Source organism: Mycobacterium sp. 1423905.2, assembly GCF_001673155.1.
Classification (GTDB): Bacteria; Actinomycetota; Actinomycetes; order Mycobacteriales; family Mycobacteriaceae; genus Mycobacterium.
In genome coordinates this window covers 1-49,495 of sequence record NZ_LZLE01000088.1, presented here as the reverse complement: position 1 = coordinate 49,495, position 49,495 = coordinate 1, and the positions used below count along the sequence as shown (strand labels likewise).

44 protein-coding genes, 1 tRNA gene and 2 pseudogenes are annotated in these 49,495 nt (G+C 62.8%); 26 read left to right on the top strand and 21 right to left on the bottom strand.

Features of this window, described 5'->3' with window-relative positions; all coding sequences use genetic code 11:
• On the bottom strand, positions 1-291 hold a 291-nt coding region (locus tag A9W95_RS25960), incomplete at its 3' end, for an aldehyde dehydrogenase family protein (protein WP_371328022.1).
• On the opposite strand from A9W95_RS25960, the gene A9W95_RS27680 reads away from it, so the two are divergent.
• The 3 genes from A9W95_RS27680 (at position 175) to A9W95_RS04810 (ending at position 2,781) form a co-directional block, all read left to right on the top strand.
• Positions 175-510: an aldehyde dehydrogenase family protein gene (locus tag A9W95_RS27680; protein ID WP_371328021.1), complete on the top strand. Its 336-nt coding sequence runs from the start codon at positions 175-177 to the stop codon at positions 508-510. The two genes, A9W95_RS25960 and A9W95_RS27680, sit on opposite strands and share 117 nt — an antisense overlap.
• A 67-nt stretch (positions 511-577) precedes the next feature.
• Positions 578-1,750, top strand: a complete 1,173-nt coding sequence (locus A9W95_RS04815) for a CaiB/BaiF CoA-transferase family protein (RefSeq protein ID WP_067409467.1) — start codon at positions 578-580, stop codon at positions 1,748-1,750.
• Between the two features lie 257 nt (positions 1,751-2,007).
• A complete protein-coding gene (locus A9W95_RS04810; RefSeq protein ID WP_067409466.1) occupies positions 2,008-2,781 on the top strand; it encodes an esterase in 774 nt (257 codons plus the stop codon).
• Between the two features lie 96 nt (positions 2,782-2,877).
• On the opposite strand, the gene A9W95_RS04805 is transcribed toward A9W95_RS04810, so the two are convergent.
• Positions 2,878-4,839 (bottom strand): NAD(P)/FAD-dependent oxidoreductase, encoded by a 1,962-nt coding sequence (locus tag A9W95_RS04805; protein WP_253851559.1) that lies wholly within the window; start codon positions 4,837-4,839, stop codon positions 2,878-2,880.
• Positions 4,840-4,980: 141 nt separating this feature from the next.
• On the bottom strand, positions 4,981-5,667 hold the full coding sequence (locus A9W95_RS04800) for a TetR/AcrR family transcriptional regulator (RefSeq protein WP_082982904.1): 687 nt from the start codon (positions 5,665-5,667) through the stop codon (positions 4,981-4,983).
• Positions 5,668-5,727: 60 nt separating this feature from the next.
• Between A9W95_RS04800 and A9W95_RS04795 the strand changes: the two genes are divergently transcribed.
• Positions 5,728-6,966 carry an SRPBCC family protein gene (locus A9W95_RS04795; protein WP_082982903.1) on the top strand — a complete coding sequence of 413 codons (1,239 nt, stop codon included), beginning with the start codon at positions 5,728-5,730 and terminating at the stop codon, positions 6,964-6,966.
• Here the strand turns inward: A9W95_RS04795 and A9W95_RS04790 are convergent.
• The gene (locus A9W95_RS04790; RefSeq protein WP_067409463.1) at positions 6,939-8,732 is read right to left on the bottom strand and encodes an amidohydrolase family protein; all 1,794 of its coding nucleotides are present in this window, start codon (positions 8,730-8,732) and stop codon (positions 6,939-6,941) included. The two genes, A9W95_RS04795 and A9W95_RS04790, sit on opposite strands and share 28 nt — an antisense overlap.
• Positions 8,733-8,919: 187 nt before the next feature.
• Between A9W95_RS04790 and A9W95_RS04785 the strand changes: the two genes are divergently transcribed.
• Positions 8,920-9,846 carry a metal-dependent hydrolase gene (locus A9W95_RS04785; protein ID WP_067409462.1) on the top strand — a complete coding sequence of 309 codons (927 nt, stop codon included), beginning with the start codon at positions 8,920-8,922 and terminating at the stop codon, positions 9,844-9,846.
• On the opposite strand, the gene A9W95_RS04780 is transcribed toward A9W95_RS04785, so the two are convergent.
• Together A9W95_RS04780 and A9W95_RS04775 are read right to left on the bottom strand one after the other, a co-directional pair.
• Positions 9,763-10,887 carry a hypothetical protein gene (locus A9W95_RS04780; protein ID WP_067409461.1) on the bottom strand — a complete coding sequence of 375 codons (1,125 nt, stop codon included), beginning with the start codon at positions 10,885-10,887 and terminating at the stop codon, positions 9,763-9,765. The two genes, A9W95_RS04785 and A9W95_RS04780, sit on opposite strands and share 84 nt — an antisense overlap.
• Positions 10,888-11,205: 318 nt before the next feature.
• Entirely contained in the window at positions 11,206-12,129 is a 924-nt protein-coding gene (locus A9W95_RS04775) for an AraC family transcriptional regulator (protein ID WP_067409460.1), read from the bottom strand.
• 164 nt (positions 12,130-12,293) lie between these two features.
• On the opposite strand from A9W95_RS04775, the gene A9W95_RS04770 reads away from it, so the two are divergent.
• The 5 genes from A9W95_RS04770 (at position 12,294) to A9W95_RS04760 (ending at position 17,556) form a co-directional block, all read left to right on the top strand.
• Positions 12,294-12,818: a YkgB family protein gene (locus A9W95_RS04770; RefSeq protein WP_082982902.1), complete on the top strand. Its 525-nt coding sequence runs from the start codon at positions 12,294-12,296 to the stop codon at positions 12,816-12,818.
• 146 nt (positions 12,819-12,964) lie between these two features.
• On the top strand, positions 12,965-13,402 hold the full coding sequence (locus A9W95_RS26700) for a hypothetical protein (protein WP_156746011.1): 438 nt from the start codon (positions 12,965-12,967) through the stop codon (positions 13,400-13,402).
• A gap of 122 nt (positions 13,403-13,524) precedes the next feature.
• Positions 13,525-13,668 carry a hypothetical protein gene (locus A9W95_RS26695; RefSeq protein ID WP_156746010.1) on the top strand — a complete coding sequence of 48 codons (144 nt, stop codon included), beginning with the start codon at positions 13,525-13,527 and terminating at the stop codon, positions 13,666-13,668.
• Positions 13,669-13,811: 143 nt separating this feature from the next.
• Entirely contained in the window at positions 13,812-16,562 is a 2,751-nt protein-coding gene (locus A9W95_RS04765) for a glycoside hydrolase (RefSeq protein ID WP_082982901.1), read from the top strand.
• 37 nt (positions 16,563-16,599) lie between these two features.
• Positions 16,600-17,556 (top strand): nitronate monooxygenase family protein, encoded by a 957-nt coding sequence (locus A9W95_RS04760; RefSeq protein ID WP_156746009.1) that lies wholly within the window; start codon positions 16,600-16,602, stop codon positions 17,554-17,556.
• 3 nt (positions 17,557-17,559) lie between these two features.
• Here the strand turns inward: A9W95_RS04760 and A9W95_RS04755 are convergent, their stop codons facing one another.
• Positions 17,560-18,048, bottom strand: coding sequence for a glutathione peroxidase (locus A9W95_RS04755; RefSeq protein WP_067409459.1), 489 nt, complete (start codon positions 18,046-18,048; stop codon positions 17,560-17,562).
• 61 nt (positions 18,049-18,109) lie between these two features.
• Between A9W95_RS04755 and A9W95_RS04750 the strand changes: the two genes are divergently transcribed.
• The gene (locus A9W95_RS04750; RefSeq protein WP_067409458.1) at positions 18,110-18,973 is read left to right on the top strand and encodes a YgcG family protein; all 864 of its coding nucleotides are present in this window, start codon (positions 18,110-18,112) and stop codon (positions 18,971-18,973) included.
• A gap of 38 nt (positions 18,974-19,011) precedes the next feature.
• On the opposite strand, the gene A9W95_RS04745 is transcribed toward A9W95_RS04750, so the two are convergent.
• From A9W95_RS04745 to A9W95_RS04735, 3 genes are all read right to left on the bottom strand, one after another.
• The gene (locus A9W95_RS04745; RefSeq protein WP_253851557.1) at positions 19,012-19,476 is read right to left on the bottom strand and encodes a hypothetical protein; all 465 of its coding nucleotides are present in this window, start codon (positions 19,474-19,476) and stop codon (positions 19,012-19,014) included.
• Positions 19,477-20,173: 697 nt separating this feature from the next.
• A complete protein-coding gene (locus A9W95_RS04740) occupies positions 20,174-21,103 on the bottom strand; it encodes a DUF389 domain-containing protein (RefSeq protein ID WP_067409456.1) in 930 nt (309 codons plus the stop codon).
• 49 nt (positions 21,104-21,152) lie between these two features.
• Positions 21,153-22,340: a hypothetical protein gene (locus tag A9W95_RS04735; RefSeq protein WP_172826558.1), complete on the bottom strand. Its 1,188-nt coding sequence runs from the start codon at positions 22,338-22,340 to the stop codon at positions 21,153-21,155.
• Positions 22,341-22,632: 292 nt separating this feature from the next.
• On the opposite strand from A9W95_RS04735, the gene A9W95_RS04730 reads away from it, so the two are divergent.
• Positions 22,633-23,277, top strand: a complete 645-nt coding sequence (locus A9W95_RS04730; protein ID WP_216638132.1) for a nucleoside/nucleotide kinase family protein — start codon at positions 22,633-22,635, stop codon at positions 23,275-23,277.
• Between the two features lie 8 nt (positions 23,278-23,285).
• Here A9W95_RS04730 and A9W95_RS04725 read toward each other — a convergent pair whose 3' ends face one another.
• Together A9W95_RS04725 and A9W95_RS04720 are read right to left on the bottom strand one after the other, a co-directional pair.
• The gene (locus tag A9W95_RS04725; RefSeq protein ID WP_156746007.1) at positions 23,286-24,533 is read right to left on the bottom strand and encodes a hypothetical protein; all 1,248 of its coding nucleotides are present in this window, start codon (positions 24,531-24,533) and stop codon (positions 23,286-23,288) included.
• Between the two features lie 115 nt (positions 24,534-24,648).
• Positions 24,649-24,960, bottom strand: coding sequence for a hypothetical protein (locus tag A9W95_RS04720; protein ID WP_067409453.1), 312 nt, complete (start codon positions 24,958-24,960; stop codon positions 24,649-24,651).
• A 167-nt stretch (positions 24,961-25,127) separates the two neighbouring features.
• On the opposite strand from A9W95_RS04720, the gene A9W95_RS04715 reads away from it, so the two are divergent.
• The 4 genes from A9W95_RS04715 (at position 25,128) to A9W95_RS04700 (ending at position 29,137) form a co-directional block, all read left to right on the top strand.
• Positions 25,128-25,730, top strand: a complete 603-nt coding sequence (locus A9W95_RS04715; RefSeq protein ID WP_067409452.1) for a TetR/AcrR family transcriptional regulator — start codon at positions 25,128-25,130, stop codon at positions 25,728-25,730.
• Positions 25,731-25,762: 32 nt separating this feature from the next.
• A complete protein-coding gene (locus A9W95_RS04710; RefSeq protein WP_156746006.1) occupies positions 25,763-27,547 on the top strand; it encodes a hypothetical protein in 1,785 nt (594 codons plus the stop codon).
• Between the two features lie 110 nt (positions 27,548-27,657).
• Complete coding sequence (locus A9W95_RS04705) at positions 27,658-28,488, top strand: LLM class F420-dependent oxidoreductase (RefSeq protein ID WP_067409450.1); 831 nt, start codon at positions 27,658-27,660, stop codon at positions 28,486-28,488.
• Between the two features lie 112 nt (positions 28,489-28,600).
• A complete protein-coding gene (locus A9W95_RS04700) occupies positions 28,601-29,137 on the top strand; it encodes a hypothetical protein (RefSeq protein WP_067409449.1) in 537 nt (178 codons plus the stop codon).
• Positions 29,138-29,217: 80 nt separating this feature from the next.
• On the opposite strand, the gene A9W95_RS04695 is transcribed toward A9W95_RS04700, so the two are convergent.
• Positions 29,218-29,288 (bottom strand) — tRNA-Cys (locus A9W95_RS04695).
• 209 nt (positions 29,289-29,497) lie between these two features.
• On the opposite strand from A9W95_RS04695, the gene A9W95_RS04690 reads away from it, so the two are divergent.
• On the top strand, positions 29,498-30,742 hold the full coding sequence (locus A9W95_RS04690) for a glycosyltransferase (protein WP_067409448.1): 1,245 nt from the start codon (positions 29,498-29,500) through the stop codon (positions 30,740-30,742).
• A 20-nt stretch (positions 30,743-30,762) separates the two neighbouring features.
• Here A9W95_RS04690 and A9W95_RS04685 read toward each other — a convergent pair whose 3' ends face one another.
• Entirely contained in the window at positions 30,763-31,644 is an 882-nt protein-coding gene (locus A9W95_RS04685; RefSeq protein WP_067409447.1) for a TIGR03854 family LLM class F420-dependent oxidoreductase, read from the bottom strand.
• 120 nt (positions 31,645-31,764) lie between these two features.
• Between A9W95_RS04685 and A9W95_RS04680 the strand changes: the two genes are divergently transcribed.
• Both A9W95_RS04680 and A9W95_RS04675 read left to right on the top strand, forming a co-directional pair.
• Positions 31,765-32,085 carry a helix-turn-helix transcriptional regulator gene (locus tag A9W95_RS04680; protein ID WP_067409446.1) on the top strand — a complete coding sequence of 107 codons (321 nt, stop codon included), beginning with the start codon at positions 31,765-31,767 and terminating at the stop codon, positions 32,083-32,085.
• Positions 32,082-32,471 (top strand): VOC family protein, encoded by a 390-nt coding sequence (locus A9W95_RS04675; protein ID WP_067409445.1) that lies wholly within the window; start codon positions 32,082-32,084, stop codon positions 32,469-32,471. The genes A9W95_RS04680 and A9W95_RS04675 overlap by 4 nt, the downstream gene beginning before the upstream one ends.
• 5 nt (positions 32,472-32,476) lie before the next feature.
• On the opposite strand, the gene A9W95_RS04670 is transcribed toward A9W95_RS04675, so the two are convergent.
• Positions 32,477-33,121, bottom strand: a complete 645-nt coding sequence (locus A9W95_RS04670) for a TetR/AcrR family transcriptional regulator (RefSeq protein WP_067409444.1) — start codon at positions 33,119-33,121, stop codon at positions 32,477-32,479.
• Positions 33,122-33,198: 77 nt separating this feature from the next.
• On the opposite strand from A9W95_RS04670, the gene A9W95_RS04665 reads away from it, so the two are divergent.
• Complete coding sequence (locus A9W95_RS04665) at positions 33,199-34,668, top strand: NAD(P)/FAD-dependent oxidoreductase (protein ID WP_067409443.1); 1,470 nt, start codon at positions 33,199-33,201, stop codon at positions 34,666-34,668.
• A 12-nt stretch (positions 34,669-34,680) separates the two neighbouring features.
• Here A9W95_RS04665 and A9W95_RS04660 read toward each other — a convergent pair whose 3' ends face one another.
• A complete protein-coding gene (locus A9W95_RS04660; protein ID WP_067409442.1) occupies positions 34,681-35,751 on the bottom strand; it encodes an FAD-dependent monooxygenase in 1,071 nt (356 codons plus the stop codon).
• 212 nt (positions 35,752-35,963) lie between these two features.
• Here A9W95_RS04660 and A9W95_RS04655 point away from each other — a divergent pair, with 212 nt between their 5' ends.
• On the top strand, positions 35,964-38,537 hold the full coding sequence (locus tag A9W95_RS04655) for a SpoIIE family protein phosphatase (protein ID WP_067409441.1): 2,574 nt from the start codon (positions 35,964-35,966) through the stop codon (positions 38,535-38,537).
• The gene (locus tag A9W95_RS04650; RefSeq protein WP_067409440.1) at positions 38,537-38,863 is read left to right on the top strand and encodes an STAS domain-containing protein; all 327 of its coding nucleotides are present in this window, start codon (positions 38,537-38,539) and stop codon (positions 38,861-38,863) included. The genes A9W95_RS04655 and A9W95_RS04650 overlap by 1 nt, the downstream gene beginning before the upstream one ends.
• Before the next feature lie 56 nt (positions 38,864-38,919).
• Here the strand turns inward: A9W95_RS04650 and A9W95_RS27450 are convergent, their stop codons facing one another.
• From A9W95_RS27450 to A9W95_RS04635, 3 genes are all read right to left on the bottom strand, one after another.
• Complete coding sequence (locus A9W95_RS27450) at positions 38,920-39,627, bottom strand: hypothetical protein (RefSeq protein WP_216638131.1); 708 nt, start codon at positions 39,625-39,627, stop codon at positions 38,920-38,922.
• A gap of 193 nt (positions 39,628-39,820) precedes the next feature.
• The gene (locus tag A9W95_RS04640) at positions 39,821-41,158 is read right to left on the bottom strand and encodes a PPE domain-containing protein (RefSeq protein ID WP_067409438.1); all 1,338 of its coding nucleotides are present in this window, start codon (positions 41,156-41,158) and stop codon (positions 39,821-39,823) included.
• Positions 41,159-41,246: 88 nt separating this feature from the next.
• Positions 41,247-42,953, bottom strand: a complete 1,707-nt coding sequence (locus A9W95_RS04635) for an NAD-binding protein (protein WP_253851560.1) — start codon at positions 42,951-42,953, stop codon at positions 41,247-41,249.
• Between A9W95_RS04635 and A9W95_RS27675 the strand changes: the two genes are divergently transcribed.
• The 3 genes and pseudogenes from A9W95_RS27675 to A9W95_RS04625 form a co-directional block, all read left to right on the top strand.
• Complete coding sequence (locus A9W95_RS27675; protein WP_253851563.1) at positions 42,858-43,211, top strand: hypothetical protein; 354 nt, start codon at positions 42,858-42,860, stop codon at positions 43,209-43,211. The genes A9W95_RS04635 and A9W95_RS27675 overlap by 96 nt on opposite strands.
• Before the next feature lie 317 nt (positions 43,212-43,528).
• Positions 43,529-45,448: pseudogene (locus tag A9W95_RS04630) on the top strand (APC family permease); the annotation flags it as partial.
• Positions 45,449-45,565: 117 nt separating this feature from the next.
• Positions 45,566-47,518, top strand: a pseudogene (locus A9W95_RS04625) (APC family permease); the annotation flags it as partial.
• Positions 47,519-47,576: 58 nt separating this feature from the next.
• On the opposite strand, the gene A9W95_RS04620 reads toward A9W95_RS04625, so the two are convergent.
• Together A9W95_RS04620 and A9W95_RS04615 are read right to left on the bottom strand one after the other, a co-directional pair.
• Positions 47,577-48,239: a sensor domain-containing protein gene (locus tag A9W95_RS04620; protein ID WP_067409436.1), complete on the bottom strand. Its 663-nt coding sequence runs from the start codon at positions 48,237-48,239 to the stop codon at positions 47,577-47,579.
• Positions 48,240-48,321: 82 nt separating this feature from the next.
• Complete coding sequence (locus A9W95_RS04615; protein ID WP_371328020.1) at positions 48,322-48,624, bottom strand: YdeI/OmpD-associated family protein; 303 nt, start codon at positions 48,622-48,624, stop codon at positions 48,322-48,324.
• Between the two features lie 310 nt (positions 48,625-48,934).
• Here A9W95_RS04615 and A9W95_RS04610 point away from each other — a divergent pair.
• Positions 48,935-49,495 (top strand): beta-ketoacyl synthase N-terminal-like domain-containing protein (locus tag A9W95_RS04610; RefSeq protein WP_305799957.1); only part of this gene is annotated, 561 nt, incomplete at its 3' end.

Sequence of the window (49,495 nt, the reverse complement as noted above, 5' to 3'; positions counted from 1 at the left end):
GTAGATGGAGTCGTTCGCGATGCGGATGGCTTCGTCTTCGGAGCGATAGGTCATCACCGCCAGCACAGGCCCGAACACCTCCTCCTGACATAACCGCATGTCGCTGCGGCAGCCGACAAATGCCGTCGGTTCGTAGTAGAAGCCGCGTTCGAGATGTTCGGGCCTGTGCTGGCGGTGATGACCTATCGCTCCGAAGACGAAGCCATCCGCATCGCGAACGACTCCATCTACGGTTTGGCGGGTCTGGTGATGAGTCGCAACGCCGCAAAGGGATTCAACGTAGCGAGGCAGGTCAGAACCGGCACCATCATGGTGCAGACGGTCGGATCCGGCGCCGATTTAGGAGCCAATCCGGGGGGAGGACAGGGCCCCGGCTGGTCTCTGCCGGCGCGCGGCATGTTCAACGGCGGGGGTCCTCTCGGCGGCTTCAAGCAAAGTGGTCTTGGCCGAGAGCAGGGTCGCTGGGGCTTCGAGGAATACACCGAGCTCAAATCGATCACCATGATGTAGCGGGGCACTGCACCTTGACGACGCGGCGCGAGTCCGCGTCGGGATTTGAGGTTGGAAAGGTCGCGTGATGGAACTTCTCAAGGACGTACGAGTCCTCGAGGTGTCGCTCTTCTCTGCGGATGCACTGGGCGGGCATCTGGCTGACCTCGGCGCAGAGGTGATCAAGGTTGAGCCACCTGGCGGCGGTGGTTTTCGCGGCTCGGCGGTTTCTGGCGGCGAGCTGCAGGACTCGCACTGGAACCGGGGCAAGAAGAGCGTCGCGATCAACCTGAAAACGACTGAGGGGCAAGATGCGTTTCGCCGCCTTGCCGCGACATCGGCGGTCGTGATCGACGGACTACGGTATGGGACCGCGCACCGGCTGGGCTTCAGCTATGACGACATCGTCGCCGTCAACCCGACAGTTGTCTATTGCGTGCTCAACGGCATGGGCAGCTATGGGCCATACACCCGATTGCCCACACACGGACTGTCCTTCGACTGTTTCGCCGGCTTGAGTCCGCCGATCTTCGATGCGGATGGCACGCCCCGCCTTTCTGGTGCGGCCACAGGGACGACGGGTGTTCTGGCGGGACCGCTCTACGCAGCGATGGGCGTGCTCGCCGCGTTGCATGCCGCCGGTCGTGACGGCAAGCCCCAGTACATCGAGGTAGCGCAGGTCGATGCCGCGATCAATTGGAACTTTCAACACCTCGCAGGCCTGGCGAACGGTCAACCGGCCTACGGTGAGGGAATCCGCGCTTCGCTTCGCTACCAGTACTACACCACGAGCGACGGCAACTACGTGGTGTTCAACGCCCTGGAGGACAAGTTCTGGCTGAGATTCTGCGAGTCACTCGACAGGATGGATCTCTACGAGCCGGGGCGCCGCAAGGCGGGGGAGGACGTCGCGGCAGAGGCCCGGCTGCGCGAGGAGTTAACGGCGATTTTTGCGAGCCGCACCCGCAAGGAATGGACCGACTTCTTCATTGCGACTGATATCGCAGGAGCCCCAGCATTTTTGGGAGCAGACCTCTTCGATGACGACCACGCGAAGGCCCGCCGACTCCTCTACGAGCAGGCTCAGCCGGACGGGACGTCACAGCGATTGATGGGGACGTGCATCAAGACCAAACCCGACGAACGATTTGCACCGCCCGCAGCGCCGCACGTTGGGCAGCATACGGAAGAGTTACTCGGCGCCCTGGCAGGCTACGACGCGGCCGGAATGGAGCGCCTCCGTTCGTCGGGTGCAATCTGAACACCGGCCGCTGCCTGACGGTGTTTCGGCTGACGGTTGACAGTTATTTCGGTTGATCCTTGACACTCCCTAGATGAGGGATTTGAGCGTGGCCGAGCAGCGATATGTGGCCGCTCGGTAGAGCGCGACTTCGCTCGAACCCTCACTTCAGGCTACGGTGGGCACGCGGTGGCCTCGCCTGCCCCTCTGGCCCGAGCGCTGCCCGGTAATCGCTCGTCCGCGGCGCCAAGGCCGCGTTTGCTTGGAGGAATTTACCAATGCGCCTGCTCAACGTTGCCGTATTCGCCGCGGCTGCGGCACTCCTCGGTTCTCCTGCCGCGGCGGTAGCGGCGCCAAAGGACTACTGCGCCGACCTCAAGGGCAACAACACCGGCAGCACGTGTGAGATCCAGCTGTCCGACCCCGCATATAGCGTCGACATAAGCATTCCGCTCGATTATCCCGACCAGAAGCCGATCGCCGACTTTGTCTCCCAGACACGCGACGCATTTCTCAGCGCGGCGAAATCGGGCGCGCCCGGTGACAAGCCCTCTCAGCTGAAGATCAAGCCGACGGAATACAGCTCCTCGATTCCACCGCGGGGCACTCAGGCTGTGGTGTTCAACGTGTACCGGAACGTCGGCGGCGCGCAACCGCAAACGACGTTCAAGGCGTTCAACTGGGACCAGAGCTACCGCAAAGAAATCGTCTACACGGCCGCATCTGACGACAAACAAAACACGCCGTTGTGGCGAGTCGACGATCCGCTGCGGACCGTAGCGCCCATCGTCCAGGCTGAACTGCAGAAGCAACAGGCACCTTCGCCGGCCGGGCCCGCTCCGTCCCCGCAACCGGGACAGCCTGCCACTGCCACGCCACAACCGGCGTCGCCGGTCGTGCAACCCGCGCTGTACAACCCGGCTAACTACCAAAACTTCGCGGTGGTCAACGACGGAGTGATTTTCTTCTTCGACCAGGGCACGCTGCCCGACTCGGCCGGGCCGGTCCAGGTGCTCGTGCCTCGCTCGGCGATCGACCCGATGCTGGCCTAAGACTTCTGCACCCGGTCGAAAGGGGTCCCTAGATAGGCTGCGGCGGCCCCGAGCCACAGGCATCGCCGGCAACCGTTGGACCCGCCATCAGCCCTGTTACGGACGCAGCTCGTATTCGTCGGCGTTGGGTCGATTAGTCCACTTCCAGTAGTCGAAGATCCGGAACCCGTACAACGTGGGCACATGGCCCGCGGCGTTCTTGTAGTAGCTGGTGGAGACCGCTGGGTGGCTGTACACCATCCGCTTCAGGCGCTCCTGGCTCCGTCGGTTGTAGTCATCGCACACGTCGGCCCGCACGGCGGCGGAACCGAATTCGCCGGCTAGCACCATGTCGATGGAACCCATGATGTAGCGCATCTGACACTCGGAGTTGTAGATGATGCTGGCTCCGTTTACGGCGTTGGTGCCCGGTCCGAACATGCAGAAGAAGTTCGGGAAGCCCGGCACGGTGATGCCGAGATAGGCGTAGGCGGAGTCGCCCCACGCCGTGTTGAGTTCGACGCCGTCGCGGCCGCGGATATTGAGCGGCCCGAGTTGGTGGTTTACATCAAATCCAGTGGCCCACACCACCACATCCGCAGGGCGATGGGTTCCGTCGACGGTCGTCACTCCGTCAGAGGTGAGACCGGCGATACGGTCAGTGATGAGCTTGACGTCGTCGCGTTGCAACGTGGTGAGCCAGGTTCCGTTGTCCTGCAAGGTCCGCTTACCCATTGGCGGATAGTTTGGCGTGACTTTCGCCAACAGTTCTTCGTCGCTGCAGAAGACCCGCATCCATGCGATGAACATCTCACGTATCGCGTGGTTCGACTCGCTGCACGAGAGCCCGCCGTTGTCCCAACCGGGGTCGATAGTCACCTGCTCGTCGAGTGCGTCGGCGATCGGCCACCACGAGACGAACCGCGACCACCTGCCGTAGTAGGGCAGATGGCGTATCGCCCACCTGGCGCCATCCGGGATAGCGTCGTGGTAGATGGGATTGGGCGCCATCCATTGTGGTGTGCGTTGATAGACGTCGACGTGTTGGGCCGACTGGGCGATGGCGGGCACGAGTTGGAAACCGCTGGCGCCCGCGCCGATGACCGCCACACGCTTACCCGCCAGGTCGACGTCGTCGCGCCAGTCCGCGGTGTGAAAGGCGGGGCCGCGGAATTCCTTGGCGCCGTTGATATCCGGGATCACCGGGTTGCTGAACTGGCCGACTGCGCAGATCAGCGCTCGGGCGGTCAGTGTCTCCTCGCTACCATCCGCGGCGCGAACCATCACTCGCCATGTCGCCGAGTCCTCATCCCACGAGGCGCTGGTCACCTTGGTGTTGAACCGCACCTGGGGAGCGATGTCGTGGCGGGCCGCAACGTCGTTGAGGTATTTCAAGATCTCCGGTTGTTCAGAGAAGTAATGAGTCCAGTGGTCAAGCGGCTCGAATGAGTAGGCGTAGTACTGGTTGGCGATATCGACGCGGCAACCGGGATAGCGGTTGGCCAACCATGTTCCACCAACCTCAGACTGCTTCTCGATGATCGTGAACGGAATGCCCGCAGCTTTGAGTTTGATTCCGGCCAGCAGCCCGGCCTCGCCGCAGCCGATGACGACGACAGGGAATCCACTGCGCTGCTCCGGCGTCGACTCAAGCACCGGTCCGCACTGATCGGCATCGCTGAACCGGAGGTCGGCGGCAACATAGTCGACGTGTTCTTCTTTGACCTGCCCAGCCGACATCACGTCGAGCATCACCCGCATCTGCTCGGCGTCCGGAACGAACGGGGGCGGGCAGCCACGGTCCCGGTACTCGCGGATCACATCGAAGGCGCGCTTGCGCACGATCTCTTTGTCGGGCTCACTCATGGCACCCTGCAGGTCCATCGCAATGAGCATGAACGGTCCCGGTAATTCCTCGAGCAGACCCATGTCGCCAGTCATGTGAACCATCGACATCAATAGCGCGGGAACGCTCGCCTCCGCGACGGCGCGCGCGATCACTTCGTCGGAGTCGTCGAACGGCTCTCCGAGCAGTCGGCTGAGGTCAGTCGGCGCGGATGTCGAGGCAGATAGGGTCACATATCCTCCGCGACTAGACATATCGCAATGGTTGTCTAGCCGCAGAGTAGCACCGACTCGCGCGGACGTGAAGGAGCCGGCAACGCGACAGCCAAGGCCCGGTTTTGCGTTGACCCCGAAGTCTCCGGCGGCCAACGCAGATCACGTGGTGACTCGGGTTCTTCTGCCTGCGCTCGCCTTCTGGGTGCGTCGCACCGATCTCTTCGCCTTCTGGGTGGCCTGACGGGCCGGAGCGGGAACCGATATGGCTGGTGCCATCCACCGGCGCAGAAACGCCCGCAGTTCCTTGCCCTGGTGTGGCGGTCGGCCGGGGTCGATGACCAACGATTGGAACATTCTCAGCATGAACTCGACCAACTGATCGAGCTCGTCGCCGACGATGCCGGCGCCGGTCCAGTCGACCTCGAACCTCTCCACAATCGACCGTCCGAATGACATCGCCATATCCGAGGTGACGCCGGCTGAGAAAGCGCTGGCCTTCCCGGGCGTCAACAACAAGCTCAGGTAGCGCTCGTGAGGAAGTCGTTCGAGCGTGTGCGCAATTCCCTCGATCACCGCTTCGGCAGGGTCGTGAATCTTGCGTACGTGAGCAGCCAGGCTGTCCAGAAACGGGCCGACCTCTGCGACCGAGGTAGCAAACAGGAGCGCCTCGGTGCTGGGAAAGTAGCGATAGACGGTCTGGCGCGTGACGCCGACGTCCTTGGCCACATCGGAGATCCCGAAATCTTTGCCGCAGCGATCGATCCGTTGCCGTGCAGCGTCGAGGATGCGGGCGATAGCCTCGTCGTCATCGGCCGGCGTCGCGCCGGACCAGCCATGAGTTCGCATCAGCAATCAGCCTGCCATACGTCCACACCAAGCACGCTACCGTGCGGACGCAACAAATCTATGACCACTCACATGGTAACTCGTGTATGGTCAGCGAGTGGCGACGGCGCGGCGAAGGAGCTTCTCTTGACCATTGAAGGCACGTTGCGCACGGGCGTCCTGGACACCGACCTGACGCGGCGGGCGCTGCGAGTGGTACTCGACAAGACCACCGATATGGCTGACAGCGTTCTGAAGGTGCCGCTGCACTACTACCGAGATCCGAAAATTACCGAAATCGAGGAATCCCAGATTCTTCGGCGCACGCCACTAGCCGTGCTTCCCAGCGCGCGGGTCGCCAATCCCAACGACTACGTGGTGCGCTCGGTCCTGGGTGACTCACTCCTCATCACTCGCGACAAGGGCGGAAAGAGTCATGTCTTCCTGAACTACTGCCGCCATCGCGGCGCGATGCCGGCCTGCGGATCAGGCAGCGCAACACGTTTCACGTGTCCTTACCACGCGTGGACTTACAAGAACGACGGCCAGTTGTTCGCCATCCCAGGCAGCGCCGGCTTCACCGGCATGGACAAAGCTGCGTACGGGCTCGTGGAACTCCCCAATGAGGAGCGGTTCGGATTCATCTGGGCGGTATTGAACGCCGACGCCGATATCGACCTCGATGCTCACGTAGGCGACCTTGGTCCTGAGTTGGAAGCGCTGGACTATGCCTCATTCGGCTACCACGACTTTCGGGAGTTCGGTTCCGAGGTGTCCTGGAAAGGTGCGCTGGAGGCGTTCGCGGAGTCCTACCACTTCCCATTTGTGCACGGCGACAGTCTCATTGGTATGAACACGCTGGCCAACACCTCGATCCACGACAGTTTCGGCAAGCACCACCGCATGGGGTTTCCGTTCAACTGGATCACTAGCCTCGAATCTGATCCGGATAGATCCTGGGATGTCCGTGACAACATGGGTGTCGTTTACTGGGTCTATCCGAACTTGGTGCTGGCCAACAGTTCAGTGGGGGTAGAGGTCATCGACATCTTGCCCGCTGGGTCGCCCACTCGCTGCACCGTGCGGCACAGCTGGCTGGCGCGGGTGCCGGCAGCCGATGACGCCACCCGGGCCGGTTACGACGCGATTTTCGCTGCTGTGCATGCGGCGGTGCGCGATGAAGACTTCGCCATGTTGCCGCAATGCGGAGAAGGCGTCCGCCATGGCCAGCATGACCATATGGTCATCGGCCGCAACGAGATTGGCGTCCAGCACATGATCCGTGTCTTTGCTCAGGAACTGGGTGTGGCGCTGGGTTGACGTCCAGAGGCCACCGCGGGTGAGCGTCGTCCCACTCGGAGAAAGCTGCCGGTGCGCACTTTCCCGAGGGTCTCGGTGGGTTGGCCGTTCGCTACAACCTGTTGGCCACCGATGAAGACGGCAACAACCGTGTCGTCGTTGCGGTTCACCATGCGCGACAGCCCGTCGTATTGTTCGACGCGTTCTTCGGCGTATTGCTCAAGGGAGTCGTCCAGCCGTTCGGGGTTGATGATCGACAGGTCCGCCCGGTCACCGATGCGCAGATGGCCGGCGTCGAGTCCGTACCAATCGGCAAGCTCGCCGCTGAGGCGGTGCACGGCGCGCTCGACTGTCATGAACGGCGTCCCAGCGGTTTCGGCGTCGCGGACATGCTTGAGCAGCCGAAGCCCCATGTTGTAGAAGGCCATGTTCCGCAGGTGCGCGCCGGCATCGGAAAAGCCCAACTGGGTGTAGGCGTCTGTTGCCATCTTCTTGAGGACGTCGGGGCGATGGTTGGAAATAGTGGTGTACCAACGAAGTTTGGCGCCATGTTCGAGGACCAGGTCGAGGAACGCATCGACGGGATGCAGCCCCCCGCGGTCAACGCCGACCTCGCCGAACGATTTCCCGACGACATCCGGGTCGGGGCAGTCGTTGATCACCGCGTCGAAGAAGTCGCGATGCCACACCCGAATCCCTAACTTACGGTCGTAGTCCTTGCGGAAGCGCCGCCGATAGACCTCGTCGCGCATCAGCTCGTCGCGTTCGAGGCAGTCCGCCAGGTGCATCGCTTCCTCGCCCGATCCGAATTCCTCGAAGATGACGAAGTCGATCCCGTCGGCGTAAACGGTGAATGGGACTGGGAGATGCTGAAAGCGGAAGTCGGCACCAATCGTGTTAACCGCCGTGGCCAGCCCCTTGAGAATGTAGGGCGCCAACGGGTTTGATTTCGCGTCCGCCGCGGCCAACAACGTCGTCTTCAACGGCTTGCGCACCACCCCGACCGATTGGAAGGCCTGGGAAACCAGGTTGACCGGCATGCCGATGTCGGGAGCCGACTGCAGAACGCGGCCTCTGGCCCGCACCAACCTCTTGAGCCGACGATTCTCTCGCCACTTCGCATACGTTGAGGGCAGGGTACGCGACCGGCAGATCTGTCCGTCTAGCTTGTCGAACCGAAGCTGGTTGGTCGACATTCCGACGAAGCCGGCGTCCAGCGCCTCGACCAGCAGCTGCTCCATGTGCTCTAGTTCGGCGGCGGTGGGCTTGATGGTGTCGTCGGTCGAGCGCTCGAGCCCCATGGTCACGGTGCGGATGTCGGAATGTCCGATGAATGAGCACACATTCGGACCGAGGGGAAGAGCTTCAATCGCTTTGACGTAGTCCTCGGCGCTGTCCCACGACTTGTGGGAGCCGATCGACTCGATAACGTGTCGTCGGGGGATCGCCTCGACTCGGCCGAAAAGGTCACCGGCTTCCTCGGCGTCGACGTGGATGGTGGAGATCGAACACGAACCCATCGCCACCGTCGTCACACCGTGGCGGACTGACTCCGCCAACCCCGGGCCATTCAGCACCTCGATGTCGTAGTGCGTGTGAATGTCGAGAAAGCCGGGAACGACCCAGTGGCCGGTCGCGTCGATGACATTCGGGCAGCCGGCTTCGTCGAGATCCTCTGTCGAGATTGCCGCTATCTGCCCGGCGGATATGCCGATATTGCGAACCGACGAGCGCGCTCCTGTGCCGTCGAACCAGCGCCCGTTGCGGATGATCGTGTCGAATGGCATGCGCGTCCTTCACCCGTTGGGATCGGTGGTCGCCGCGTGGGCGCCCACCTCCATGCATGACCATACGCCTAGGCGCAAGTGGATGGTGCCACAGTTTGGTCGCGGCGCTGCGCTCCGATTGACACCATACAAAATGCCAAAGTGTATGCTCAGACGTAGTCGCTCGAGCGAGGCTGGGGATGTGCCGATGACTGACCTGGTGATCCGAAAACTGCCGTGGGCCTTCGATACCACGGTGCCGTTCCAGTGGCAGCCCGCGAATCCGCTGGTGAGCATCTTCGGCAACCTCTTCACCTTTTTTGCCGTGCCCTTCGAGCGGTACATCATCAACGCGCTTCGGGAGGCCAGCGATCAGGTCACCGATCCCGCCGTCGCTGAGGAGATGGACGCCTTCGTGCGGCAGGAAGGCCAGCATTCATGGGCCCACCGCAAGCATATGAACACGTTGACCAAGCAATACCCGGGTCTGAAACACACTCAGCGCGAGGTCACCAAGCTCTTCGACCAACTTCTGGCCACACGGGGCACCGACTTCCACGTGTCCTACATCGCCAACATCGAAGCTACCTTCACGCCGCTGTTCAAGGTCTTTCTCGATCACCGCGAATCGATCTTCGGTGGCGGTGATCCACGTATCGCCTCGCTCATCCTGTGGCATTTCGTCGAGGAGATCGAGCATCGCAGCTCTGGCCTCATCATCTGCGACCATTTGACGCCCCACCGCTGGACGCGGACGAAGTACGCCGTGGCGACGGCGAAGCACGTCATGTCGGTGGTCGAGGAAATCGCCATGGGATTCGATCGCCACGTGCCCGAGGCTGACCGCGGGGGCCTGTCCGCACATCAGTCGATGACGTCCGACATGGCAGTCTTGGAAATGAAAACCCGGCTGCAACAACGGTTTATGGGTCACTCACGAAGGGAGCAGCCTGCGCGGATGTTTCACGGTGTCCCGACCCGCGAACTCGCCGCGATGATACGGCGGCTCATCCTGTCCCAGGCGCCCTATCACAATCCGGCCCACCAGCCGCTACCGCAGTGGGCCGCGGTGTGGAGGGCCGAGTACGAGCGTGGCGTCGACATGACGACCTTCTTCACAACGGGTCGTTCGTAGGTAAGCACCCACCGTGAGGGCAATGGCCACTGCTGCCATGGCAAGCGCGAACGGCAGCGATCCCACCCGGGCACCGGTAGCGGTGAAGCCATCTTTGGCATGGAAGTAGTCCGGCAAGGCCGCGATCCAGCACACTGCGGATACAAGTAGATACGCGGTGACCAAACCTGCCACGAAGTAGTCGCGACTGGAACCCGGCGGTACTTGCGCGGGGTCGCCACGGCGCAACTTGTAGGCGCGGACGAACGCGATCGCGGTGACCACTCCGATGATGCTGACCAACAGCCACGTTCCCACGATGCGGGCAGTTTCGACGGAGACGCCGACTTTGGTCAGGAAGAACCACGGTAGCGAACTGAGAAACAGGATCGGCCACACCAGAATCGATACCAGCAGCACATTGCGCGCCACCGTCACTGCGCGCACCTGACCCGGTTTGCAGCATCTGAGGGTTACGAAAGCCATGGCGAATGGCAGCGCTACCGAGAACGACTGGAGATTGAGGTAGGGAACACCGGACAGTGTGGGCACCGAAGTCGACAGGTTCTCATTCCACACCCACCAGCGAAACTGTGGTCCAACCATGTCGATGACCTCGTAGAGCGCCAAGAAGGCAAAGGCCACACATGCCGCGCCGACGAAGGAGTTGTAACGGCGCAAAATGCCGGTGCGCTGCACCAGAACCCATGCGGCGTAACCGAAAAACGGATACATGGCGACGATGTAGAGCGGCAACCGGTCATACAAGAACTGCACGGTGAACTGGTTGTGCACGAACGTAACCCCAAGCGACTTCTCCAAGCCGAACCACTGCGGAAAGTAGGTGAACGGCTCGATGAACAGAAGGCAGACGATGCCTGCAAACCAAATCACCAAGTTCGAGGCGTCAGCCTGGGTGCGGCGCCACCGCAGGGCGTGAACCAAGCACGCAGTCGTTCCGGCGACAAGTGTCAACTCGATCAGCGGCATCGTCCAGTGCTGCAACGCAAGCGGATTGGTCAGCTTGACGAAGGGATTGGCGGCACAGTCAAGTCCGCCCATTCCGGCGCGAAGGCGTGCAAACTCAGCTGTACAGGTCTGCACCGCGACACCTTCCAGTCAATCAGGGCTGGGTCGGAATTCCTCTTGCGACCATACACATAGAGCACTGTGTTTTGTCGGCGGATTCGCCGGACACGGTGGAGTGCAAGTACCGTCTTTGGTCGGCATGTCACTCGAAGGTCAAAGCTCACATACGTGCAGCACCGAACTAGCTCTCGACATGGCCCCGGGGCCATATCGCCGGTTATCGACACGGCCCGACAAACGAGCCCAGCGCGCCGATCGGTCAGACGAGAGCCGCAGTGACGACCTCGTGCCTTACTGCCACCGCCGCTGTTGACTGCGCCGAAAGCGCGCCGGTGTCGTCCCGGTCTCGGCGCGGAATGCGCGCGAGAACGCCGATTCGGATTGGTAACCAACCTGGGCGGCGATGGTGGCGACGGTCGCGTCGCTCGACCTGAGCAGCTCGGCTGCAGCCATCACCCGGATGCGCACCAAGAAAGCACCCACGGTCATTCCGGTTTCCTGACCGAAGTGGCGCAGGAAGGTGGTCCGTGACATGGCGGCCGTACGGCTGAGCCGACCGATAGTCCAGGCGGCGCCCGGCTCCGCTAGCACGCCGTCGATTGCTCTTGCGATCCGAGGATCGGCTACGGCCGTCCACAAAGCGGTCGTGGTGGCGGTGCTCCGTGCGGATCTGAGTGCCAGCGCCAGAAGTACCGTCGCTAAGGCCGACAGAATCGCGGCGGTACCTTGACCTTCGCGCTGCGCCTCGCCGCGCATCATGGCACTCAACATCGCCAGCATCTGCTCGCTGTCGGCGGACTGCCCGACAGACACTCGCAGTGGGTCGGGCAGGCTGCCGAATAGCATGGCACCTGCGCCCGCATCGAACGAATAGTGACCGCAGAACAAATCGATGACCGCGCTACCGCCGCGCCTGCTGTGGGTCGTTACAAACGCATCACCGGTGGTGTCGGTTGTGCCCCGTAGGCGACCGGGTCCGGAAGTGATCACTCGATGCGCGACCCCGCTCGGGATCAGCACGACATCGCCGCGCCGCATCTCCATGATCACGGAACCAACCTGCAGGTCACACTCGCCCTCGAGCAGGACGTGAAACGGTGCCTGCAGCTTGGGGTAAGCAGCGACCTCCATCCGTGTGGTGCTGCCCAGCAGACACCGTTTATCGACGCTGGCATCGAGCTGAGCCCAGCCCAATACGCGACTGACGGTATCCATTTGTGGAACTTTCGGACAAGAAATTGGGCTTATTTGGTCTATATGTACCAGTCTCCGCTTCCTACCTTCAAGACAGGTCGGTCAGCATCGCGTCCAGCACTAGGGAAGGCGGCGCAGGCCGACAACATCCGACGGGCAACAACCAACCTCGTAAAGGAGCCATCATGACCGACCACGTTGACGCGACCGCTGCCAAAGCGGGTCTCGGCCGCACTGCCACGCGCGCGTTACCCTCGGCCGACACCATCGCCGCGGCGCTGCTCCGATACGGACTCGTCATCGTCATCGGCTGGATCGGGCTTCTGAAATTCGCCCACTACGAGGCTCACCAGATCGCCCCACTAGTTGCGCACAGTCCTTTCATGGGCTGGCTTTACACAATCTTTCCCGAGTACACCTTCTCCGTACTGCTTGGCATGATGGAGGTGAGTGCCGCAATACTCCTGGCAGTAAAGCCAGTCGCTCCGAAGCTTTCAGCGCTCGGGAGCCTGTTATCGGTCTTGCTGTTCATCGCGACCATCAGTTTCTTGTTCACCACGCCAGGCATCAGCGAACCGGCAGGCGGTGGTTTCCCGGCGATTACGTTGCTTGCGGAGTTCCTTCTCAAAGACATTGTCCTGCTGGGTGCTTCAGTCTGGACATTGGCCGACGCGATTCGGTCGGGCTGGCTGCGAGTTCAGTGCAGGTGAACCGAGCCCCGTCGGGGCCCCGCCAGGTCATCACCCCGTGGTGGCAACTCGGCGCCGCCGAAAACGGAAAGGCCCATCTGGTGCGACTTTGTGCTATAGCAAATCTAGGAGGTAACAGAGGCCGCTGACAGGGAGGACACCAGATCATGACCGTTCCGCGAGGCATTCTGTGCGTCGCCGCACTCGCCGGATGGTGGGCTGTCGGATCGGCTGGTACCGCGTGGGCGGACCCGACCATGAGCGGTCACTACACCTCGACGGTGACCTCACAATCCGGTGAGACCACGACCAGTGATTGGTATTTCACTCCATGCGGAGACGGATGCGCCTCCGTAGCCAACAGCCCGGGTGGGCCGGCATTCGGGGAGGCGCGGCTGTTCAACGGGCAGTGGACACTCGTTTGGCACTCCGACGCCTTCTGTCCGGAGGGCACGCGGGTTCCTGGGGCATACTCCAGCTACGCCAGCTGGGACCCGATCACCCTCGAGGGCAAAGACGAATCGGCCATCACGCGCCCGATATGCGGGTCCGGCGGGAGGCCACCGCGCGTGACGCAGTCTATGCAACTCACCCAAGTAGGCTAAAGCCTCCACCGCGTGGCGCATCGTCTCCTGCGCGATCCCGTCACCCGGCAATTGCCCTTTCTTGGGTTCCAGTGATCGAACGCGGGTATTGGTCTCGGACCGCGAAGAAAAAGGAGGCAGCAATGAGCCGACACGGCGACGATGATGCGCCCGACTCCACACCCGACGAGACCGAGTCGAAGGATGACGAGCAGGTTGTGCCGGAAGCCGGCGAGGGCCCGTTCCCTCCGCTGACTGGCCATCCACGGCCACCGATCGGGAACTGATTGAGGCGTGATGGCGGTAAATCCGACGCGATCGGCTGAGCCGCCGCTCGTGTGCTTCGTTTCGCACCGAGTGGGGCCGTGTTGCCACCGCCGAAGCCCAACGGCATGATGGGCCGAACGCTCAAGTCGAGGAATCGGGAAACATGTCGAAGGTCGCCGTCAAGATCTTCATCATGCTGGCCGTGTCGTGTCTCTCGTTGTGCGCGGCGGCGCATACGCCCGCGACCACTCGTAACAGGACCGCTCCTCCGGAGAACGTTGAGCTGACAGACAATTGGACGCTGTCGTCGGCGGCGAAGATGTCGGTGGACGGCGACGTCGTCTCTCAGCCGCACTACGACGCCGCTGCCTGGTACAGGGTTCGCCGAATGCCGGCCACCGTGTTGGAGGTACTGCGAGAAAACGGTGTCTACCGAGATCTGTATGTGGGGGAGAATCTCCGCGACCGCGTGCCCCAGGATCTCTATCAACACGATTGGTGGTACCGCACCGAATTCACCGCCCCGGAGGGCCGAAAGACCTACGTGCTCGGCTTCCCGGGCATCAACTATCGCGCTGACATCTGGCTCAACGGACGCCTGATCGCCGACCACAACCAGGTCGTTGGCATGTACGCCGAGCACCAGTTCGACGTGACAACCCTGATTCGGCCCGGACAGCCAAACGTTCTGGCGGTAAAGGTGACACCGGAGCGCGCGCTTCAAGATGTCGACGGTGTCGAGCTGGCCGACAGCTGGAACGACTGGATCAATTGGGATTACCTCGGTCTTCCGCCGCCCAACGGCGATCCGGATCGGCGAGGCACGTCATTCGTTCCCGACCGCAACGCCGGCATCTTCAAGCCCGTGTACTTGAAAGCGCTGGGCGCTATCGAAATCGGCTCGGCAACCGTCAATTCGGAACTGCCGCTACCGCGCACCGACAGCGCGCGGTTGACGATCCGCGCCGACGTGCACAACCACTCCGCCGAACGCGCACACGGCGTTCTCCGCGCCACAATCACCCGTTCGGACAACGCCACAATGTACGTCGAGCAACCAGTGGTTCTTGCGCCGGGCGAGAACACACAGATCGCTTTCACCCCAGATCAATTCGAACAGTTGACATTCCAGCACCCGGATCTGTGGTGGCCGTACACCATGGGACAGCCCGATCTACACAACCTGCGGTTGGAACTCCGCGTCGACCACCAGCTCAGCGACACCCGCGAACTCCGGTTCGGCATCCGCACCGTTACGCAGCATCGTGATGAAGCGTTCTCCGGCGACGGCGGAGATTTCTACCTGGAAGTCAACGGCAGAAAGTTTCCGGTGCGCGGCGCGGCGTACACGCCCGATCTGCTCTACAAGTACGACCCGGACCGGGAAACCGCAATCCTGCGCTACGCAAAAGACTTGGGGCTCAACATGCTCCGGCTCGAAGGCAAGCTCGCCAGCGAACACCTCATTGAGGAAGCCGACGAGCTCGGAATACCGCTGATGGCCGGCTGGATGTGCTGCAACCAGTGGGAGAAATGGGAGCAGTGGAGCCCCGAAGATCACCGGGTGGCGATGGACAGCGAGCGCTCGCAGATTCAAACGCTTCAGGCCCACGCGTCGGCGTTCGTCTGGGCGAATGGCAGTGACGGGTTGCCACCGCCGGCCATCCGCACCCAGTACCGTTCCATCCTCGACGAATTGCACTGGCAGAACGCCACCGTCGATACCGCGTCCCGTCAGACGCGGGACAACGACGGCGTTTCGCAATGGGACGGAATCGACATGGCGGGCCCCTATACCTGGCGACCGCCCACCTACTGGTTCAGCCGCCGCTACGGAGCAACCTGGGGAGCATCGGCCGAACAAGGCAACAACGAACAGATCCCCCCGTTCGCCAGCCTGAGAAGATTCATCCCGCCCGACAAGTTATGGCCGATCAACGACACCTGGTCATTCCACGCGGGCGCCCAATACAAGAACGCCGCCTTGCTTAGTGCGCAGCGTTCCATCGGCATGCGCTACGGAACCTCCGACAGCGCCGAGATATTCGCTGCCAAAGCACAATTGGCTCAATACGAGGCCACCCGCGCACAATTTGAGTCCTTCGCCGCCGGAGGATGGGATAGCCACAAGATGACGATCTACTGGATGCTGAACAGTCATTGGCCATCCTTCTTCGGGCAGCTCTTCGACTACTACCTGCGTCCCGGCGGCGCATATTTCGGAGCCAAGAAAGGGCTTCGGCCGCTTTCGGTGGTATTCGACTCCTACGCCAGCGGCAACGGCGACACGGCCCGCATCAGCGTCGTCAATCAATCCCAACGTGAAGAACATGATCTTCGTGTTCGGGTCCGTGTGTATGACCTGCAGGGCAATCTGCAGGCCGACGGAACCTCGGATCGCGTCAGCGTTCCCGCCGGCGGGACTGTCGACGCCATGACGCTACCGCGCGGCCTGGCACAATCACCCGTCTTCTTTGTTCGCTGTGACCTGGCTCGACCCAACGGGGAGGTCGTCGCCGAAAACGTCTATTGGCAATCGCAACAGCCCGACGACGTGGGTGATCCGGACAACGATCGGGCGTTCGACTCGATGCAAGCGAGCTGGGCGGACATGACCGCCCTGAACTACATGGCCCGCGTGCCCCTGGACGTCACGGCCCGTCGAGAAGCGACTCCTGGGGGGGTGGTCATCCGGCTGCACAACCCCACGCACAACGTCGCATTCTTCGAACGGGCCGAGATCATGTCGACGCGCGACGGGGACGAGGTTCTACCCGTCGAGTACGACGACAACTACGTGACCGTCTTCCCCGGAGAAACCATTGAACTCCGGGGATCAGCCCCGAATTCGATGGCGGATTGGGTACGGGTGAGCGGGTACAACACGTCGTCGATCACTGTGCCGGTTCGCTAGCATCTGCCCCAGACCTCTCGTGGGTAGCCTGTAGTCAGTGGCCGCCATCTTTGATCTGCGCTGTTTGGACGTGCCGGTCGTTCAGGCCGGCATGGGCACCGTTGCGGGACATGAACTCGCGGCGGCGGTGTCGGAGGCAGGTGCTCTCGGGACGATCGCCGGCGCGCGTGCGCCGATCGCAGCAGAAGTCGCTGCCGCACGGAGGCTGACTGGGCGACCAATCGCGGTCAACCTGTTGCTTCCGTTCGTGCGTCGTGGCGATGTGGAAGCGGCCGCTGACGCTGATGTGGTTGTGACGTTTTGGGGCGCTCCTCGTCGGCTTACTCCGAACACTTGGATTCACCAATGCGGGTCGGTCGACGAGGCGAAAGCGGCGGCGGTTGCTGGTGCCGATGGTGTGATAGCGCAGGGTGTTGAGGCTGGGGGTCACGTTCGCGGGACGACTCCGGCGCTGGAGTTGCTCGAACAAGTGCGCAAGGCGGTGACCATCCCTATCTTGGTCGCAGGCGGAATCGTGGACGTCCAAGGCGTGCGAGACGCGCTGGACGCCGGTGCGGCTGCCGCCGTAGTCGGGACTCGCTTTCTACTCAGCGAAGAGTGTCGCGCGCATCCGGAGTACAAGAAGCGTTGCATGGAGGCCAATGAGACGGTGCTGACCGAATTTTTCGGGCTGGGGTGGCCTGACGCGCCGCACCGGGTGGTCCCGAACAATGCGACTCGGCGTTGGTTAGCGAGCGACCCTCGGGGGCCGCGCTGGATTCGTTTTGTTAACCGCATAACCTCCCACCTCGCCAACGCGATGCCGGACTCAGCCCAAACCCGTTTTGTCGCAGCACAAGTGCCCCCGTGGTTGCCGTATGCGATTGCCCAACCACCCTCCGATGACGCGCCTGCCGAGCTGGTCGATGCGCGTCCGCTCTACGCAGGCGCGAACGTTGGGCGGATCACCGACGTGCGTCCGGCCGCGGAGCTTGTCAGGTTGCTTACTCCGTAGGGGTCAGCCCGCCAGCACGGCCTCGATGGCGTCGATAACCTCGGGCGCGTCTGGTTCCGTCCTCGGCCGGAACCGGTTGACCACCTGACCGTCGGGCGCGATGAGAAACTTCTCGAAGTTCCACTGAATGTCGCCGGCCTTGCCGTCGGAGTCGACCGCCTTGGTCAGCTCGGCGTAGAGCGGATGGCGGTCCTCCCCGTTGACGTCGGTCTTCGCCAGCAACGGGAACGTCACCCCGTATGTCGTCGAGCAGAACGTTCGGATCTCTTCTGCCGTGCCGGGCTCCTGGCCCATGAACTGATTGCACGGGACGCCGATAACCGTCAGGCCCCGGTCGCCATAGTCCTTGGCGAGTTTCTCCAATGCCGTGTATTGCGGGGTGAGTCCGCACCTGGAGGCGACGTTCACGACAAGCGTTGCGCCGTGCGACAATTCGGCCAGCGTGGCTGGTTGGCCGTCAAGCGTGGTCAGGGGAATGTCTTTGAGGGTCACGCTCCTGACGCTAACACTGCTCGGCCTCTACAAGAGCATGTGCGCCGGGGTAAATTGCCCTATGCGGATTGCTCGCAAACTCGGTGCGCTTCTGACGACCCTGGCAACGGCGTTGCTGCTGGCTATCCCAGTCGCCGCACAACCGCCGTCGAAGCTCACCCAGCACATCACTGACAGCAGTAACGTCCTGACAGACTCCCAAAGAGCGACCGTCAGTTCGGCGATCGACAGACTCAGCCGTGATCGGCATATCCAACTGTGGATCGCCTACGTCGACAACTTCTCCCGGTTCAAACCTGAGAACTGGGCCGACCAAACTCGCAGCGCAAGCGGAATGGGCGACCACGACGCGCTGCTGGCCGTGGCGACGAACACCAAGTCGTACACGTTCACCCTGCCGAAAGGGCTACCAGCGGATGACCTGAACACGCTGCAACGCAATCAAATCGAACCAGCGTTGGCCGCAAAAGACTGGAGCGGCGCCGCTATCGCTGTGGCTGATGCTTTGGACAGGTCGGCAAGCAAGTCGCCACGGACTTGGCTGCCAATCGCGATTGCCGCCATCATCGCCGTCTTGCTGCTCGCGATCGGAATCCTTCTCGTCCTGACCCGCCGCCGACACCGCGCGCCAAGACGTGGTGACGTCAACATCGAAGGGAGCGATCTCCCGCTCGACCGGGCAATGTCCAGGGCGGACGCCAGACTGCACCAAATCTCCGACTATGTGACCAGGCACGGCAAGGATGTCGGGGCAGAGGCTAAAACCCGACTCGAAGAAGCGAAACGGTACTTGGCGGCAGCGCACGATAAGCAAGCAACCAACGCCGCAGAAGCGATCGCCCATGCCAACGCGGCTTCGACGCTGGCCGCTGAGGCGCAGGCGCGGGCAAATGCTGATGTCATTGCCGCCCACCGCAAGAAGTGAATTAGTCGTGACGGCGCGTCAGGAAGGACCGTTGTGACTCAGCGCGATCGAGGTGTTCGTGACTCGCGCGCGCCGCTGATGCCATGCCGCTTTCGAGCACCACGCGGGACGGTCAGATTAGCGAACGGCAGCGGCAGTTCGGGATCACAAGCAGTCGCACGCGCCGAAGCGGAAACGCCGTCCAGGAAGGCGTCGAGCATTGTCCGTTCAGCGACGTCGACCGACGCGCAGGCCGCGTAGTGCACCCATACTTCGTCCAGATCCACCAGGGTCTTCAGCGGCCAACCTCCGGCGTGTGGCTTACGAGCGCCAAGCGGCGTGTTGTAGTACTGCCGCACGCGCTCAGCGACCGACGTCCCCGCTAAACCGACATACAAGACCGTTTCGTCGGGCAACCACATTGACGCGATACGTTCGGCGAGTTGGTCGCGGCTGGGTCGTTGACCGTCAAGCAAGAGTTCGTGACGTGCATCGAGCAATTCCTGCACCGCTGTAGTCGACATTGGGCAAACGGGCTGTGACACAACGGCATCAGGCGATTGAGTCAAGGAGACAACGTAGACGCCAGGTCCGTCGAGTGGCACCTTGCTACGCCATGGAACCACTCCTGCCCAATTGAGTTGGGCAGCTTGCAAGAGGTTCTCAACACTCGACGGCATAGCCGAAATCTACCGGCGACGCGCGCAGCCGTCGTTCATCGCGATAGCCGGGTTACTCCGGCCCGCCACGCGGACGGCTAATTGAAACGGGCGCACTCCGGTATCCAGAAAATCCCTCTGTCTTTCATCGTGTTGCAATACGATTCCAACTCTTCTACGGCGCCAGGAGTTTCTTCCCCGCAAGTGTGGTTCAACAGGCAAGGGTCTTCGGGTGTCGCGGTGCGTGAAATCGGATCACCGGCCAGCGTCTGAGCGGCGCCAGCGCCGCAATACATTGCTACGCCAGTCAATATCGCGGTGACCCATAGCAACCGCTTAGGACAGTCCGAGCCGCCCTGTCGTGACGTCAGAGATCCCGACCCTTTTCCGGCCATCAACCACTCCTTTGTTAGTTGGTGGCTCATTATGGCAACTATTCACAGTTTGCGCCTGTCGAGAGAGACCGACGTCGAGGCACACGACAGCTTACGGTTGATGTTGCCGGGCTACGGTGAGGCTGCATCAGCTTCGCGACTAGGCCGGCCCGTCCCGAGGGCCGGCGTCAACCCCTGGCGGCTCGACGCCGCGAACTGGTCCGAAGATGGACCGAGAGCACAAGCACCCCGGCCAACACGATCCCCGCAAGATTCACGCCGAGTTGTGCTGCCGACTGTTGGGCGACTTGCCAATCGCCAACGGTCGCGGCGACCACGGCAAACCCTGCGGCCGGGACGGTGGTCACCGATATGAAAACACCAACCAGCGCAGCCGATTTCGCCGAAACCAGCGACAGCATGCCCGCCGCGCCGGCGAACAGGGCGACCACGAACGACAGCGGGCCGACCTGGAAGATGAAATCCACCTGTTGCAGCTGTCTGATGGTTCCTAGCTTGATCCAACCCACCGCCTCACCGGCGAGCACGCCGATCGCCGTGACAGCCATGGCTACCGGGAAACCGACCACTAACGCCAGCGCCGCCCGGCGCGCGAGGTAACCGCGGCGCCGCACGATCGCTACCCCGAGTGCGGCGAGCGGTCCGAACTCTGGGCCCACCACCATCGCGCCGACCACCGTCACCGGGGAATCGGTTACGACGCCGACCGCCGCGATCAGACAGGCCAGTGTCAGAAAGGTCAGAAAGGTGAAGTTGAGCGTGGACTCTTCGCGGGTTCTCTCGGCCAACTCGTCCCAGACGACAGCGTCTGCGGGATCTCCTTCCGCCTCTTCTTCGGCGCGATATGCGGCTGTAGAGACGACGGTGTCGACCACGTCGAGGGTGATTGCTCCCTGCCGCTTTATCCCGAGTGACTTGAGTTGCTGGATGACGTCGTTGGCGCTCTCCCGGGCTATGTCGGCGGTGATCTCATCACCGCGCGGTTCCAGCGCCGCTTCGCGGTGCACGACGATATGGGTCGCCCCGGCTTCACGGCGAAGGACTTCGAGTACCGATTCGCTCGACTCGCTGGGCGCAATGACCCGTAGATGCAGCATTCACCGCACCTTAGCGGCGGCGCCCCTCGCCGAGGTAGAAACCGGCCGGTCAGTTCGTAGCGTCTTCGACCGGCTTCAGCGCGGTGTTGTTCGCCGGCTGTGCTGACGCCACCGTTCGGGAACGGAGGAAGACCACCGCGAGTATGAGGAGTAGGACCGCGCGGCCCCAAACGCCACAGTTAAGCGCTAGGTCGGCCCACGTGAACTTCGGATTGCCAAGGGAGTGGTAGTAATTCGTCCGATGCCAGCCGATGAATGCCGCAAGATCGGCGAGCAGGTAGGCGACGACCCAGCCGCTTCTTATCCGGATGGCGGCGAAAAACGGCAACAGCCAGATCACGTACTGAAGTGAGTGCACCTTGTTGAGCAACAGGTAGACGCAGAGCATCGCTGCCGCGGTCTGTACCCACGGCACCGTGCCCGTTCTGTGGCCGATGACCGTGCCCGCTCCTAGAACGGCCAGTACGCCGATCGTGGTGCTTACGGCCGCCGCGACATGGAGAAGGTGCTGGCCACTGGAATCGGGATCGAGCAGCCGGCCCGCCCCGTTCCACCAGATCGACAAGGTGGTCACATCGATCGGTCGTTCCGCCTGGAACCGGAACACCGACAGCCAGCCGGCCCGGTTCGCAACGATGAATGGAACGTTGGCGACAAGCAGAACTGCCGCGGCCGCTCCGACCGCGGCGCCTGCGCCGCGCCACCGTGTCGTGGAGTGACCCTGATTGCGATCGAGGAGGATGGCCAGCACCAGTGGCGCCAGGAAGGCAACAGGATACAGCTTCAGTGCGCCACCGACGCCGAATGCGGCACCGACCACCGCCGCCCGCGTCGTCGGCGACCAGCCGCGCGGAAAGCCAAGCCCCACAGCCAGTCCCACCGCGGTGGCAGCGGCCGGCAGGACGTCCCAGTTGTAGAGGCCGTAGAGCGTGAGCGGGGGAGTGCCTGCCCAGATCCATGCGCGTCGGCCTGAGATCCGCTCGAGGCACAACGTCGCGACGACAACAGCGGGCACGAATGAGAGCGCCGTCGTCACCAGGAATCCCTGCACCGTCGAGTTCGGCAACGCCGTCGCCCACGCCCAGAGGCCGGTCAGCGTCGGATACTCGATCGCACCGCCATGCAAGGCGGGTGGGTCGGTGGTGTACCAGCTGTGGATGTAGGGAAACACGTGCGCGGCCAGGTCGCGGTTTCCGTAGAGCGTGACGGTGTCCGAGTAGCACCCTGTTCGGCTCACCCGGGTCAGCCACGGTACTGGGACACCGTCGGGGCCCGTCTGAAGCGTCGTGCAGGAGAGCTTGTGAGCGAGGCTGACGCCGGTCAAGAGGAGCGCTACGACGCACATGATGAGTGGCCGGCGGCGGCCGCTGCGCGAGGCGGATTGCTCGGCTTGCGGCACGGCAACCCTCCGTGCGGTCCGTCGGCGTGTGGTCCGCGCAATACTAGCCCGTGTCCGGCCTCCCGCTGCCTTGACCATGCCGCCCGGAAACGCAGGAAGCCGCGCCGAAAGCCCACCTAGAGTAAGCATTATGACCACGAACGCGGCTAGCACGATCATGTCTGCGCTCATGGTGGAAATCGAAAGCCGCGCTCATGAGCGGATAATTATCGGGTTGGCCGGGCCACCGGGATCAGGAAAATCGACTCTGGCAAGCGTTCTTGTCGACGAGATTAATGCCGGTGAGCACCATTCCGCGGTGGTCATGCCGATGGATGGCTTTCACCTGTCGAACCGGCAACTGAGGGCAAAGGGTATTGCCCCCATCAAAGGCGCACGCGAAACGTTCGATGTAGACGGATTCCTGGCCGCCCTGGCTCGCATTCGGAAACCTGGCCCGCAGACGGTGTATGTACCGGACTACCGCAGGGACCTCCACGAGCCCGTCGCGGCCAGCATTGCGATAACTCCCGAGACGAATATTGTTGTGCTCGAGGGCAATTACCTACTGCTCGGATGTGGCCCTTGGCGGGAGGTCTCGGCGTACGTGGACCAACCCTGGTTTCTCGACGTCGACTGGAATGTCTGCCGCCAGCGCCTCGTCGCGAGACATATTGCCACCGGAAAAGCTTCGGCCGCAGCGTCCGAGTGGGTGGATCGATCCGACAAAGCAAACTACGACCTGGTCATCAATGACTCGATAATTGAAGGCGTTGGTATGGTTTCGCCGGTGTGATTGGCGAATCAGCCGGCAAAGTCCTTCGTCACGAAGAGCAAGTGAATCAGCGTGGCCTGCGCAACAAGCATTGCTACGCCGACACCTAGCACCATTGCCCGTAGTCGTCGGTAATTCGCGTATACCAGGGCTAAGACGAGATAGATACTAAGACATGGCAGTGAATACCGGTGCACCGCTACGAAACTATTGTTCACGGTGAAGAACACGATGGAACACAAACCGAATATTCCAAGAGGTACTCCTTTGCCTCGGTAAGAGTACAGCAGATATGTTGAGCAAGCGAATAAGACGATGAGGCAGAAAAGGGGGATGGCGTAGTTGACTGTGATGTCATTATCGAATCGCCGTAGACCGACGACGGCTCGAACCGTCTCGGACCCGCATCTGAAGATAGAGTAGAGAAAGTTCGGTTCAAAGGAAAGGTAGCCCCATGCGCGCGTCGACTTGTAGGCATTGAACATCGCGAAGAAGTCGCCGCGCACGGCCAACAAATAGAGTCCGTACAGCAAGAAACCCATGGGCGCCACGATGAAAGCGGCCAAGTCGCGATTGAAAGCCTTCTTGGCACTCCACCCGCAAGCGCGCAGGTATTCCAGTCCGCATAGTCCGACGAAGAGTACGGCGGGTAGCCGCGTGGCCGTGAGGAATCCCAGCGTGATGCCCATGAGTAGCCACCGTCGCTGCAGCGCGAGCGCGTACGCCCAGAACCCCAAAGCAACAAAGACGGCCTCGGTATAGAAAAGGTGCATGAACACCGCGGCCGGCGCTGCCAGGAACAACGCTACCGTGACGTAGCGAAAGTTTCGCAACCCGAAAATCCGGGAGATCCGCATAAGCGCTGCAACGGCAAACGCAAGGGACACGGTATTGACCAAGAACCCTAGGTGGGCGTATGGAATGCTGTGAAATGTTACCGCTGAAAGCGTTCCGACAATAAGGGGAAACAGGGGATAGAAGGCGGGAGACGCCGGATTGAAAAGATATTGCTCTCGCACGATGTTCAAGTACCACTGCGCGTCCCACAGAATGGTGTGGCCCAGACCGCCCGACCCATCCGGTAACAGTATGGTGCCAAGAATCGTCATGAATCCTTGCCATGCCAAGGCAATGGCTAGCGCAATAACCGCATCGGATTGCAGAAGCTTCGTTGGATAATGTCGAGTTCGGGACTCGTCTGTGCCCGACAAGCTGTGCTGCTCGGGCTCACGTGACAATTGGTCAACGCGGGACTCTTCTTGCACCTCTGTGGGCAACTACCCTCCTAGCCGTTAGCAGCGACGCACCAAGCACCGTCGTAACGCTGTATTCCTTACCCACTTCGGCGAAGAGTTGCACCTCGAGCCCCGCGGCGACGCCGCGGGCACTCGGCTATCCGCTGCCCACCCGCCGGTTCTCCTTGACATACGCCGAGCTCCGCGTCACGAACCACGCCGCCAGCGGACGCACCAGACGGATCAACGGCACCAGCGCACCGAAGTCTTTCCTCATGTCTGCCAGTTGCTCGTCGAGCCCCCGCCGCTGGTACTGCAGAAGGCGCTGGCTTTCCTCAGTGTCGACCCAGTCGCCGAAAAATCGGGGCGGCCTGGTTTGCACGAAGGCGTCGGCCGGCAGTGAGGCCGTTTTGCCTAGCGGCTCGGTGACGGTCGAGCCGCCGTTCTTTGTGCTCGACGGTCTGCTCATGGCCTCGTCTCCTTCTGAATCCTGCTCCGCCGCATGGCGTTTCGTCGACCCCCGACGCGGCCAGAGTTGACTCGGACGGTGTCGCCCGTGAGTGCAGCCGCTCGTAATATACCAACGGGTATCTAAATGACCAAGAGATATCTCAGATTCTGTGACACAATCTGGGCATGGTCGAGCGATGGACTCGCGAGCGGCGCCTCGAGCACACCCGTTCGCTGCTTTTGGATGCCGCCGAGGAGGTGTTCGCCGAAAAGGGCTTCATGGCGGCTTCTCTCGACGACATCGCGCATACCGCGGGCTACACGAAAGGCGCCATCTACAAGCACTTCGCCACCAAGGAAGACCTGTTTTTGGCGGTGAGCGACCGGTACTGGCGCAGTTATTTCGACAACTTTGTCGAGGTGATGTCCACGGCAACCCAGATCGGGGCGCGCGAACTGGAAAACATCGCCGAGCGTTGGCGCCAGTTGGGCCGTAACCGGGGCGCCGAACACGCCGCACTTGGGCACGAGTTCACCCTCTACCTACTTCGTAACCCCGACGCGCGCGAACGCGTGGCCGCAAAGCGCTCGGAGGTCGTCGAGGCGTTGAGCAAGTTCATCGTTGAGGGCATCGACCGGCTCGGTGGCACCCTGCTGGTCCCTCCCATGACGCTCGCCCACGTTCTGATGGCCACCACGGGGTCGGTCGAATTGGTCAGCCAACTCGACGATGTGGACCTTTACCGGCCGGTTCTGGAAATGTACGTGTCGGTCATCAAGATGCCCTGACCGTCGCGTCAGGCTTGGCGCAAGGAGGGTCAGTGCCGGCACGGCCCATCGCCACGCTGCAGCGCTGGACCGGCGGGTGCCGTGGGGGAGTGACGGCGTTCCTGCTCTACCTGCTCGGAGCTTTCGTCCTGACAATCGGCGCCTGGGACGATCCGACCTCCGGCTGGGCCGGCAATTGCTGTGATCAGCAGCAGACGATCTGGTACCTCGGCTGGACCCCCCACGCGCTCGCCCATGGCCTCGACCCGTTCTTCACCACGCAGATCGGTGCGCCCGACGGCGTCAACCTGATGTGGAACACCCCGATGACGCTTCTGGGTCTGCTCGGCTGGCTGCCGGCCAAGATCGGCGGACCGATCTTCGGGTTCAACGTTCTACTGGTCCTCGGCGTCGCGCTCAGCGGATTCACCACGTGGCTCGCCGTCCGGCGCTGGACCGGTGACGGTCTCGGCGCAATGGTCGGGGGCGCGGTCTACGCCTTCTCGCCGTACGTCGCCTCCCACGCGGCACTGCATCTGAACCTCACCACTGCGTGGGTGCCGCCGCTGTTTCTGCTGGTGCTCGACGAACTCCTGGTTACTCGGACGCGACCGGCGTGGCAGTCCGGGTTGGCGCTCGGAATCCTCAGCGCCGCGCAGTTTTTGATCACCGCGGAGGTGCTCGCCATCAGCGTCATAGCGGCTGGCGTGCTGGTCTGCGTGCTGGCCCTGGCGCGCCGTAACGGGCAACTGCGGGAGCGGTGCCGCAGTGGAGCCGCCCGGTTGGTCCCAGCGCTAGCCGTCGCCTTGATCACCTTCCTGCTCCTCATGGCCTGGCCACTTGCCGTCCAGTTCTTCGGGCCGCAGCGGATCAGCGGAGAGGTCCAAGAACCGGTGACCTTCTCGACCGATCTGCTGAACGTCGTGCTTCCGACGCCTTACCAAGTGATTTCCCCCGACGCGGCCACGCGGGTCTCGCGCGAGTTCAGCGGCCTCTATCACGAGGCGACGGCCTACCTTGGCGTGCCGTTACTCGTCCTGCTGATAATTGTCGCCGTTCGCCAGTGGGGCGACCTGCGGGTGCGCGTCGCCAGCATCACGGGAGTGGTGCTTCTCGTACTATCCTTCGGGCCCCGGCTGCACGTCGGCAATACGGCTCTATCTGTCCCGCTGCCGTGGCTGCCGTTCACCAAGCTACCGTTGTTGAAACACCTTCTGCCAGGACGCTTTACGTTATTCGTCTGGCTGGCCGTCGCCGTGCTTGTCGCGATCGTCGTTGAGCGGGCGACTCACCTGGCCGCGAAACAAGGGGCACGATGGCTGCTTACCGTCCTGGCGGTACTTGTCTTCATTCTTCCCGCTCCGCTGCAGCGCCAGCCCTCCTATACACCGGCGTTCTTTCGCACGTGGGCCAGCCACCATATTGGATCCGACGAAATAGTCTTGGTGGCACCGTATTTCCTGTCCGGCGTGCAGGCCGCGCCGATGTTGTGGGCGGCCGAGGCCCATTACGGACTGCGGATGCCCGAGGCCTACGCCTACATGCCGCACCCGGGTGGCCGCACGGGTGCCGGGCCACCGCTGACGCGGCTCGCCAAGATCATGCTGGCGATTCAAGAGGACAAAGGTGCCGTTCTGGCGCGGGGTGAGGTGCGGGCGCAGGTCGCGGCTAATCTGCGCGACGCACAGGTGCGCCACGTCATCGTCGGACCAATGGACGGATGGCCGGCGATGGTGACGTTCTTCAACGACCTGTTCGGCCGGGAGCCGCAGTGGATCGACGAAATTGCGATCTGGCGAGACGTCAACGTCTCAGGCGTTGTCGGCGCACCAGACTAGGTGCTGACTCGCAGCGTGTAACTGGTTCGCACGCAACATGATCCTTCGAGGGAATAATCGGTCAGTTCTGGTTGTCTGGTCCTGCGAAGCCGACAGACAGGGGTAGGGCGATGAAATTCGGTATCTCCACGTTCGTCAACGACGACAGCATCGACACGGTGTCGTTGGCGCGGGCGATCGAGGAGCGCGGCTTCGAGTCGTTGGCAGTCGCCGAACACACGCACATCCCGGCCAGCCGCGAGTCGCCGTATCCGCTAGGCGGCGAACTGCCGAAGATCTATTACCGCACTTTGGACCCGTTCGTCACGCTGGCCGCAGCCGCAGCCGTGACGTCCAAGATCGAATTGGTCACCGGTATCGCGCTGCTGATTCAGCGCGACCCGATCATCACCGCCAAGGAAGCCGCGAGCATCGATCTGATCTCCGGTGGCCGGTTCGTGTTCGGCGTCGGCGCCGGATGGAACATCGAGGAACTACGCGACCACGGCACCGACCCGAAGACGCGCGGTGCGCTGCTGGACGAACGCATCGAGGCCATCAAGGCGCTTTGGACCACTGAGCCCGCGGAGTACCACGGCAAATTTGTGGACTTTCCCCCGTCGTACAGCCGGCCCAAGCCAGTACAAGAGCCGCATCCGCCGATCTTGATCGGTGGCAACTCTGACGCCACGGTGAAGCGGGTGGTCCGGCATGACGCCGGCTGGATATCCAACCCGCTGCCGCTCGATCAACTCACCCGACGTGTCAACCAGTTGCGTGACGCCGCCGGGCGCGAGGTGCCGTTGTGGATGTTCGGGACACCCAACGATCACGACTACTGGCGCGCGGCCGAAGAGCTTGGCTTCGACCATTTGGCGCTCCTATTGCCCACCAAATCGCCTGACGATTCGCTGCGGCTCCTCGACCAGTACGCGACCCGGGTAGCGGAATATCGGAACTGACGCAGGCACACCGTAGGAAATTGGCAGGTATTTCTCAGGTGTCGCGTCGGTGATCCCGGCGCATGGCGGCTTAGTTTGAGCCGACACTTCCATGCGCACCCCAGGGAGAGCCGTGAAAACCGTGAGATCCGTTGCCCTCAACGCGGCAGCGCTGGCCGTTATCGGTGCCGCTGCGACTGGGATTGTGTCCGCAGCATCCGACCTGTCGGCTGCCGGCGCGCCCGCGGTCGCGCTGGTCGCGGTCGGCGCTCCGCTGCCACAAGACCCGCCCCCGCCCCCGGCGCCGGCTCCGGCGCCAGGACTGCCGACCGCCGACCAGTTGACCGGTCTTCTCAATAACCTGGCCGATCCCGGCGTCTCGTATCGGACGAAGGAAGGCCTGGTCGAGGGCGGCATCGGTTCGGGCGAGGGGCACGTCGTTGACCACGAGCTGAGAAAGGCATACCGGAACGGGGAACTGCCGCTGTCGTTCAACGTCTCCAACATTCAGCCGGCCGGTCCGAACCGGGCCAGCGCCGATGTCGCCGTCTCCGGTCCCAAGTTGCCCGCGCCCATCACGAAGAACCTCAACTTCGTCAATCAGAATGGGAACTGGATGCTGTCCGCCGACTCAGAGTCAGCTCTCGTCCAAGCGGTTTCGGGTCAGTAACCCCGCGACAACCTCCCGCGAGCAGACGCAAAATCGCACGATCTCTCGTGTTTTCGTGCGACTTTGCGTCTGCTCGCGCGAGCGAGTGACGGGATTCGAACCCGTGTGGACGGCTTTGCAGGCCGCTGCCTAGCCACTCAGCCACACCCGCGGAACCACTACCCTGCACCACGGATTCCTGCCGGCCCAGTGTTTCTCTCGGTCTGATCGTTTCGTCTTCTCGGCGCGACTCCCCGTAGCATGGGCGGACGACTACTTGACTTCCTGCCTTTGCGGTTGCCGTGGTGGCAGACGGGGAGGGTCGTAGTCGTCGCTCACTTGCCCGAAGGGCAGCTTCACCGACTTGTCGAGAGGTTCTGGATGCATGTCGCACTATTCACCGATCTCCACCCCGACAGCCTCGGGGGCACGCAGGTATCGGTAGCCACTCAACGTCGCGCGCTCGAGCAGCGCGGGCACCAAGTCACGGTGTTCACCGCACCGCTGCCCAAATCGGTTGACCCCGACCCCGGCGTGGTCGAGTTAAAGCCGGTACCGGTGCTGGCCCCGGTGATGCGTCGGCTCGGCCGGCATGACGACTTCATGTTCGTATGGCCGTCCAAGCGCAACCGCGCGATCATCGACGAGGCGTTTCGCAACCGCGGGCCAATCGACCTCGTGCACACCCACGGCGATCTCGGCGTAGCGATCGCGGGCGTAATAGCCGCTCGCCGGCACGGCATACCTGTCGTCCAAACCAAGCACACGCGATTCGACGTGTATTTCGAGCAGGCCACCGCTACACCCTTGCCGCTGGCAGTGCTCTTCGCTCAGATGCAAAAGCGACACCTGCCGCCGGACTTCAATCTCTTACCCGCCAAGGAAGGGGCCGCATCCCGACTGGCGTGGCGACTGATGGTGGCGCACGCGCAGGCGGTGGACCACGAAATCACACCGACCAGACACTTCGCGGAGTCGTTGGCCCGGCGCGGGGTAAGCCGACCAATATCAGCCATCTCCAACGGCGTTGACGATGACATCATCGACCGGGCCACCGCAATCGAGGTGCTCGGGGCGGCTGACGACGAGCCGCTGCGACTGATCTGGTGCGGGCGGTTGTCTTCGGAGAAGCGAGTTCTCGCCGCAGTCGAAGCTGTCGCTAAGGTTGATCACTGCACCCTCGATATCTACGGTGACGGTCATCTGGAACCTGCGATTCGCAAATTCATCGAGTCCGCCGGACTATCCGGCCGAGTTCGCCTGCGCGGCAGAGTCGATCGAGAGCAATGCCTGGTCGCCATGCGATCAAGCGGAGCTCTGCTGTTCACGTCATATGACTTCGACACCCAGGGGCTCGTCCTGTTAGAGGCGGCCGCCATGTCGCTGCCGACGATCTATTGCGACCCGGCCCTGAGCGAAACGGTCCCAGACGGCGGCGGTCTTCTCAGCGCCAATCCCACGCCGGACGCCCTGGCCGCCGCGATCCGGGTGCTCGTCGAGGACCGCGCCAAGTTGAGGCAGATGACCGACATCGTCACCACACACCGCGACACTGCGCGGCAATCGCTGCAGACCGACAAGATCATCGACATCTACCACAGCTTGGTGGACCCGGTTCCCGCGTAACCGACTCCGCCGCATGACCTTCAATTCTGTCGCACGGTGAGCTCGGACACGAACCGATCGATGAACGCATCATGCGGCCCTTTACCGGCCGGCCGGATTACGAATTTTGTCAAGCCGGCGTCGAGGTACCCGTCGATCTGACGGTGCAGCTGTTCCCAGCTGGCGGCGACCAACTCGCCGGGATCGACGTCTGGGCGGCGCCGACGAACCGCTGCGGCCAGCTCTGCCGGCAGCTCACCGTCGGCGACGGCCAGAGAGATCCCGAAATGATCGGGTTCGATCGCTCGGTCGGCTTGCGCGGCGGATTGTTCGATCGCTTCTCGTCCGGCCCGCGCCTCGCTGGGGGTAAGGAAGCTGCCCAACCAGCCATCGCCCAGCCTGCCGATCCGCCGGAACGCCGCCGGCGCCGATCCGCCCACCCAAATATCCAGCGGCGCCGCGGGTTTGGGTGCGACGGCTGCCTCGGTGACCGTAAAGTATTTGCCGTTGTAGTTGGCCGCATCGTCCGAAAGCGTTGCGCGCAGTATGCGCAGGGACTCATCGAAGACCGCCGCTCGTTCTCCATCCGGAACGACGAATACCTCGCGCTCGGCCGGAATGGCCGAACGCAATCCGAAGACCGGGAGCACTCGCTTGGGTGCGACGGCCGCCAGCGACGCTAATTGTTTGGCCACCAGTACCGGATGACGGCCGGGCAGCACCGCCACTGACGTGCCGACCTTCAGGCGGGTGGTCCGGCCCAGCGCGTAAGCCATGCCGACAGTGGGATCCACCGCGGGGGAGTAGACCAGTTCTGAGAACCACAGCGAGTCCACCCCGCTGCCCTCCAAGTGGTCGACGATGCCGGCGAGCTGCCCCGGGTCGGTTTCAGCGCCCAACCCCACTCCGAATCGAATCTTCACCCGCTTCTCCCTGTCTCTACTGCGTGCGTAGCGCAACACTGCGGCGCCGCCTTTTGTGCCCGCCCACTAAAGCGCCTGACCATTGACAGGCAAGTCATCACTTGCCTATTGTTGCCGGGCGTGGGTGACGTCTTCAAAGCCTTGGCCGACCCCACCCGCCGCGCCATTCTCGATGAGCTGACCGACCGAAATGGCCAGACGCTCTTCGAGATCTGCGCGCGGTTGACCACCAAGCATGGGCTCGGCTCGTCGCGGCAGGCGATCTCCCAACACCTCGATGTACTCGAGGGCGCCGGTCTGGTCGAAACCCGCCGCGAGGGGCGATACAAGTTGCACTACATCAATACGACGCCGCTGGAACCCATCGTCGAGCGGTGGCTGGAGAAGGACGCCGGGCGCGCCCGGGGCGAGGGTGCCGACTCACGGGAAGGATCACCATGAGAATCACTTTGGCCAGCGTGCTGGTCGACGATCAGGACAAAGCGCTGCGGTTCTACACCGAAAAGCTCGGCTTCCAGAAAAAAGTGGACGTGCCAATGGGCAGGCATCGGTGGATCACTGTCGTGTCGCCGCAAGCGCCCGACGGCACCGAACTCGTCTTGGAACCCGATGAGCATCCAGCGGTGAAGCCGTTCAAGGAAGCTTTGGTGTCAGATGGCATTCCGTTCACCGCATTCGCTGTCGACGACGTTCGCGCCGAGTTCGAGCGACTGAGTGCGCTAGGCGTGGAGTTCAGCCAGCAGCCCACGGATCTGGGTCAGGTCGTCGTGGCGGTGTTCGACGACACCTGCGGCAACCTGATTCAGATCGTCCAGCAGGCCGGGTAATCGGGTCAGTGCCCGGAGCCGTAGATGCTGCTCACCCAGATGTGTGCCAAGGTATCGACGGTCCGTTCGGCGGGCACCGCCGACGGTTCGTCGGCGAAGGCGGCAAACATCGTGCGCTCGTTCATCAGGTTCAGTGAGATCGCCAGGTCGCGGGCGGGAATGGTGTTCGGTGCCGCGCCCCGGTCGCGCTCCGACTCGATCGACTCGGCGGTGTAATCGATCCACTTCTCCATGAAGGTCGACCACCGGGCGGCAATCTCAGGCACGCTGGCGCGCGCCGTGGCGCCGGCCAGGGTGACGGGGCGGTGGGCGCCGAACGTCGCGAACAACGCGCTGATGGAACGCCACACCCGGGCGGGGTCCACGCCGGCGTCTCGACCGCCCAGTGCCGCATCGGCGCTTCGGTCGGCTTCACTGATCACGCGATCGATCAGCGCGGTCAGCACCGCGTCCTTCGATGGGAAGTAGAAGTAGAACGTCGGGCGCGACAAGCCAGCGCCTTTCGCCAGGTCATCGACCGAAATCTCGGCATAGGGCCGCTGTTCGAGCAAGCGCTCGGCGGTCGCCAGGATTGCCAATTCGCGGTCGTCGCCCGAGGGGCGGGTGGAGCGTCGACCGCGGGTGGAGCGGACGGGGCCAGTCGTGGTCACGCGATTAACTTTACTCGATGTCGAGTTTTTCAACACCCCGTTGACTGACTCAACACCATGTTGATACCGTGACGCTCATGACCGAACACCTCGACGTGTTGATTGTGGGCGCCGGCATCTCCGGCATCAGCGCCGCGTGGCACCTACAGGAGCGCTGCCCCTCCAAGAGTTACGCCATCCTGGAGCGCCGGGAGAACATCGGCGGCACCTGGGACCTGTTCAAATACCCCGGCATCCGGTCGGACTCCGACATGTACACCCTCGGCTTCCGCTTCAAGCCGTGGACGTCGGAAAAGGCGATTGCCGACGGGCCGGACATTCTGGCCTACATCAAGGAGACCGCCGCCGAATTCGGTATCGACAAGCACATCCGCACGGCGCACACCGTGACGGCTGCTGAGTGGTCCGACGCCGACAACCGCTGGACCGTGACGGTCGACAAGGGCGACGAGACCATCAAGCTGACCAGCTCGTACCTGTTCGCGGCCAGCGGCTACTACAACTACGACGAGGGCTACTCGCCGACGTTCCTCGGCTCGGAGGACTTCAAGGGCCCGATCATCCACCCGCAGCACTGGCCGGAGGACCTGGACTACGCGGGCAAGAAGGTCGTGGTCATCGGGTCCGGCGCCACCGCGGTGACTCTGATCCCGGCGCTGGTCAAGACGGGTGCCGGCCATGTGACCATGCTGCAGCGGTCACCCACCTTCATCGGCTCACTGCCGGCCATCGACCCGTTCGCCGTCAGGGCCAACAAGTACTTGCCGCCTAAACTCGCCTACATCGCCAATCGGTGGAAAGCCATCCTATTCTCCACGTTCCAGTACCAGCTCTCGCGCCGCTACCCGGACTACATGCGCAAGACGTTGCTGACCATGGCCAAGCGCCGTCTGCCCGAAGGGTATGACGTCAACAAGCACTTCAACCCGCGCTACAACCCGTGGGACGAGCGACTTTGCTTGGCGCCCAATGGTGATTTGTTCCGGACCATCCGCAAGGGCCAAGCCGACGTGGTCACCGACACGATCGAGCGGTTCACCGAGACCGGCGTTCAGCTGGCGTCCGGTGAACACCTCGACGCCGACATCATCATCACCGCAACGGGTTTGAACCTGCGCCTGTTCGGTGGCGCGGCGATCCGCCGCAACGGTGAGCCCGTCGACCTGACCACAACCATGGCATACAAAGGCATGATGCTGTCGGGCATCCCGAACATGACTTTCACCATCGGTTACACCAACGCCTCGTGGACCCTTAAGGCTGACCTGGTTTCCGAGTACTTCTGTCGCGTCCTGAACTACATGGACGACAACGGATTTGACACCTTTGTGCCCGAACACCCGGGTGACTCTGTCGAAGAGCGTCCGCTGATGGATTTCACGCCCGGCTACGTGCTTCGGGCGCTGGATACCCTTCCCAAGGCCGGCGCCAACGCCCCGTGGCGGCTCAAGCAGAACTACCTGCTTGACATCCGGCTGATCCGGCAAGGCAAGGTCGCCGACCAAGCCTTGCGCTTCAGCAAGCACCGGGCGCCGGTAGCCGTCTAGTACCTACCGCGATCAGAACCCGACGGGTGGTTTCCACCGGCTGGCGAATCCTGCCACCGAAGCGAACCATCCGTTGGGTGTGACCCGCAAACCGTTGTCGCGCAACTCTTCTCCGGCGCTGGTGGTCGGCATCGTGATCATCGAGCCCCATCGTGAACACCAGTACAGTGCGGTCGTGCGGCGTCGCCGCGCCTTGGCATAACGCTGTGGGCCGAGGCGCGCCAGCGTCACCGCATCCTCGAGCGCCAGAGCGGCGCCCTGTCCGAACGTCGGTCGCAGTGCGTGTGCGGCATCGCCGATCAACACGACACGCCCCTTGGTCGGGTTGCGCACCGGACGCATCTCCCGCAACTCGTCGCTGATGAGCCGGCCAGGCTGCCGGGATGCGATCAACTCGGGCAACGGGTCGGGCCAGTCGAGGTAAGAATCCAGGTTCGCGTGGCCGGGCCGTGCGCCACCGTAGGCGTATGTGCCGTAACCGGGCATCGGCAATACACCGAATTCCGCTGTGCGGCCCCAAATTCCGACCACGCCGTCATAGGAAGAACGGTCGACGATCCAACGCCAGGTCGTGATGCCGGTACCGCGCACGGCTGTGGGCGGCCATAGGCTCTTGCGCGCAACGCTGTTGATGCCATCGGCTCCGACCACCAGGTCGAACCGTTTATGTTGGCCGGCAGTTTCGATGACACCGTCCGCGGTCACACCGGTCACGCGGGAATCGGGGTGCAGGCACCAATCGGGAAGTGCGGACTTCAACGTCTCGATGAGCATGGCGCGATGGGCGACGACGAAGTCACCGCGTCTCGACCCGGCCAACGAGGCTAGCGGCGCGCGCACGAGGACGCGGCCATGTTGGTTGACGATGGTGGCCGGTTGCAGCGGGGCCTGCAGTCGCGGCAGTGTGTCGGGCACACCGAGAAGTCGCAAGCATGAGAGTGCGTTCGGCGGCACCGCGATGCCAGCACCCACTTCGGTGAACGCAGTGGCCTGCTCGAACACAGCTATTTCATGACCAAGCCTGCGGAACGCCAAGGCGGCGGCCAATCCGGCGATTCCGCCTCCCACGATGCCGACCCTCATACCGCGATACTACGTCTTGTAGTAGTGGTGCCGCTTATGTCGCGGGAAGTCCCATGGTAGAAGTTTGCGCATCAGCAATTGTGGGTACGCGAGGGTGCCGTGGCTGGCGCAATGGGGTTCTGGAACGACGACCCTGGTCGGCTCGAAAGTGGTTCACGGGTGCGGCGCGTCCAGAAGAAGAAGGCCCGGACCTAAGGATTAGGTTTGCATCTATGACCAATGACCGGGGTGAATCCGTGTTCACCTGGCAGGGCCGGCGCTCGTTAGTCAGCCGAATACATGAATCAGTGGACGAACTGGTGGCGGCTCGCGACCAGTTGGAACAGCTGGTGCGCGTCATTGTCGAAATCGGTTCGGATCTCGATTTGGATGTCACGCTGCAGCGGATCGTCAATGCGGCACTAGAGCTGACCGGCGCCCGCTACGGGGCGCTGGGCATACGCGCGGCCGACGGCAGCCTGGTGTCCTTCGTGCACTCGGGGATCGGCGATGCCGTCGCCCAGCAACTCGGTGATTTGTCGGTTGGCGAAGGATTGCGAGTCGACGATCTGCCCGCACACTTGCAGGCGCAAGGGCTGCGGGCACACGAACCACCGATGCGGGCGCTGCTCGGGATACCGATCACCGTCCGAGCCGCCGACTTCGGAACGCTCTACTTGGCCGACGACCGGCCCGGTTTTGTGTTCTCCGACTCGCAGGAGAGCGCTGTGCGGGCGTTGGCCACGGCTGCGGCGGCGGCAATTGATAACGCGCGCCTGTTCGAGCAAGAACGCGAATCGGCGAAGTGGACCAAAGCCAGTCGGGAGATCACCACCGCGCTGCTCTCCGGCGACCCACAGACCGGCCCGCTGCAGCTCATCGTGAATCGCGCGCTCGAATTGGCCGGCGCCGAGCAGGCGATCTTGCTTGTTCCCAGGGAGCCTGATCTGCCCGCCGACGAGGTCGACACCCTGGTGGTGGCCGCGACGGCCGGCCGGTATGCCTCGGAAGTGATCGGTCGCCAGGTTCCGATGGACGGATCGACCACGGGCGGTGTTGCTCGTCGCGGTCAACCACTGATCACCGATTCGTTCCAGTACCCGATCGAGGGATTCACCGATGTCGGTGAACGCTCGGCGATCGTCATGCCACTGATCGCCGACGAAGCCGTGCTGGGTGTGATTGCCGTGGCACGCCACCCGCAGCAGCCGCCCTTTGGCAACGATTACCTCGAACTGGTCAGCGACTTCGCCCGACACGCGGCCATTGCTCTGGCGTTGGCCGCAGGTCGTGAACACGCGCTCAACCAGGAACTCGCGCAAGCGGCCACCCTTGATGACGCCGTACACGCCGCGGCGGAGGAGTTGCGTCGGCTCTGGCGGGCTCGCCGCGTTCTGGCCGTCACTTTCCCGACCCGCAAACCGTCCACCAGAGCTCCGGTGTTCGGCGCCCCGGAGGTCGTTTCCGTCGGTGAGCCCACGCAGTGGGCCGACCTGCCGCCCGAAACCCGGCAACTCCTCAGCTCGCTGCGCGACGGTGAGCTTCTGAGCCCCAACACCTCGAGAAGCGGGACAGCAGGCATCGCGCTGCAGCATCCCGAGGGCGTGCTGGTCGTATGGATCGATCTGAGCGAACAACGAGCGTTCACCCTCGAAGACCAAACCTTGCTGACCGTCCTCGCGGGTCGGCTCGGCCAGGGCCTGCAGCGGGTGCACCAAGTCGATCAGCAGCGCGAGACCGCCCTGGCGTTGCAGCATGCGATTCTGGGGCCCGCTCACTTACCGACCGGATTCACGGTGCGTTATCAGGCCGCCAGCCCGCCGCTACAGGTGGGCGGCGACTGGTACGACATCGTCGATCTGGACGACGGTCGTATCGCTTTGATCGTCGGTGACTGTGTGGGGCACGGCCTGGCCGCCGCTACCGTGATGGGGCAGGTGCGTAGCGCCTGTCGCGCGCTGCTGTTCGATAATCCCAGCCCAAGTGCTGCGCTATCCGGGATGGACCGCTTCGCCGCACGCCTGCCCGGTGCCCAATGCACCACGGCCGTGTGCGTAGTGCTCAACCCCGATACCGGTGAGTTGGTGTACTCCAGTGCCGGGCACCCGCCGCCCATCCTGGTTCACGCCGACGGCACGGTGCACAAGCTCGACGACGGCCACACCATTGCGTTGGGGATGCGCCCCGGGTGGACCCGCCCGGAGGCGCATGCGGCGATGCCCGCCCGGGCAACACTCGCGCTTTACACCGACGGTTTGGTGGAACGCCGTCGCGTTCCGCTGGAGCACGGGATGTCACGCGTTGCCGCGGTCATCAAGGAAGGTCGGGCCTCAGAACTCGACGACCTGGCCGACCAGGTCATGTCCGTGCTGGCGCCCAGCGGCGGCTATCAGGACGATGTGGTCCTGCTGCTCTATCGCCATCCGGCTCCGTTGGAGCTGACGTTCCCGGCGCACCCCAACCATTTGGCACCGACCCGCACTGCCTTGCGTCGCTGGTTGACCCGGGCCCGGTTGGATCCCGACCAGACGATGAATGTGCTCATCGCTGCCGGCGAGGCCGTCTCCAATGCCATCGAGCACGGCCACCGCCACAGTCCGGGCGGCACCATCACCCTCGGCGCCATGGCACTCGACGACCGAGTGCAGCTGACTATCACCGACACCGGTACCTGGAAGACGCCGCAGCCCGCTTCCTACCCGCATCGCGGTCGAGGTATCACCCTGATGCGCGGGCTCATGCAAGAGGTCACCATTAACCCCAACACCGACGGAACAACAGTTCACCTATCCGCGAGGATCACCTGATGCCCACGTCGCTCACCCTTGACACTGCTCGGCAGAACGACGGCAAAGTCGTTCTGGTTGCGGCCGGTGAAATCGATCTGAGCAACATCGACGCATTCGACCAGGCCCTGACTTCCGCCACCACGGACGCAACGAACAGCGGTGACCGATTGACCGTCGACCTGAGCGCGGTGGAGTACCTCGACAGCGCCGCTATCAACGCCTTGTTCGCGCGGGCGGACCACATCCATCTGATCGCCCACCCGCTGTTGATGTCGATCCTCCGGATGAGCGGAATGACCGAGCTGGTTCCGATCGACGTTGCGCCGGAGACGGCAGACCTTTGACCTGACGCGGCCTGCGCGCCCGCCCGTCAAACCCGCTGACGCTCAGCCCAGTTCACTTACTTCGTGCCGCCGGTCGTCTTACGCGGCGGGGTAGCCGACTTCTTGGCTTGAGTACCGCCCGCCGAGCCGCTCGAGGTTGACGACCGTGACGATTTGGCTGCCACGTCCTTCGCCGGCGTCTTCTTGGCGGGGGTTTTCTTGGCGGGTGCCTTTTCTGGTGTTGTCTTCGTCGCCGTCTTGGCGGGTGCCTTACTGGGTGTCGCCTTCTTCGCCGGTGTCTTCTTGGCGGGAGACTTTGTGGCGGAAGTTTTCTTGGCGGGTGCCTTTTGTGATGCCGTCTTCCTGCCCGGCGCGGTCTTGGCGGGTGCCTTGTCGGGTGTCGCCTTCTTCGCCGGCGCCTTCTTGGCGGGAGTTTTGGTGGCCGGCGTTTTCTTGGCGGGTGCCTGTTTGGTAGGCGCCTTCTTGGCGGGTGTCGTCTTGACTGGCTTCTGGCCCGCCACAGCGTCATCGGAGTTTTGCGGGGCGGCGGGCGTGGCCGATGTCGGGGGCGCCTTCGCCTCGGTGGCGCCCTGACCGCTGGGCAGCTCCGGTGTCTGTGACGACGATGATCGCCCGTCCGCGATACCGATCTGCTCGACGACCTGCCCGCCGCGGTCGATGGTGCGACGGACTAGCCGCGCCACCCGAGTCGCTGCGGCAACGACGAGCTGTACGGCCCGCAACTGAAGGCCCCAGCCACCCTTGGGTCCGGATTGTGTTGTCACTGTCGCCTCCGTTGCGTCGTTAATCACTGTTCGAACTTGCCCTTGTTAGTACCCGCTTCCCGGTTTCCTGACCGCTAAACTGTGCAATTCGGCAAAAACTTCAGTGCGGAATTGATTTGGTTGCCCAAACGTCAAGTAGGCCAATGGATTTCATACGTACCGGGTGGCGGCAACGCGGGATGCCGGCCCGGCCTCACAGCCCGAGCAGCCGATTGCGTTGCTCGATGAACTGCTCGTCGGTCAACAGTCCTTGATCGCGCAGTTCGGCGAACTCGCGAATCTCGGCCGCAATTCCGGTGACCACTGCGCGCGGGGCGTTCACGACCTCCGAATTTTCCTCGATGGTCGAGGACGCCGCTGCGGCCGCGGAATGCTGCTTGGTCGCCGCCTTGCTGGGAGCTCGGGAACGTACGCCCAATGTGTCACCCACCGCACGCCCGGCCATACCGGCCAATGCCATATCACCCAACGTGGTGCTGGACCCGGCCGTCGCCACCAACTGGTCCGCGCCGATGCTGGCGGCGGGCAATTGCAGCGCTATCGGCGCCACCGCGGGTGTTGCGGCGGTCCAGGTCGCCGGCACCGACAGTCCGCCGACCAGATTCGCCTCGCCGTAAGCTCCCGTCACCATTCTCGACACCACGTTGGTAACCGTCGATGTCGACGACGCGGCTCCCGCCTCGGGCAGCACACCGGACTCTTCCCATCCACTCACGATCTCGTCGGTGTGCAAACCGGTTTGGGCTCCGACCAGGTCGACCGGAAGCGACACCGCACCGATCGGTGAGACCGGGGCGTCGATGCCGAAAGCGATCAAATCGGCACCCACATCCAAAATGTCCAGCGGCGACAAGGGTCCGATCGGCCCCAACGACACCATATTGCTCAACGCCGACGGCACCGCAGAGAAGGCCTCGGCAATCTGCGACAGCGTGCTCTGCGCAATGCCTGCTGGTGCTTGCCCCGCTTGACCGACGGCGGCAGCCTGACTGGTCAAGCCGGCCGAATCGGTATTTCGCACCGGCGAATTGAACGGTGACAACTGAGTGGCCAACGCCGATGAGCCTGCGTACCCGAACATGGCGCCGACATCTTGTGCCCACATTTCGGCGTACTGTGCCTCGGTGGCGGCGATGGCTGGAGTGTTCTGCCCCAGCAGGTTCGTCGCCACGAGCACCATCAACAGGGCGCGGTTGGCTGCCACAATCTCCGGTGGCACGGTAGCCGCGAAAGCGGTTTCGTAGGCGGCTGCGGCGGCTTTGGCTTGGCTGGCGGTTTGCTCGACCTGGGTGGCGGTGTCACTCATCCAGACCACATACGATGCGGCAGCGGCCGCCATGGTCGTCGATGACGGACCCACCCACGGAGCGGCCGTGAGCCCGGCGATGACTGACCGATAAGAGCCGGCTGCCGAAAACAGTTCTGCCGCCAGATTCTCCCACGCTTCGGCCGCAGTAAGCATCGGTGCTGACCCCGGACCGGTATAGAGTCGACCGGAGTTGACCTCCGGCGGTAATGAGGCGAAATCCATTGTCAGGCAATACCGACCGCAAGTAGAGATAACAAAAATTCCCCCTCGACAACATCACAACGTTGGGTTCTTCCAGGGTGTGCGTTGCTTATGAGACCTTTGACTTCACCTGTTCGTCCTCGAGGACGGACGCATCGTGCACAACCGGTTGTCGCGGTGGTTGCCCCTTTCGCAGGGTGGCCAGCAGTTCCCGATAAGGTCCGACAAGGAACACGGTGTCGCCGGCGCTGAGCCTGGCATCGCGGCGTGGGTGCAATTGGGCCGGCGCGTCCTCTCTGGTGATGGCAATGACTCGAGTTTGTGTCGACATCTCGAACATCTGAAGCCCATCCAGTTCACTGCCCGCGCCGACGTGCATTCCGCCCACCATGAACGAGCGATCTCCAACCGAAAAGGTGCCCATCACCCGCAGGCCAAGTGCCGCGCCAATGAACCATGGCGCAGCGAGTTCGACTGTGGAGCGGACGTTTTCGAAGCCGAACCGCTGCGCCACCGCAGAGCCGAGCTCGTGGTCATACACGCGCAGCACAAGGGGAATCCGGCCCCGGCGGTTGGCGGCCGATTTGACCTCTGGACCGAGCATTTCGCGAAGGATGATTCCGGTCTCGATGTTGATCATGTCGTCACGGGTCAACACCGCCACGGCACGCGCTCTGTCAACGCGAGCGGCCTCCAGGGTCTGTCGCAGGGTGGCGTCGCCGAATATCACCGGGACATCGAGTTCTGCCGCTGTCGACAGATATGGGTTGTTCTGATCCCTTTCGATCACCGCGACGTCGTAACCGGCGTTAGTCAGATCGGTGACTACCCGGGTGCCCAAAGCACTCAGTCCGACCACGATGACGTGGTTGCGCAGATGACGGGCGCGCGGACGCCCGGAGGAGAACACGAACCGACGCGAGAGGAGTACGTCAGCGACGAACGCGACCAGCAGCGCGGTGGTGGTAACACCGCCCAGCATCAGCATGGCTGCGTACAGTCTCAGCCAGGTGGGCTGCTGGGCGAAGCTGAAATCGCCGTAGCCCGTGGTGGTGATCGTCTCGTTGGTGAAGTAGAAGGCGTCGACCCACGACATCCCCGGATGTTGGTACGAATAGTGCAGCAGCGTAGTGGATCCCAGGATCAACACCATCAACGCAGCGATTACCGGATAGAAAGCCGGGTTGACCTCGGCCGGCAATGTCCGGGCCGCGTCGATAGTCCGGCGCAGGCGTGACTGCCGTGAGCGCGTCCGGGAGTTACGGGGAACCCTGACGCCGCAGGCGGCGAGCTCATCGGGGGTACCGATCATCGATGTCCAGTCACCGGCCCGAACATGCTCGTCGCGGGCAGGACAAGGCACCACCTTGCCGGATGTGGTCTTATCCTGTCCGCGGACGATCGCAACGGGCGCTAAGTTGCCGTAGATCTCGCGCAAGGTGGCATCGCGCGGCGCTTCGGCGCCGAAGACGACAAAATCGATGCCGGCCGCACGAAAGGGGTGCGTGGTGCGCGCCAGGCAGGCCTCGACGACCGCGGTACCGGCGAGGTCGGCGACATTAAATATGGCGCTCGGCCCGTCATCAACGGCTACCGCCTCACGCAGCACATCATTGGCCAGCCGGGCCACCACTCGAATGGTGCGGCTGGCCTTCCTCGCCAATAAGGCGACCTCGAGATTGGTCGCGTCGTCATTCCCGGCGCATACGATGGCCGCCGCGTGAGCGATTCCCGCCCTGACAAGTTCGGCTTTGACTCGCGTGCCCGCGAGTTCTGGGCCGATCAGTCTGGCAACTGTCGCGCCGGCTCTCTTCAATTCCTCGATAATCGTCGTCGCCAGCGCGTCGTCACCGCTGACGATCACGTGTTGGTGCATAAAGCTCACCCCTTCGAGAAAGTTGCATCGAGCGTGCGCGAGCCATTGCCGAATGTTGCGCTTACGCAATTAAATAACTGTTGCGGTGAGGCCGACCGAACAAATCGTGCTGTTACACAGCCCTTCTCATGTGCCATGAACTCCCCTCCTCTGGTCGGCAACGAAGATCGCTGCCGTCAGCTCGATGTCCACGGTTAAACGTGGCTGAACCAGTTGGTCGGCCGTGTCTACATCGAAAGACACTCATTGACAAGCGTATTGGCCTGAGCTTGACGAGCGTCATGATCGAGCCAGCACCTGCTGTGCGGCACTATGCCGGTGACAAGGGCGGCTCGGCAGGTTTCTTGTTTCTACGGTCTCGCTACTTTGTTACATCCATATCAAGGGTTCATGGGAAGCTCCTGGCAACTTTCTGACAGACATCTTCGGGCAAGGCGTTGACATATCGTTTGCGGCTAGGCTTTCGGCGACGTCATAGGCTTGGGGGGAAGGAATGTAATTCAGTGGCAACGACTTTGGCTGAGAACCCGAAAGAGTGGTCTTCGTTCTCCGACCTGTGCAAGCGAAGCTTCCTGGGCAAGCCGTTGATCACTGATCAGCTCCAGCATGAAAGACTGTCGAATCCGGTTGCGTTAGGCGTGCTTTCACCCGACGCGATTTCGTCGACGGCCTATGGCTCCGAACAGATTTTGATTGAACTATTACCCGCCGCCGGCATGGCCGCGTTCGCGCTGCTGGTGCCCATCACCGGTGTCATCCTGCTGATCCTGGTGTTGGTTACCGCGTCCTACCGCCAGGTCGTCATGGTCTACACCCGATCCGGCGGGTCCTATGTGGTGGCCCGGGAAAACTTCGGGCCGCGAGTGGCGCAAATCGCAGCCGCATCGTTATTGATCGACTACGTGGTCACCGTGGCGGTGCAGTGCGCCGCTGGGACAGTCGCCGTCGTCTCCGCGCTACCTGTCTTGGGCCCTTACAGCTTGGACATCACGGTGGGGATGGTCATACTGATGTGCTTCGCCAATCTGCGTGGGCTGCGAGAAGCCGGCGTTCGTTTCGCCGTGCCCACCTACGCCTTCGTGGTCATGGTGGCCGGCATGATCCTCATCGGTGTGGCACGTGAGCTGTTCGGCAACCTGCCCACCTACGATCCAGAACACATCGCCGGCGCGGTGCCCGTTCACCAGGGCAACGGGTTGGTGATGGGCGCAACCGTGTTGATCCTGTTGCGCGCGTTCGCCAATGGAGGATCCTCGCTGACCGGAGTCGAGGCGATCTCCAACACGGTCAGCAGTCTGCGTAAACCCGAGGGGCCCAATGCTCGCCGAGTGATGACGATCATGGCTGGCATTCTCGGATTCCTGCTCACCGGGGTGGCCTGGCTGGCGCACGTCACTCACGCCACACCGTACGTCGACGGGTACCCGTCGGTCTTATCCGAGATCGCCCGGGTGGTGTTCGGGCACGGGATCATTGGCAACGTTCTCTACTTCCTTCTGCAGGCGTCGACCGCAGCGATCCTGTACACCGGTGGGAATACCAGTTTCAACGGTTTCCCGGCGTTGGCGAGCTTTGTCGCAGAAGATCGGTTCCTGCCGCGCCCGCTCATGAAGCGGGGCCATCGCCTGGTGTTCTCCAACGGCATCATTACCCTGACCGCATTGTCGGTAGCGTTGCTGGTCATCACCGGCGGATCGGTCAACGCGCTGGTCCCGTTCTATGCAATCGGCGTATTCACCGGTTTCTCGATGGCCGGCTACGGCATGACGAAATACCATCTCAGGCAACGCGGCCCGGCTTGGCGAGCCAAGCTCGCAGTCAACTTGTCGGCAGGAATCCTGTCCACCGTCGTGGTGGGTATCTTCGCGGTAGCCAAGTTCGACGAAGGTGCATGGCTCATCGTGATTGTCTTCCCGGTGCTGGTGTTCGCCTTGATGCGACTCAATCAGAAGTACCGTGCGGAGGCGTCCGTTCTCGAGGTTTCACACAGTGAGCGGCCCACTGTCGCCCGTTATACGCAGCACCGGGTCTTCGTCTTCGTCGACGCCGTCGACCTCGCCGAAATCGAGGCATTGCGCTATGGCAACGGCCTGCATGCCGACGATCTCACCGCCGTGCACCTGGTGATCGACGCGCTGCGAGCCGAGCGGTTGCAGCAGCGTTGGGATCACTTCGAGCACGAGACTGCGCTGCGGATGGTCGATTGTCCCGATCGTCACCTGAGCCGCGCCGCGCACCAACTGATTTTCGATGTGCTCAACGATCATCCGGACACCAAGGTGACGGTGCTGTTGCCCCGTCGCACCTACTCACCGTTGGTGAGTCGCTTGCTTCACGACCGAACCGCGGACAAAATAGCCCGCGCCGTCAGCCGCATTCCCGGGGCGACGGCGCAGATTGTGCCCTACGACATCGAGTCCCGGATCGCGGAGGCAACCCGCGCGGGATGACATCCCAGCCTGCGCGACAGGTTCAATAATTCATGCCGGCTGGCCTGTGCCATGTCGCCTGCCGCACATGACATTTCGTTAAGACTGAGGAAGTGATGCGTTATGGCGACATCGGTCGGCGGGATACCGCCGTCATTGACCGATAAGTGCAAGCGGCTGCTCCTGGGCAAGCCGCTGACCACCGACCAGCTTGACTCCGAGCGGTTGTCCAATCGAATTGCGCTGGGCGCACTTTCCCCGGACGCGATCTCCTCGACCGCCTACGGTCCCGAACAGATCATGATCGAACTGCTGCCCGCCGCCGGCATGGCCGCGTTCGCCTTATTACTGCCGGTCACGGGCGTGGTGCTGCTGATCCTGGTGTTGGTCACCGCGTCATACCGCCAGGTGGTCATGACGTATAGCCGCGCGGGCGGCGCATACATGGTGGCCAGGGACAACTTCGGACCGCGGGTGGCGCAGATCGCTGCGGCGGCGTTGCTGATCGATTACGTGGTCACCGTGGCGGTGCAGCCGGCAGCCGGGACGGTTGCGGTAGTTTCGGCCATCCCGCCTTTGCGGCCGTATCACTTGGAAATCACGGTGGCTGTGGTCCTTTTGATGTGCGTTGCCAACTTGCGCGGTCTACGCCAGTCGGGTCGGGCGTTTGCCGTCACGACGTACTTCTTCGTCTGCATGATCACGCTGACGATCGTGACCGGTTTGGTGCGTGAAATGGTCTGGGGGTTGCCGAAATACGACCCGCAACGAATCGTGGGCGCAGTACCGGTGCACCAAGGAAGCGGCTTGGTGATGGGTGCGACAGTGCTGGTTGTCCTTCGCGCGTTCGCCAACGGCGGTACCTCGCTGACCGGCCTGGAGGCAATTTCCAACACCATCAACACCTTCCGCAAGCCCGAAGGGGCCAACGCGCGGCGGGTGCTGACGCGGATGGCTTGTGTCCTCGGCTTCTTGCTGGCGGGAGTCGCCTGGCTGGCTCATGTCACGCATGCGACTCCGTATCTGAGTGAGTACCCGTCCATGCTGTCGGAGATCGCCCGTGTTGTCTTCGGCCACGGGGTAATCGGAAACGCCTTATATTTCCTGGTGCAAGCCTCCACCGCTGCCATTCTGTTCACCGGCTGCAACACCAGTTTCAACGGGTTTCCCGCGTTGGCGAGTTTCGTTGCCGAGGACCGGTTCTTGCCGCGACCACTGACCAAACGTGGTCATCGCCTGGTGTTTTCCAACGGCATCCTCACCTTGACCGCGTTGTCGGTGACGTTGTTGATCATCACCAAGGGATCGGTCACCACGTTGGTGCCCTTCTACGCCATCGGTGTATTCACTGGGTTCGCCATGGCCGGTTACGGCATGACGAAGCATCACCTGATTCACCGCCATGAGGGGTGGCGGCGCAAGCTGGCGGTCAACTTGTCGGCGGGTATTTTGTCGACGTTCGTGGTGGGCATCTTCGTGGTAGCGAAATTCACCGAAGGCGCCTGGCTCATCGCTGTGGTGTTCCCCGCGCTGGTACTCGGTTTGATGCGGCTCAATCAGAAGTACCGGGCGGAGGCATCGGTGCTGGAGATGTCGCACACCGAGCGTCCGGATCTCGCGCGCCATCCCCGACTACGGGTGCTCGTCTTCGTGGATTCGGTGGACCTCGCCGAAATCGAAGCACTGCGCTACGGAAACGGTTTGCACGCCGACGAACTCAGCGCCGTTCACTTCGTGATCGACGCAGACCACGCGGCAGGGCTTCAACAGCGCTGGCAGCGCTTCGAACACGAGACCCCGTTGCGGGTCGTCGACTGCCCGGATCGTCACCTCAGCCGGGCAGCACACCAGTTGGTGTCTCAGGTGCTCAGAGATCACCCGGAGGCCAAAGTCACGGTGCTCCTGCCGCGTCGGACCTATTCGCCGCTGTTAGGTCGCCTCCTGCACGACCGCACCGCGGACAAGATGGCGCGGGCCGTCAGCCGCATTCGGGGCGCTACGGCCATCATCGTGCCCTACGACATCGAGTCGCGGATCGCGCGAGTGGCGCCGGAAGGCAATGAACGCCGGAGCGCCGGCCAAGCGGCCGACAACGAGACACCGATGTCAATCTCGTCAGGGACTGAGCGGGCCGTCACGATCTGGCGTCGAGCAGGTCATTGATCTTCTTCAGCCGCTTGGAGATCAACGCCAGGATGTCGACGGATCGGTCGGGGGAGCAGGTGACCATCTCCGACACCACATTGGCCTTAGCGATGACGGCGAAGTCACAAAACCATTGCTGTCCAGCCAAATTCGTAGCCCACTGGGCGACCTCCGGCGGACCGGAGACCAACGGCGTCGGGTTCACCGTCATGCCTCGACCGTTGTCGCCCCAGGCGGTGACGGCACGCTGACAACCCGACACGGTGCTGCGCACCGAGTCGAGAAACGCTGCGGCGTTGAAATTGCTGGGATAGGTCGCCGAGACTTCCAGCAGCTGGTGTTGATCGCGCACATGGTCTTGCTGGGTACGTGCCTCGCGGCCGGTATAGGTCGCCGGGAACAGGGGGAAGCGGCCGAACGCGACGGCGCCATGGCACTGGGCCGGATCGGCTGCGACGAATAAGGCGGACTGCATGTCTTCTTCGGTCATCGGGCTATCGGGAACTACCGAGAACGATCCGGAGGGCATCAGCAAATCCTCCAGCTGCGATGGATAGATCGGGCCGCTCGTGGCAGGTCCGCGGGGGACAGCTTTCGGGGTGCCGGAGACGACCGTGTCACAGCTCGCGAGCGCGAGGCAGGACGTTAGCACCAAGCAAGAAGCCAGCCGCGCACCCGCGGAACGCGACGGTCCGCCTCGTCTTCGCACCCTCAATCCCCTCGTTGAGTAGCGGCTACTTGCCGGTGCGCTCGCGATGCTTGCACCCGGGCCAGCAGCACGGCCGGCGCTTGCCTTCTTCGAGTTCTTCCTGGGTCCGGCGAATGCGGCGTTGCCGTGTCTTGGCCTGCTTGGCGTCTTCGACCCAGCAGATAAATTCATTGCGCGCCAGCGGAGTGATGTCCTCCCAGGCGGCAAGTGCCGTCGAATTGCCTACCAGCGCCTCGTGCAAATCTGCAGGCAGCTCATGGACCACCCCGCCGGGCACCTGCTTGCTTTTCACGGGATCAGGGTAAAGGCCGAGGTCACCGGGCGTCATGCGAACAGGCCGCGCGGCACCTAATTTTGTGACTTGGCGCACATCTGGCAGCGGGCGGAATGCTCGACTGGCGGGCACGACGTGGCCGTTGATCGGCCGCTGCGTCGGTTCTGGTGCCGATTGACGGTATGCTTCTTAAGGTTCTATTAACAGCCGAGGCGATGAGGCAGCGATGCGCTGCCCGCCACTCGCCCTGACGACGTCCCTCGCAGCTGTCGATTGACCGCACAACTAAGTCTTTGCGCCTCATGGGACGGGAGCCGTGTGCGCGCGCACCGATTGTGAAAATGAAAGGAATATGGCTAGACCGATGACCGAATTAGTTACCGGAAAAGCATTTCCGAATGTGGTCGTGACCGGTATGGCTATGACCACTGCGCTGGCACCTGACATGGAAACCACATGGAAGATGTTGCTCGACTCGCAAAGTGGTATCCGGGTCCTTGACGATCCTTTCGTCGAGCAATTCGACCTGCCCGTTCGCATCGGTGGTCACCTGTTGGAGGAATTCGACAGCCAGCTGACCAAGGCCGAGTTGCGTCGCATGGGCTACCTGCAGCGGATGTCGACGGTGTTGACCCGCAGGGTGTGGGAGAACGCGGGATCGCCGGAGGTGGACAGCAACCGCCTGATGGTGTCCGTCGGAACCGGGCTTGGCTCCGCCGAGGAGATGGTGTTCAGCTACGACGACATGCGTGCGCGCGGCATCGAAGCGGTCTCGCCGTTCGCGGTGCAGAAGTACATGCCAGACGGTCCCGCCGCTGCAGTCGGCCTGGAACGGCGCGCCAAGGCCGGGGTCAACACCTTCGTCTCGGCGTGTGCATCAGGGTCGGAGGGCATCGCGCAGGCGTGGCGCAACATTGTCTTCGGT

Excerpts from the sequence above, each read along its gene's own strand:
- A9W95_RS04740 (WP_067409456.1), bottom strand. The coding sequence starts at position 21,103 with ATGCTGCATCTACGGGTCATTGCGCCCAGCGAGTCGAGCGAATCGGTA.
- A9W95_RS26700 (WP_156746011.1), top strand. The coding sequence starts at position 12,965 with ATGACCGTTCCGCGAGGCATTCTGTGCGTCGCCGCACTCGCCGGATGG.
- A9W95_RS04785 (WP_067409462.1), top strand. The coding sequence starts at position 8,920 with ATGACTGACCTGGTGATCCGAAAACTGCCGTGGGCCTTCGATACCACG.
- A9W95_RS04745 (WP_253851557.1), bottom strand. The coding sequence starts at position 19,476 with ATGTCGACTACAGCGGTGCAGGAATTGCTCGATGCACGTCACGAACTC.
- A9W95_RS04690 (WP_067409448.1), top strand. The coding sequence starts at position 29,498 with ATGCATGTCGCACTATTCACCGATCTCCACCCCGACAGCCTCGGGGGC.
- A9W95_RS04705 (WP_067409450.1), top strand. The coding sequence starts at position 27,658 with ATGAAATTCGGTATCTCCACGTTCGTCAACGACGACAGCATCGACACG.
- A9W95_RS04775 (WP_067409460.1), bottom strand. The coding sequence starts at position 12,129 with ATGGATACCGTCAGTCGCGTATTGGGCTGGGCTCAGCTCGATGCCAGC.
- A9W95_RS04615 (WP_371328020.1), bottom strand. The coding sequence starts at position 48,624 with ATGACGCCCGGTGACCTCGGCCTTTACCCTGATCCCGTGAAAAGCAAG.
- A9W95_RS04750 (WP_067409458.1), top strand. The coding sequence starts at position 18,110 with ATGCGGATTGCTCGCAAACTCGGTGCGCTTCTGACGACCCTGGCAACG.
- A9W95_RS04660 (WP_067409442.1), bottom strand. The coding sequence starts at position 35,751 with ATGAGGGTCGGCATCGTGGGAGGCGGAATCGCCGGATTGGCCGCCGCC.
- A9W95_RS04640 (WP_067409438.1), bottom strand. The coding sequence starts at position 41,158 with ATGGATTTCGCCTCATTACCGCCGGAGGTCAACTCCGGTCGACTCTAT.
- A9W95_RS04765 (WP_082982901.1), top strand. The coding sequence starts at position 13,812 with ATGTCGAAGGTCGCCGTCAAGATCTTCATCATGCTGGCCGTGTCGTGT.
- A9W95_RS04795 (WP_082982903.1), top strand. The coding sequence starts at position 5,728 with ATGACCACTCACATGGTAACTCGTGTATGGTCAGCGAGTGGCGACGGC.
- A9W95_RS04780 (WP_067409461.1), bottom strand. The coding sequence starts at position 10,887 with ATGGGCGGACTTGACTGTGCCGCCAATCCCTTCGTCAAGCTGACCAAT.
- A9W95_RS04720 (WP_067409453.1), bottom strand. The coding sequence starts at position 24,960 with ATGAGCAGACCGTCGAGCACAAAGAACGGCGGCTCGACCGTCACCGAG.
- A9W95_RS04655 (WP_067409441.1), top strand. The coding sequence starts at position 35,964 with ATGACCAATGACCGGGGTGAATCCGTGTTCACCTGGCAGGGCCGGCGC.
- A9W95_RS04810 (WP_067409466.1), top strand. The coding sequence starts at position 2,008 with ATGCGCCTGCTCAACGTTGCCGTATTCGCCGCGGCTGCGGCACTCCTC.
- A9W95_RS04815 (WP_067409467.1), top strand. The coding sequence starts at position 578 with ATGGAACTTCTCAAGGACGTACGAGTCCTCGAGGTGTCGCTCTTCTCT.
- A9W95_RS04790 (WP_067409463.1), bottom strand. The coding sequence starts at position 8,732 with ATGCCATTCGACACGATCATCCGCAACGGGCGCTGGTTCGACGGCACA.
- A9W95_RS26695 (WP_156746010.1), top strand. The coding sequence starts at position 13,525 with ATGAGCCGACACGGCGACGATGATGCGCCCGACTCCACACCCGACGAG.
- A9W95_RS04650 (WP_067409440.1), top strand. The coding sequence starts at position 38,537 with ATGCCCACGTCGCTCACCCTTGACACTGCTCGGCAGAACGACGGCAAA.
- A9W95_RS04730 (WP_216638132.1), top strand. The coding sequence starts at position 22,633 with ATGACCACGAACGCGGCTAGCACGATCATGTCTGCGCTCATGGTGGAA.
- A9W95_RS04675 (WP_067409445.1), top strand. The coding sequence starts at position 32,082 with ATGAGAATCACTTTGGCCAGCGTGCTGGTCGACGATCAGGACAAAGCG.
- A9W95_RS04715 (WP_067409452.1), top strand. The coding sequence starts at position 25,128 with ATGGTCGAGCGATGGACTCGCGAGCGGCGCCTCGAGCACACCCGTTCG.
- A9W95_RS04770 (WP_082982902.1), top strand. The coding sequence starts at position 12,294 with ATGACCGACCACGTTGACGCGACCGCTGCCAAAGCGGGTCTCGGCCGC.
- A9W95_RS04800 (WP_082982904.1), bottom strand. The coding sequence starts at position 5,667 with ATGCGAACTCATGGCTGGTCCGGCGCGACGCCGGCCGATGACGACGAG.
- A9W95_RS04665 (WP_067409443.1), top strand. The coding sequence starts at position 33,199 with ATGACCGAACACCTCGACGTGTTGATTGTGGGCGCCGGCATCTCCGGC.